The sequence below is a fragment of the Microvirga soli genome, from assembly GCF_016734765.1.
In the GTDB taxonomy this organism is placed as follows: Bacteria; Pseudomonadota; Alphaproteobacteria; order Rhizobiales; family Beijerinckiaceae; genus Microvirga; species Microvirga soli.
In genome coordinates this window covers 1-54,147 of the sequence record NZ_JAERQE010000031.1, presented here as the reverse complement: position 1 = coordinate 54,147, position 54,147 = coordinate 1, and the positions used below count along the sequence as shown (strand labels likewise).

At 63.2% G+C, this 54,147-nt stretch carries 60 protein-coding genes, 1 tRNA gene and 1 pseudogene (1 of these 62 only partly in view); 31 read left to right on the top strand and 31 right to left on the bottom strand.

Going from position 1 to position 54,147, the window contains the following annotated elements; all coding sequences use genetic code 11:
• Window positions 1-335, bottom strand: partial view of a ribulose-phosphate 3-epimerase gene (rpe, locus tag JKL45_RS21210; RefSeq protein ID WP_201863569.1) — the beginning only. The gene continues 337 nt to the left of window position 1, outside the view; only the first 335 of its 672 coding nucleotides appear in the window; it begins with the start codon at window positions 333-335; its stop codon lies beyond the left edge, outside the window.
• A gap of 213 nt (window positions 336-548) precedes the next feature.
• Here rpe and JKL45_RS21205 point away from each other — a divergent pair, with 213 nt between their 5' ends.
• Complete coding sequence (locus tag JKL45_RS21205) at window positions 549-1,790, top strand: NAD(P)/FAD-dependent oxidoreductase (protein ID WP_201863568.1); 1,242 nt, start codon at window positions 549-551, stop codon at window positions 1,788-1,790.
• A gap of 195 nt (window positions 1,791-1,985) precedes the next feature.
• A complete protein-coding gene (locus JKL45_RS21200; protein WP_201863567.1) occupies window positions 1,986-3,047 on the top strand; it encodes a hypothetical protein in 1,062 nt (353 codons plus the stop codon).
• Between the two features lie 40 nt (window positions 3,048-3,087).
• Here the strand turns inward: JKL45_RS21200 and JKL45_RS21195 are convergent, their stop codons facing one another.
• Window positions 3,088-4,095 carry a P1 family peptidase gene (locus JKL45_RS21195; protein ID WP_201863566.1) on the bottom strand — a complete coding sequence of 336 codons (1,008 nt, stop codon included), beginning with the start codon at window positions 4,093-4,095 and terminating at the stop codon, window positions 3,088-3,090.
• A 96-nt stretch (window positions 4,096-4,191) separates the two neighbouring features.
• On the opposite strand from JKL45_RS21195, the gene JKL45_RS21190 reads away from it, so the two are divergent.
• Both JKL45_RS21190 and JKL45_RS21185 read left to right on the top strand, forming a co-directional pair.
• Window positions 4,192-4,920, top strand: a complete 729-nt coding sequence (locus JKL45_RS21190; RefSeq protein WP_201863565.1) for a cytochrome c biogenesis CcdA family protein — start codon at window positions 4,192-4,194, stop codon at window positions 4,918-4,920.
• Window positions 4,921-4,992: 72 nt separating this feature from the next.
• Window positions 4,993-5,460: a DUF1203 domain-containing protein gene (locus JKL45_RS21185; RefSeq protein WP_201863564.1), complete on the top strand. Its 468-nt coding sequence runs from the start codon at window positions 4,993-4,995 to the stop codon at window positions 5,458-5,460.
• A gap of 2 nt (window positions 5,461-5,462) precedes the next feature.
• On the opposite strand, the gene JKL45_RS21180 is transcribed toward JKL45_RS21185, so the two are convergent.
• The 7 genes from JKL45_RS21180 to JKL45_RS21150 form a co-directional block, all read right to left on the bottom strand.
• Window positions 5,463-5,876: an ACT domain-containing protein gene (locus JKL45_RS21180; RefSeq protein WP_246498746.1), complete on the bottom strand. Its 414-nt coding sequence runs from the start codon at window positions 5,874-5,876 to the stop codon at window positions 5,463-5,465.
• A 60-nt stretch (window positions 5,877-5,936) separates the two neighbouring features.
• Entirely contained in the window at window positions 5,937-7,064 is a 1,128-nt protein-coding gene (locus tag JKL45_RS21175; protein ID WP_201863563.1) for a branched-chain amino acid ABC transporter substrate-binding protein, read from the bottom strand.
• Window positions 7,065-7,189: 125 nt separating this feature from the next.
• A complete protein-coding gene (locus JKL45_RS21170; protein WP_201863562.1) occupies window positions 7,190-7,552 on the bottom strand; it encodes a DUF6867 family protein in 363 nt (120 codons plus the stop codon).
• Complete coding sequence (locus JKL45_RS21165; RefSeq protein WP_201863561.1) at window positions 7,552-8,328, bottom strand: ABC transporter ATP-binding protein; 777 nt, start codon at window positions 8,326-8,328, stop codon at window positions 7,552-7,554. The genes JKL45_RS21170 and JKL45_RS21165 overlap by 1 nt, the downstream gene beginning before the upstream one ends.
• Window positions 8,325-9,167, bottom strand: coding sequence for an ABC transporter ATP-binding protein (locus JKL45_RS21160; protein WP_201863560.1), 843 nt, complete (start codon window positions 9,165-9,167; stop codon window positions 8,325-8,327). Before JKL45_RS21160 ends, JKL45_RS21165 begins: the two co-directional genes overlap by 4 nt.
• Window positions 9,167-10,579: a high-affinity branched-chain amino acid ABC transporter permease LivM gene (livM, locus tag JKL45_RS21155; RefSeq protein WP_201863559.1), complete on the bottom strand. Its 1,413-nt coding sequence runs from the start codon at window positions 10,577-10,579 to the stop codon at window positions 9,167-9,169. Before livM ends, JKL45_RS21160 begins: the two co-directional genes overlap by 1 nt.
• A 14-nt stretch (window positions 10,580-10,593) precedes the next feature.
• A complete protein-coding gene (locus JKL45_RS21150; RefSeq protein ID WP_201863558.1) occupies window positions 10,594-11,514 on the bottom strand; it encodes a branched-chain amino acid ABC transporter permease in 921 nt (306 codons plus the stop codon).
• Between the two features lie 298 nt (window positions 11,515-11,812).
• On the opposite strand from JKL45_RS21150, the gene JKL45_RS21145 reads away from it, so the two are divergent.
• A complete protein-coding gene (locus JKL45_RS21145; RefSeq protein WP_210345857.1) occupies window positions 11,813-12,331 on the top strand; it encodes a flavin reductase family protein in 519 nt (172 codons plus the stop codon).
• 664 nt (window positions 12,332-12,995) lie between these two features.
• On the top strand, window positions 12,996-14,834 hold the full coding sequence (locus JKL45_RS21140; protein ID WP_201863557.1) for a PAS domain-containing HWE histidine kinase family protein: 1,839 nt from the start codon (window positions 12,996-12,998) through the stop codon (window positions 14,832-14,834).
• Window positions 14,835-15,007: 173 nt separating this feature from the next.
• On the opposite strand, the gene JKL45_RS21135 is transcribed toward JKL45_RS21140, so the two are convergent.
• Window positions 15,008-15,856 carry a formyltransferase family protein gene (locus JKL45_RS21135; protein WP_201863556.1) on the bottom strand — a complete coding sequence of 283 codons (849 nt, stop codon included), beginning with the start codon at window positions 15,854-15,856 and terminating at the stop codon, window positions 15,008-15,010.
• A gap of 206 nt (window positions 15,857-16,062) precedes the next feature.
• Here JKL45_RS21135 and JKL45_RS21130 point away from each other — a divergent pair, with 206 nt between their 5' ends.
• Window positions 16,063-16,332 carry an usg protein gene (locus tag JKL45_RS21130; RefSeq protein WP_201863555.1) on the top strand — a complete coding sequence of 90 codons (270 nt, stop codon included), beginning with the start codon at window positions 16,063-16,065 and terminating at the stop codon, window positions 16,330-16,332.
• 70 nt (window positions 16,333-16,402) lie between these two features.
• Complete coding sequence (locus JKL45_RS21125) at window positions 16,403-16,999, top strand: exopolysaccharide biosynthesis protein (protein ID WP_201863554.1); 597 nt, start codon at window positions 16,403-16,405, stop codon at window positions 16,997-16,999.
• A gap of 42 nt (window positions 17,000-17,041) precedes the next feature.
• On the opposite strand, the gene JKL45_RS21120 is transcribed toward JKL45_RS21125, so the two are convergent.
• The 3 genes from JKL45_RS21120 to map form a co-directional block, all read right to left on the bottom strand.
• Window positions 17,042-17,497 (bottom strand): PRC-barrel domain-containing protein, encoded by a 456-nt coding sequence (locus JKL45_RS21120; protein ID WP_201863553.1) that lies wholly within the window; start codon window positions 17,495-17,497, stop codon window positions 17,042-17,044.
• Window positions 17,498-17,566: 69 nt separating this feature from the next.
• A complete protein-coding gene (radC, locus tag JKL45_RS21115) occupies window positions 17,567-18,250 on the bottom strand; it encodes a RadC family protein (protein ID WP_201863552.1) in 684 nt (227 codons plus the stop codon).
• Between the two features lie 105 nt (window positions 18,251-18,355).
• Window positions 18,356-19,165: a type I methionyl aminopeptidase gene (gene map, locus JKL45_RS21110; RefSeq protein ID WP_201863551.1), complete on the bottom strand. Its 810-nt coding sequence runs from the start codon at window positions 19,163-19,165 to the stop codon at window positions 18,356-18,358.
• Window positions 19,166-19,309: 144 nt separating this feature from the next.
• On the opposite strand from map, the gene JKL45_RS21105 reads away from it, so the two are divergent.
• Complete coding sequence (locus JKL45_RS21105) at window positions 19,310-20,140, top strand: FkbM family methyltransferase (RefSeq protein WP_201863550.1); 831 nt, start codon at window positions 19,310-19,312, stop codon at window positions 20,138-20,140.
• A gap of 7 nt (window positions 20,141-20,147) precedes the next feature.
• Here JKL45_RS21105 and sfsA read toward each other — a convergent pair whose 3' ends face one another.
• Window positions 20,148-20,867, bottom strand: a complete 720-nt coding sequence (gene sfsA / locus JKL45_RS21100; RefSeq protein ID WP_201863549.1) for a DNA/RNA nuclease SfsA — start codon at window positions 20,865-20,867, stop codon at window positions 20,148-20,150.
• A gap of 809 nt (window positions 20,868-21,676) precedes the next feature.
• On the opposite strand from sfsA, the gene JKL45_RS21095 reads away from it, so the two are divergent.
• The 6 genes from JKL45_RS21095 (at window position 21,677) to JKL45_RS21070 (ending at window position 26,815) form a co-directional block, all read left to right on the top strand.
• Window positions 21,677-22,423 carry a competence/damage-inducible protein A gene (locus tag JKL45_RS21095; protein ID WP_201863548.1) on the top strand — a complete coding sequence of 249 codons (747 nt, stop codon included), beginning with the start codon at window positions 21,677-21,679 and terminating at the stop codon, window positions 22,421-22,423.
• Between the two features lie 36 nt (window positions 22,424-22,459).
• Window positions 22,460-22,966, top strand: coding sequence for a xanthine phosphoribosyltransferase (gene gpt, locus JKL45_RS21090; RefSeq protein ID WP_201863547.1), 507 nt, complete (start codon window positions 22,460-22,462; stop codon window positions 22,964-22,966).
• A 22-nt stretch (window positions 22,967-22,988) separates the two neighbouring features.
• Window positions 22,989-24,545 (top strand): AMP-binding protein, encoded by a 1,557-nt coding sequence (locus JKL45_RS21085; RefSeq protein ID WP_201863546.1) that lies wholly within the window; start codon window positions 22,989-22,991, stop codon window positions 24,543-24,545.
• A gap of 101 nt (window positions 24,546-24,646) precedes the next feature.
• Window positions 24,647-24,940 (top strand): hypothetical protein, encoded by a 294-nt coding sequence (locus tag JKL45_RS21080; protein ID WP_201863545.1) that lies wholly within the window; start codon window positions 24,647-24,649, stop codon window positions 24,938-24,940.
• A gap of 267 nt (window positions 24,941-25,207) precedes the next feature.
• Entirely contained in the window at window positions 25,208-26,428 is a 1,221-nt protein-coding gene (locus JKL45_RS21075) for a porin (protein ID WP_201863544.1), read from the top strand.
• 129 nt (window positions 26,429-26,557) lie between these two features.
• Entirely contained in the window at window positions 26,558-26,815 is a 258-nt protein-coding gene (locus JKL45_RS21070) for a hypothetical protein (protein WP_201863543.1), read from the top strand.
• A 250-nt stretch (window positions 26,816-27,065) separates the two neighbouring features.
• On the opposite strand, the gene JKL45_RS21065 is transcribed toward JKL45_RS21070, so the two are convergent.
• Together JKL45_RS21065 and JKL45_RS21060 are read right to left on the bottom strand one after the other, a co-directional pair.
• A complete protein-coding gene (locus JKL45_RS21065; protein WP_201863542.1) occupies window positions 27,066-27,218 on the bottom strand; it encodes a hypothetical protein in 153 nt (50 codons plus the stop codon).
• Window positions 27,219-27,329: 111 nt separating this feature from the next.
• Window positions 27,330-27,518, bottom strand: coding sequence for a hypothetical protein (locus JKL45_RS21060; protein ID WP_201863541.1), 189 nt, complete (start codon window positions 27,516-27,518; stop codon window positions 27,330-27,332).
• 427 nt (window positions 27,519-27,945) lie between these two features.
• Between JKL45_RS21060 and JKL45_RS21055 the strand changes: the two genes are divergently transcribed.
• Both JKL45_RS21055 and JKL45_RS21050 read left to right on the top strand, forming a co-directional pair.
• Entirely contained in the window at window positions 27,946-28,344 is a 399-nt protein-coding gene (locus JKL45_RS21055) for a response regulator (RefSeq protein WP_201863540.1), read from the top strand.
• Window positions 28,345-28,445: 101 nt separating this feature from the next.
• Complete coding sequence (locus JKL45_RS21050) at window positions 28,446-28,820, top strand: hypothetical protein (RefSeq protein ID WP_201863539.1); 375 nt, start codon at window positions 28,446-28,448, stop codon at window positions 28,818-28,820.
• Window positions 28,821-28,866: 46 nt separating this feature from the next.
• Here the strand turns inward: JKL45_RS21050 and JKL45_RS21045 are convergent, their stop codons facing one another.
• A complete protein-coding gene (locus JKL45_RS21045; RefSeq protein ID WP_201863538.1) occupies window positions 28,867-29,091 on the bottom strand; it encodes a NepR family anti-sigma factor in 225 nt (74 codons plus the stop codon).
• Window positions 29,092-29,340: 249 nt separating this feature from the next.
• Here JKL45_RS21045 and JKL45_RS21040 point away from each other — a divergent pair, with 249 nt between their 5' ends.
• Entirely contained in the window at window positions 29,341-29,508 is a 168-nt protein-coding gene (locus tag JKL45_RS21040) for a hypothetical protein (protein WP_201863537.1), read from the top strand.
• A gap of 499 nt (window positions 29,509-30,007) precedes the next feature.
• On the opposite strand, the gene JKL45_RS21035 is transcribed toward JKL45_RS21040, so the two are convergent.
• The 4 genes from JKL45_RS21035 to JKL45_RS21020 all read right to left on the bottom strand — a co-directional run bounded on the left by JKL45_RS21035 (window position 30,008) and on the right by JKL45_RS21020 (window position 32,948).
• A complete protein-coding gene (locus tag JKL45_RS21035; RefSeq protein ID WP_201863536.1) occupies window positions 30,008-31,135 on the bottom strand; it encodes a calcium-binding protein in 1,128 nt (375 codons plus the stop codon).
• 208 nt (window positions 31,136-31,343) lie between these two features.
• Window positions 31,344-31,429, bottom strand: a tRNA-Leu gene (locus JKL45_RS21030).
• Window positions 31,430-31,496: 67 nt separating this feature from the next.
• On the bottom strand, window positions 31,497-32,684 hold the full coding sequence (locus tag JKL45_RS21025) for an FAD-dependent oxidoreductase (protein WP_201863535.1): 1,188 nt from the start codon (window positions 32,682-32,684) through the stop codon (window positions 31,497-31,499).
• Window positions 32,685-32,948 carry a zinc-finger domain-containing protein gene (locus tag JKL45_RS21020; RefSeq protein WP_201863534.1) on the bottom strand — a complete coding sequence of 88 codons (264 nt, stop codon included), beginning with the start codon at window positions 32,946-32,948 and terminating at the stop codon, window positions 32,685-32,687. It lies immediately after the preceding gene.
• 146 nt (window positions 32,949-33,094) lie between these two features.
• Here JKL45_RS21020 and JKL45_RS21015 point away from each other — a divergent pair, with 146 nt between their 5' ends.
• The gene (locus JKL45_RS21015) at window positions 33,095-33,859 is read left to right on the top strand and encodes an alpha/beta fold hydrolase (RefSeq protein ID WP_201863533.1); all 765 of its coding nucleotides are present in this window, start codon (window positions 33,095-33,097) and stop codon (window positions 33,857-33,859) included.
• 59 nt (window positions 33,860-33,918) lie between these two features.
• Complete coding sequence (locus JKL45_RS21010; RefSeq protein WP_201863532.1) at window positions 33,919-34,410, top strand: class I SAM-dependent methyltransferase; 492 nt, start codon at window positions 33,919-33,921, stop codon at window positions 34,408-34,410.
• Between the two features lie 2 nt (window positions 34,411-34,412).
• Here JKL45_RS21010 and JKL45_RS21005 read toward each other — a convergent pair whose 3' ends face one another.
• Window positions 34,413-35,213, bottom strand: coding sequence for an enoyl-CoA hydratase (locus JKL45_RS21005; RefSeq protein WP_201863531.1), 801 nt, complete (start codon window positions 35,211-35,213; stop codon window positions 34,413-34,415).
• A gap of 125 nt (window positions 35,214-35,338) precedes the next feature.
• On the opposite strand from JKL45_RS21005, the gene cysE reads away from it, so the two are divergent.
• From cysE to JKL45_RS20990, 3 genes are all read left to right on the top strand, one after another.
• The gene (cysE, locus tag JKL45_RS21000; protein WP_201863530.1) at window positions 35,339-36,175 is read left to right on the top strand and encodes a serine O-acetyltransferase; all 837 of its coding nucleotides are present in this window, start codon (window positions 35,339-35,341) and stop codon (window positions 36,173-36,175) included.
• A gap of 90 nt (window positions 36,176-36,265) precedes the next feature.
• Window positions 36,266-36,478 (top strand): DUF3126 family protein, encoded by a 213-nt coding sequence (locus tag JKL45_RS20995; RefSeq protein ID WP_027315475.1) that lies wholly within the window; start codon window positions 36,266-36,268, stop codon window positions 36,476-36,478.
• A 59-nt stretch (window positions 36,479-36,537) separates the two neighbouring features.
• Window positions 36,538-37,068 carry a gamma carbonic anhydrase family protein gene (locus JKL45_RS20990; protein WP_201863529.1) on the top strand — a complete coding sequence of 177 codons (531 nt, stop codon included), beginning with the start codon at window positions 36,538-36,540 and terminating at the stop codon, window positions 37,066-37,068.
• 74 nt (window positions 37,069-37,142) lie between these two features.
• Here JKL45_RS20990 and JKL45_RS20985 read toward each other — a convergent pair whose 3' ends face one another.
• Window positions 37,143-37,826 carry a transglutaminase-like cysteine peptidase gene (locus JKL45_RS20985; protein ID WP_201863528.1) on the bottom strand — a complete coding sequence of 228 codons (684 nt, stop codon included), beginning with the start codon at window positions 37,824-37,826 and terminating at the stop codon, window positions 37,143-37,145.
• Between the two features lie 294 nt (window positions 37,827-38,120).
• Here JKL45_RS20985 and JKL45_RS20980 point away from each other — a divergent pair, with 294 nt between their 5' ends.
• Window positions 38,121-38,936: a rhomboid family intramembrane serine protease gene (locus tag JKL45_RS20980; protein ID WP_201863527.1), complete on the top strand. Its 816-nt coding sequence runs from the start codon at window positions 38,121-38,123 to the stop codon at window positions 38,934-38,936.
• A 136-nt stretch (window positions 38,937-39,072) separates the two neighbouring features.
• On the top strand, window positions 39,073-39,504 hold the full coding sequence (locus JKL45_RS20975; protein WP_201863526.1) for a CBS domain-containing protein: 432 nt from the start codon (window positions 39,073-39,075) through the stop codon (window positions 39,502-39,504).
• A gap of 34 nt (window positions 39,505-39,538) precedes the next feature.
• Here JKL45_RS20975 and JKL45_RS20970 read toward each other — a convergent pair whose 3' ends face one another.
• From JKL45_RS20970 to folE, 4 genes are all read right to left on the bottom strand, one after another.
• Window positions 39,539-40,549, bottom strand: coding sequence for a patatin-like phospholipase family protein (locus tag JKL45_RS20970; RefSeq protein ID WP_201863525.1), 1,011 nt, complete (start codon window positions 40,547-40,549; stop codon window positions 39,539-39,541).
• A gap of 87 nt (window positions 40,550-40,636) precedes the next feature.
• Window positions 40,637-41,791 (bottom strand): MFS transporter, encoded by a 1,155-nt coding sequence (locus tag JKL45_RS20965; RefSeq protein WP_201863524.1) that lies wholly within the window; start codon window positions 41,789-41,791, stop codon window positions 40,637-40,639.
• Window positions 41,792-41,874: 83 nt separating this feature from the next.
• Window positions 41,875-42,285 (bottom strand): phosphoribosyl-AMP cyclohydrolase, encoded by a 411-nt coding sequence (gene hisI / locus JKL45_RS20960; RefSeq protein ID WP_201863523.1) that lies wholly within the window; start codon window positions 42,283-42,285, stop codon window positions 41,875-41,877.
• An 8-nt stretch (window positions 42,286-42,293) separates the two neighbouring features.
• Window positions 42,294-42,902: a GTP cyclohydrolase I FolE gene (folE, locus tag JKL45_RS20955; protein WP_201863579.1), complete on the bottom strand. Its 609-nt coding sequence runs from the start codon at window positions 42,900-42,902 to the stop codon at window positions 42,294-42,296.
• 228 nt (window positions 42,903-43,130) lie between these two features.
• On the opposite strand from folE, the gene JKL45_RS20950 reads away from it, so the two are divergent.
• The 3 genes from JKL45_RS20950 to thrS all read left to right on the top strand — a co-directional run bounded on the left by JKL45_RS20950 (window position 43,131) and on the right by thrS (window position 46,031).
• Entirely contained in the window at window positions 43,131-43,577 is a 447-nt protein-coding gene (locus JKL45_RS20950) for an iron-sulfur cluster assembly scaffold protein (RefSeq protein ID WP_201863522.1), read from the top strand.
• Window positions 43,578-43,907 carry a membrane protein insertion efficiency factor YidD gene (gene yidD, locus JKL45_RS20945; protein ID WP_201863521.1) on the top strand — a complete coding sequence of 110 codons (330 nt, stop codon included), beginning with the start codon at window positions 43,578-43,580 and terminating at the stop codon, window positions 43,905-43,907.
• Between the two features lie 78 nt (window positions 43,908-43,985).
• Window positions 43,986-46,031: a threonine--tRNA ligase gene (thrS, locus tag JKL45_RS20940; protein ID WP_201863520.1), complete on the top strand. Its 2,046-nt coding sequence runs from the start codon at window positions 43,986-43,988 to the stop codon at window positions 46,029-46,031.
• Between the two features lie 303 nt (window positions 46,032-46,334).
• Here thrS and JKL45_RS30060 read toward each other — a convergent pair whose 3' ends face one another.
• The 3 genes from JKL45_RS30060 to JKL45_RS20920 form a co-directional block, all read right to left on the bottom strand.
• Window positions 46,335-47,714: a CBS domain-containing protein gene (locus tag JKL45_RS30060; RefSeq protein ID WP_246498743.1), complete on the bottom strand. Its 1,380-nt coding sequence runs from the start codon at window positions 47,712-47,714 to the stop codon at window positions 46,335-46,337.
• Between the two features lie 107 nt (window positions 47,715-47,821).
• On the bottom strand, window positions 47,822-48,691 hold the full coding sequence (locus tag JKL45_RS20925; protein ID WP_312897002.1) for an RgsD C-terminal domain-containing protein: 870 nt from the start codon (window positions 48,689-48,691) through the stop codon (window positions 47,822-47,824).
• A gap of 31 nt (window positions 48,692-48,722) precedes the next feature.
• Window positions 48,723-51,167 (bottom strand): glycosyltransferase family protein, encoded by a 2,445-nt coding sequence (locus JKL45_RS20920; protein WP_201863518.1) that lies wholly within the window; start codon window positions 51,165-51,167, stop codon window positions 48,723-48,725.
• Window positions 51,168-51,461: 294 nt separating this feature from the next.
• Here JKL45_RS20920 and JKL45_RS20915 point away from each other — a divergent pair, with 294 nt between their 5' ends.
• The 3 genes from JKL45_RS20915 (at window position 51,462) to JKL45_RS20905 (ending at window position 53,412) form a co-directional block, all read left to right on the top strand.
• Complete coding sequence (locus JKL45_RS20915; RefSeq protein ID WP_201863517.1) at window positions 51,462-52,025, top strand: nitroreductase family protein; 564 nt, start codon at window positions 51,462-51,464, stop codon at window positions 52,023-52,025.
• A 4-nt stretch (window positions 52,026-52,029) separates the two neighbouring features.
• Complete coding sequence (locus JKL45_RS20910; protein ID WP_201863516.1) at window positions 52,030-52,638, top strand: flavin reductase family protein; 609 nt, start codon at window positions 52,030-52,032, stop codon at window positions 52,636-52,638.
• A 369-nt stretch (window positions 52,639-53,007) separates the two neighbouring features.
• Window positions 53,008-53,412, top strand: coding sequence for a PilZ domain-containing protein (locus JKL45_RS20905; protein WP_201863515.1), 405 nt, complete (start codon window positions 53,008-53,010; stop codon window positions 53,410-53,412).
• 539 nt (window positions 53,413-53,951) lie between these two features.
• Here JKL45_RS20905 and JKL45_RS20900 read toward each other — a convergent pair.
• A pseudogene (locus tag JKL45_RS20900) lies at window positions 53,952-54,147 on the bottom strand (IS110 family RNA-guided transposase); the annotation flags it as partial.

Sequence of the window (54,147 nt, the reverse complement as noted above, 5' to 3'; positions counted from 1 at the left end):
TTCTTGCCCAGCGCCCGGATGGTCTGGAGCGAGCGGTGCAAGTGAGGGCCGGCCTCCGCGTGGATGCTGATGATGTCCGCACCCGCCTTGGCAAAAGCCTCCAGATACGGATCGACCGGCGCGATCATCAGATGCACGTCGAAGATCTTCTGGGTGTGAGGGCGAAGCGCCTTCACCACGTCGGGCCCGATGGTGATGTTGGGCACGAAGTGGCCGTCCATCACGTCGATGTGGATCCAGTCGGCGCCGGCGGCGTCGACGGCGCGGATTTCCTCGCCGAGCTTGGAGAAGTCGGAGGCCAGGATCGAGGGTGCGATGAGCAGGGGGCGTGTCATGGCCGCGCCGTTACCACGAGCCTGCCGCCGCGGCAACGGGACGTTGGTGCTCAAAGGATGAACCAATCGAATACCACTCACCTGGGGAGAGGTCGGTTTGCCGCAGGAAATCCGTGGACGGCCCCGATCCAAGGGGAGTAAAGATGGCTTCGTTTGAACGATACGAGCGCGCCTTTCTTGCCTGAGGGGCGGCTGAAATGGGGCAGGGCCTTCATGCGTAAGGATGTGGTTGTTCTCGGGGCCGGGATCGTCGGCGTATCCATTGCCGTGCACCTGCAGAAGCGCGGACGATCGGTCCTGCTGGTCGACAAGCGCAAGCCCGGCGAGGAAACCTCCTTCGGCAATGCCGGCCTGATCCAGCGCGAAGGCGTCTACCCTTACGGCTTCCCGCACGATTTCGGCGCGCTCCTGCGCTATGCGCTGAACAACACCATCGACGCGCATTATCACTGGTCTGCCATCCCGAAGCTTGCGCCCTTCCTGTGGCAGTATTGGATGCATTCGCGCCCCGCCCAGCACAAGGCGATTGCCCGGATGTACGCGCCCCTGATCGAGCGCAGCGTCACCGAGCACATGGCACTGGCCGAGGAATCAGGCTCCACGCCCCTGATCCGCCCCACCGGCTGGATGAAGGTTTTCCGCGACGAGAAGAGCCGCGACGAGCAGTTCCGGGACGCGGAGCAGGTCAAGCGCGACTTCGGCGTCAACTTCGATGCCCTCGATACCAGGGGCGTGGCCGAGCGTGAGCCGCACCTCAAAGTGGAGACCAAGGGCGGCATTCACTGGACCGACCCGGCCTCCGTGTCGGATCCCCACCTGCTGACCATGGGCTATGTCGGCTTGTTCGAGCGCCTTGGCGGCGAGTTGGCCGCAGGCGATGCCAGGACCCTGGAGGAAACCCCGACGGGCTGGCGCGTCCAGACCGAGAAGGGCCCCGTGGAGGCTGGCGCCGTCGTGGTGGCGCTCGGTGCCTGGGCCGACGTGGTCACGACAAAGCTCGGCTACAGCCTGCCGCTCGCGGTCAAGCGCGGCTACCACATGCATTACAAGCCGCAGGGCAATGCGGTGCTCAACCGGCCGACCCTCGACTTCGACCGGGGCTATTTCCTCGCGCCCATGTCGAAAGGCATCCGGCTCACGACCGGGGCGGAATTCGCCCACCGCGATGCGCCCAAGACGCCGGTGCAGCTCGGTCGCGCCGAGCCGATCGCCAAGGAGTTCTTCCCTCTCGGCGAACGGGTGGATCCAGAGCCGTGGATGGGCATGCGCCCCTGCACGCCGGACATGATGCCGATCATCGGCCCGGCGCCGAAGCACAAGAACCTCTGGTTCGGCTTCGGCCACGCCCATCACGGCCTCACCCTCGGGCCCGTCACGGGCCGGCTCCTCGCCGAGATGATCACGGGCGAGCAGACGGTGGTCGATCCGAAGCCCTATCGGGCTGACAGGTTTTAGCCGCTTACCCTTTTGGCCGTTCCCCGGCGTGTTTCTCACAAGACAGTTGTCCTATCCATTTGAAGGGGGAAACTGCTTGAATGAGAGACCGGACCCTTTATGATCCGGTCCAACGTTACGGGGGAGCGGATGCTAGGGGACGACCGGTCGCTGATCAGCGACATCTATGAAGCTGCGGTCATTCCTGAGAGATGGATGCAGGTTCTGGAGCAGATCTCCAGCTTTGCGGGGGCCGATGGAAGCTCCATGACTACCGTGTTAGGTGAAGGAGCCAGATCCTGGCTCGCCTCTGGCCGTTGTCGCTCGGTCTTGGGCGATTGGTATGCGGAAGGCTGGCATCTGCAGAACACTTGGGCTGAACGGGCCAGCCAGAGGCCGCGCCTTCAATTTATCAGCGAAACGGATATCTTCTCGCCCGACGAAATCGAGACCATCCCGATGTATCGAGACTTCATCCGTCCACGGGGTGGCGGGTGGTCTGCCGGGGCTCTTATGCAGGTCCCAAATGGCGGGGTTGTTTCCTTTCGTTTCGAGCGTCCCTACAGTGATGGCCCCATGGACCAGGAGTTAAGGACCAGACTGAATCTGCTCCGACCGCATTTGGCACGTTCAGCTTTCCTGCTCTCAAACCTCGGGTTGCGTCAGGCGCGCTCGACGGTGTCTGCTCTGCAATTCATGGAGATTCCGGCAGCCGTTGTGACCCGAAACGGCAGGCTTCTTGCTTGCAATTCGGCTATGGAGTCGCGGCTGACCCAGATCAATATAAGAGCTGGTGACAAGATTGCCTTCACTGACCAGACCGCACAGCAGGGTTTGAGCGAGAGCCTTGAACGGATCACGGCCGGTTTGTTCGACCAGTTGCGCGGACCCATCGCATTGCCGGCGACGGAGCAGCACGAGGCGGCGGTCGCCTATCTGCTTCCGATGCGCGGAGCCGCCCAGGATCTGTTCAGTTGCGAGACGACGCTTCTCTTGATCCAGCCTGCTCGTTCGGAGAACAGGCTCATGGACGTGGTACGGACCCGGTTCTTCATCGATGCTGGCGAGGCCCAAGGCTGGGCGCGGTTGGTGGCAGCTGCATACCCGCGGCTGGCCGCTGCCCTGCTGAGCTCGACAGAAAATATCCAGGCCATTCTGGACGGGATGCTCGGCAGAACCCGGAGTGGCCAGGAAGCTCGCATCGCGAGCCTCCTGTGGCGGCTTAGCGATGATCCTGAGTACCGCCTGAACGCAGCAGCTCCGGTGCTGCTGCACTAGCGATGATACGAAGACGCGGGTCTGTTTTTCGCCCTATGCTCTAACCTCTGGCATTCCCAAACAGGTCGCGCCAAGCCGGCTGCGAGCCGGGATAGGGCAGGGCTGTCGCTTCATAGATACCGCGCGCAATCGCCCGGGTCAGGCAGTCGGCAGCTAAGGCCGTGATTTCCGTGAACTCCGCTGCCTCGTTCCCGAGCGGTTTGCGGCCGGTGGCGGCCGCGAAGATCGTGTCGCCGTCGAACAGGGCGTGGGAGAAGCGCAAGGCCCGTGCGAGGCCGGCATGGGACGCGATGGCAAGGCGCTTGGCCTGGGCCTTCGTCAGCACTGCGTCGGTGGCGACTAGCGCGATGGTGGTGGCCGGCTGGGGTCCGCCTTTCCAGACGAGCGAACGCATCTCGGCGCTGACCTGTGAGGGAAGCCCCAGCCCGCCGAACTCATCGCCGTGCTCATGAGCGCCGGCCCAGAAATGCGGACCATCGCCGATCACCGCAGAGGCGACGGCGTTCACGATCACGAGCGCGCCGACCGTGTGACCTGACGATGTTGTCGCGCTCGTCGAGCCAAGCCCGCCCTTCAGGTTGGCCGTGGTAGCGCCATAGCCGCCGCCCGCGGTGCCGAGCGCGAACTCGAGCCCGGCCTGTTCCGCCGCCTGAAATCCGAGCTCGCGATAAGGCGGGTACCGGCCCCAATCCTTGTTGCCGCCGTTGATGAGATCGAAGCAGGAGGCTTGGCTCACGATGGGGACGAGAGCCTCCCGGACCGCAAACCCGACTCCCTGTTCCCGGAGATAGGCCTGAACCCCGCTCGCCGCATCGAGGCCGAAGGCCGAGCCGCCGGAGAGGACGATGCCGTGGATGCTGGGCACCATCTTGTCGGGATCGAGCAGGTCGGTTTCGCGGGTGGCGGGCGCCCCGCCCATGGCAAAGCAGGAGGCTACCGCCGGCTCGTCGAAGAGCGCCACCGTGACGCCGGAGCCGAGGGCCGCGTCGTGGGCATTGCCGATGCGAAGGCCAACGACGTCGGTGATGAGATTGCGGGCTTGGGACATGGCGTCAGCAAACCGCAAACCGGATCCCATCACAAGCTGGCGAAGCGGCGTTTCACCGGCTTTCTAAGCAGGGGCCAAAAGGATAGAAGGCTGGTCATGCTCAGCGTTTCCTTTCCGGCCGCGGCGCTTGGCGGCCTCATCAGTTTTTTGAGTCCCTGCGTGCTGCCCCTGGTGCCGCCTTACCTGTCGTTTCTCGCCGGCACCACCTTCGATCAGCTGAGCGCGGGCGACGACCGCGCCGTGCGGAGGAGGGCGGTCCTAGCGGCGCTCCTGTTCGTGGCAGGCTTCTCGACCGTGTTCGTGCTGCTCGGCGCCACGGCCTCGGCTCTTGGTCAGGTGATCCGGCAATACCTCGATATCCTCAGCACCGTGGCGGGCATCGCGATCATCGTCATGGGGCTGCACTTTCTTGGGCTGTTCCGCATTGGCCTGTTCTACCGCGAGGCGCGGTTCAGCGTGGATAAGCCGGTTGGAATCTGGGGTGCTTATCTCATGGGCCTAGCCTTCGCCTTTGGCTGGACCCCCTGCATCGGTCCGGTGCTGGCGGCGATTCTCACCGTCGCAGGCTCGGAGGACAGCGTCTCTCACGGAGCCCTGCTGCTCGCCGCCTATTCGGCCGGCCTCGGCATTCCGTTCCTGCTCGCCGCCTTCGCCATGAAGCCCTTCGTGGCTCTTCTCAAGCGCGTGCGCTCCCGCTTCGTGCTGATCGAGAAGACCATGGGCGTCCTCCTCGTCCTGACCGGTATCGCATTCCTGACCGGCTGGATCACCAACATGTCGTTCTGGCTTCTGGAGACGTTTCCGGCGCTCGGGCGTCTTGGATAAGGTTTCGCAGGAATCGGGTCGCTGACCTTTGGCGGCCTTGTCATGCTGGCGATCTCACACAGGAGATCACCTATGACGTTTCATATCCGCGGCCTCGATGCCGAATCCTTCGCAAAGCTGTTCCGGCTCGATGAGGCTTCCCTCAAGGCTCTCGGAGCCAAGCGGGTCGTTGCCGATGCCTCCGACATGTATCCCTGCCGGGTTGCTCTGAAGCGCGTCGAAGAGGGCGAGGAGCTTCTGCTGCTCAACCACGCCCACCAGACGAATCCGGGTTCTCCCTACCGCTCCGCCGGACCGATCTTCGTCAGCCGCTCCGCAAAGACCGGAAGCTACCAGGGCGAGCTGCCGCCGATGCTGCGGGATCGGCTTCTGTCCCTGCGCGCCTACGATGCCAATGCCTGCATCGTGGATGCAGAGGTGGGCGAAGGAGAGGATGTGGTGAGCCTGATCGAGCGGTTCCTCGCCAACCCGGAGGTGGCGCATGTGGATGCACACTTTGCCCGGCGGGGGTGCTTCGCGGCGCGGATCGAGCGGGCCTGACGTCAGGCGTCGATCCGGTGCGCTGCCGCCCGCAGGGCATCCGCCGCGCGCTCTGCGTCCTGCTCCTTCACCAGCACGTAATCGGTGCTGAAGGTCGAGGTGGCGAAGATGCCGATGCCGGCCTTGGCAAGGGGTTCGAGCACGGAGGCGAGAATCCCCGGCACGCTGAAATCGAAGTTCTGCATGATCCGAAAGCACCGCCAGCCCGCATCGATTTCCGCTCCGGATGGCGCTTGGTTGAGAGGGCACACCAGGGTGGTTTCTTCCACGGCCTGCACCAACAGCGAGAAGGCTCCCGGCTCAGGGGAGCTGACGGGGGTGCCGGCCGGGAGGCGGCAGACGGCGTAAGGCTCGGGAAGCAGGGAGAGGGTAAGTGTGGGCACGATCCAGACCATCTGAAGATAAGAAGCATTCATGAGAAAACCCGCCCTGTTGCCAGGGCGGGTTTCTGATCGTTCGGCTTTCAGGCCGATCGATTACATGCCGAGCTCGTTGCCCGAGTAGTCGATCTTGCCGTCAGCGCCCTTCTTCCAGACGTACATGACGTAGTCCGGACGGGTGATGTCGCCCTTCTTGTCGAAGGTGATGTCGCCGATGACGGTCTTGAAGGGCTTGCCGGCCTTCATGGCGTCCGCGACCTTCTTGCCATCGGTGCTGTTCGCCTGCTTCGCAGCCTCGGCCAGGATCTGGGCCGCGGCGTAGGAGTACAGGGTGTAGGCTTCCGGCTCGAAGTTCTTGGCCTTGAACTTGGCCACGGCGTCCTTCGCGTTCGGGTTCTTGCGCGGGTCCGGCGAGAAGGTCATCAGGGTGCCTTCGGCGCCCGGGCCGGCGATCGAGGTGAACTCGGCCGACACGATGCCGTCGCCCGACATCATCGGAGCCTGGAGGCCCTGGTCGCGCATCTGGCGGATGATGAGACCGGCTTCCGTGTGGAGGCCACCGAAGTAGACCACGTCCACGCCAGCCTGCTTCAGCTTCGACACGAGCGCGGAGTAGTCCTTCTCGCCCGGGTTGACGCCTTCATACACGACTTCCTTCAGACCCTTGGAGTTCATGGTCTTCTGGGTCTCGTCGGCAAGGCCCTTTCCGTAGGGGGTCTTGTCGTGGATGACCGCAACCTTCTTGCCCTTGAACTTGTCGGCGAGGTAGCTGCCGGCAACGAGGCCCTGCTGGTCGTCGCGGCCGCAGGTGCGGAAGGTGTTCCACAGGCCACGGTCGGTGAAGGTCGGGTTGGTGGAGGCAGGCGAAACCATAACGATTCCGGCTTCCTCATAGACCTGCGAGGCCGGGATCGACACGCCGGAGTTGAAGTGGCCGACGACCATCTTCACGCCTTCGGCCGCGAACTTGTTGGCCACCGACACGCCTTGCTTGGGATCGGACACGTCGTCGCCGACAACGAGCTGCAGCTTCTGGCCATTGATGCCGCCAGCGGCATTGATGTCTTCGACAGCCTGCTCGACGCCGTTCTTCAGCTGGGCGCCGAAAGCCGCGTTCGGGCCGGTAACAGGGCCAGCAACGCCGATCTTGATCTGGGCGCTGGCAGCGCTGGAGAAGGCGAGGCCAAGACCAAGCGCCACGCCGGTCAACAGCAATTTCTTCATGAGGTCACTCCTCTGGGTGGTTTTATAGGCCCCTCTTCCTCGTGGGGCCGGTTTGACGGGAGACCCGCCATCCGGATGCCATCATGCTTGTTTTTAAGCGGATGTCACCTGGGAATCTTTTTAGCTTAGCCCTTGGTAGCAGACGCCTTTTCCCGCCAGGAAAACGGGCCGGCTCGCTCGTAGAGCCAGCGGTACTGCGTGGTCATCATCCGGGCCCGGCGATACTGGAAACCGAGTGCCCCGATGATCAGCAGGACGATCGTGTCGACGGCATAGTAGTGGATCGACAGCAGGGTTCCCTCGAACAGGGCGAAGTGGATGAAGCGGACTGCTGCCCCCAGGATGAATAGGTAGAGGATCAGGGTCCAGAAGGGCCGCCAGGTGAGCGCGATGGCCCGGCCGGTCATCCAGGCGGCCCAGCCGCCCATGATCACGGTGATGAGAAGGAAGAGCCAGAACGACGGCTCTTCGTAGAGGATGCCCTGCATCAGTGATGCCCTCCTTCGAGATAGGCCGCTTTGACCTGCGGATCGTCGAGCAGCTCCTTGCCGGTACCGCTCATGGTGATGTTGCCCGTCACCATCACGTAACCGCGATGAGCCAGCTTGAGGGCATGATAGGCGTTCTGCTCCACGAGGAAGACCGTCATGCCGTCCTTCTCGTTCAGTTCTTTGATGATCTGGAAGATCTGCTTCACGATCAGGGGCGCGAGCCCGAGGGAAGGCTCGTCCAGGAGGAGGAGCTTCGGGCGGCTCATGAGCGCCCGGGCGATGGCCAGCATCTGCTGCTCGCCGCCGGACAGGGTGCCGCCGCGCTGCTGCAGGCGCTCCTTCAGGCGCGGGAACAGGGTGCAGACCCGCTCGAGATCCTGGTCGAAATAGGCCATCCCGTTCATGGATGCGCCCATCTGCAGGTTCTCGTAGACCGTCATGCGCGGGAAGATGCGCCGCCCTTCCGGGGACTGGGCGATCGACATGCGGGCGATCTCGTGGGTGGGCATCTTGGTGATGTCGCGCCCCGCATAGGTGATCGTGCCCTCGCGGGCCCGCGGGTTGCCGAAGATCGTCATCATCAGGGTCGACTTGCCGGCGCCGTTGGCGCCGATCAGCGTGACGATCTCGCCCTCGTTGACATCCATGTCCACGCCCTTGAGGGCGATGATGTTGCCGTAATAGGTCTTCACGCCGCGCACGCTGAGAAGCGGCTGGCGGGCCGTGGAAGCCTGGGGATTCTGCATCGCGATGTTTGCTCCGGCGGTGCTCATAGGCCGATCTCCGCTTCGACCTTCTCGACCTCGTCGTCGGCCACGCCGAGATAGGCGGCGATGACCTTGGGATCGTTCCTGACCTCGACGGGCAGGCCGTCCGAGATCTTGGTGCCGTAATCCAGCACGACCACGTGATCGGAGATTTCCATAACCACCGACATGTCGTGCTCGATCAGGAGGATGGAGGTGCCCTGTTCGTCGCGGATCGACAGCAGGAGCTGGTTCAGCTCCAGGGATTCGCGCGGGTTCAGGCCAGCCGCCGGCTCGTCAAGGCAGAGCAGGAGCGGATCCGTGCACATGGCGCGGGCGATTTCCAGACGGCGCTGATCGCCGTAGGGGAGGTCGCCGGCCGGCTCGTCGGCCCGGTGGATCAGACGGGTCTTCTCCAGCCAGAACTTGGCCTTCTCGATGGCCTCCTTCTCGGCCTTGCGATAGCCGCCGATGCCGAGCACGCCCAAGAAGGTGAAGCCCGAGGCGATCATCAGCGGGTTGTGCTGAGCCACCAGCAGGTTCTCGAGCAGGGTCATGCCGGAGAACAGGCGGATGTTCTGGAAGGTGCGGGCAACCTTGCCCTTCCAGTTGATGTCGAAGCCCGGCAGCCGCTCCAGCAGGAGGTGCGAGCCGTCCGGCTTGCGCAGGGCGATCATGCCCTCGGTCGGCTTGTAGAAGCCGGTGATGCAGTTGAAGACCGTGGTCTTGCCGGCTCCGTTCGGGCCGATGAGCGCGGTGATTTCGCCGCGCCCGGCCTTGAATGAGAGATCGTTGACGGCCACGAGGCCGCCGAAGCGCATCGTGAGATGCTGTACGTCGAGGATGGGATCCTGCAGCCAGCGCATTAGCCGTGTCCTTCCTTCACGAGCGAGCCCGAGATGGCTTTGCGCTCTTTCAAGATCACCGAGGGTTCACGTTCCGAGATCAGGCCGCGCGGACGCCAGACCATCATCGCCACCATGCCGGCACCGAAGAGCAGCAGGCGGTATTCGTTCGGGTCGAAGCCCGTGCCGAAGACGGATTGGAGGAAGGTGAGATTGCGCAGAACCTCGGGGCCGCCGACCAGGACGATGGCCGCGATGGCCACGCCGATCTGGGACCCCATGCCGCCCATGACCACGATGGCCAGGATGATCGCCGATTCCAGGAAGTTGAAGCTTTCCGGCGAGACGAAACCCTGGCGGACCGCGAAGAACGATCCGGCAAAGCCACCGAACATCGCCCCGATGGCGAAGGCCGTCAGCTTGGTGTTCGTGGTGTTGATGCCGAGTGACCGGCACGCGATCTCGTCCTCACGCAGGGCTTCCCAGGCACGCCCCACGGGCAGCTTGCGCAGCCGCATTGTGACGAAGTTGGTCAGGAGAGCCAGCGCCAGGATGAGGTAATACAGGAAAATCATCCTGTGCATACCGTTGAACTCAAGACCGAACGTGGCTGCGAACCCGTCTTCCCCCGCCGTGAAAGGTATTCCGAAGAAGGTCGCGCGCGGGATCGACGAGATGCCGGCGCCGCCGTTGGTTAGGTCCACCCAGTTGATGAGCACGAGGCGGATGATCTCGCCGAAGGCCAGCGTCACGATGGCCAGATAGTCGCCGCGCAGGCGCAGCACCGGGAAGCCGAGGATCATGCCCCAGAAGGCGGCCAGGATGCCGGCGAGCGGCAGGCAGATCCAGAACGACAGCCCAAACGTGGTCGAGAGCAGGGCGTAGGAATAGGCGCCGACCGCATAGAAGGCGACGTAGCCCAGGTCGAGAAGGCCCGCGAGGCCCACCACGATGTTCAGGCCCCAGCCGAGCATCACGTAGGTGAGGATCAGAATGCCCAGATCGACCCAGTAGCGCGACTCGTTGAGGCCGCCCTGGATCAGGTAGATCAGGACCGGAAATGTAAGCGCGACGCCGAGGAAGAACGGAACCCCGAAGCGGGAGGCCTTCTGGAAGGCACTAGGGCCGGCATCGACCAGCTCGGTTGCCTGCCGTGGGCTAGGGGTCGCCTTGGCATAGGCCTTCGAGGCCGTGAAGGCATGCAGCACCAGGCGCAGGCCGAACACGATGGCGCAGACGATGGCGACCAAGCCCCAGCGCGACGTCAGGAAGAGGTCGGCGCCGCTCTGGTTCGTCTTGTAGGACAGGATCGGGATGGAAAGACCCAGGGTGATCAGCGCAGCCTTCAGGGCATCCTTGAAGGCTGCGGCCAGATCGAAGTTTCTCGATACTGTATTGGTCTGGGCCGTTGTGGTGATGGAAGGAGCGTTCATGACATTCAGGCTCCTTAAACCTTCTCGACCTCAGGCCGCCCGAGAATGCCGGAGGGCATGAAGATCAACACGATGGCGAGGATCGAGAACGCGGCCACGTCCTTGTACTCGATCGAGAAATAGGCCGACCAGAAGGTCTCGATGAGGCCGATGATCAGGCCGCCCAGGACCGCGCCGGGGAGCGAGCCGATGCCGCCCAGGACCGCGGCCGTGAAGGCTTTCACGCCCGGCACGAAGCCGTCGCTGAAGCTCACGACGCCATAATACAGGAGATACATGGTGCCGGCGACCGACGCGAGCGCAGCGCCGATCACGAAGGTGAGCGAGATCGTCCGGTCCACGTTGATGCCGAGCAGGGCGGCCATCTTGCGGTCCTGCTCGCAGGCGCGCTGGGCACGGCCCAAGGATGTCTTCTGGACGACATACCAGAAGATCGTCAGCAGCACCGCCGTGACCACCATGATGATGATCTGCTTGTAGGACAGGGCGACGTTGTAGCCGCTTGCGCCCTGGAACAGGACGATCACGTCCCCGACCATCGGAGGCGTCGGCTTGTTGCGCGCGCCCTGGGCGACCTGAACGAAGTTGGACAGGAAGATCGAGACGCCGATGGCCGAGATCAGCGGCGCCAGGCGGAACGAGCCACGCAGGGGCCGGTAGGCGATCCGCTCGACGGTCCAGCCCCACAGGGAGGTGAGGACCATGGCGATGATCAGCACGAAGAACAGTGCCAGCACCACCGATGAGATCCCGAGCCATGTGGTCAGGATCAGGAAGAAGATGAGCGAGATGAACGCTGATAGCATGAAGACGTCGCCGTGGGCGAAGTTCACCATGCCGATGATGCCGAAGACCATCGTGTAGCCGATGGCGATGAGGCCGTAGATCGACCCTAGAGTCAGCCCATTGATGAGCTGCTGCACAAAAATTTCCATGTCCTACCCTTGCCCCTCTGGAATGGGGTCATTCTTGGGAAACGATGCAGGAAAGCACGATGCGTGTGCATCGCCAAGCCTGACGTAAGGTGCGGGTGTCTCTAGCAAAATGATTTTCATTCCACAATGTACTGTTAAGATTCCTATCAGCCAAAGTGATGGAAATCGTGCCGGAGACTGCCTGAACGTGCAGCATGGCGCCCAAACGCTGGCCGCTTCCCTTGCTGGAGCGGAAGAACCATATGGCTTCTACGGCCTTGTGCTCAGCCTGAAAGAGTGGAAGAGGCTTGCTTGGATCATGATCTTGAAGACACAAGCCTCTCCACACCCCATTTCCGGCTCGGACGCCCTTCTCTTTCGGGAGGGCATGAGCCGGGTCGCCGGTGCCGTCCATGTGGTCACGACAGATGGAGCCGCCGGTCGCGGGGGCTTCACGGCCACGGCCGTTACGCCCGTGACCGACAGCCCGGCCTCGCTCCTGGTCTGCGTCAACACGGGCTCCCGGTCCGCTCAGGCTCTGCTGTTGAACAGGGTCTTCTGCGTGAACACCCTGGCGGGCGCCGATGTGGAACTGGCGGACATCTTCGCCGGTCGCGCCGGCTTACAGGGGGCGGAACGCTTCAGCAGGGGGGAATGGGACATCCTGAAGACGGGCTCGCCCGCCCTTATGACGAGCCTCGTGTCCTTCGATTGCCGGATCAGCGATGCCAGGGTGGTTGCCACCCATCACGTGATCATCGGCGATATCGTCTCCATCAGGCTCGGAGAGCCGAAGTCGCCTCTGGTCTATCAGGGGCGGCACTATCACGAATTGTGAGATTTGCAGGGAGGATGGAAGGGCCTCACGCCCTATCGTCAACCCGGCCAAAAGAGAGGGCCAGCCTGCCGAGATTGAGCGAGGTGGCCCTCAGTTGTGAAGACTGTAGGTGAACAGTACCTCCAAAGAATTAACTCCAAAGGGCGTCCGTGGGTTCAACCTGCAGGCGTATTTTTTGGATGATGAATGAAGAAAAAGCCCTTCACGAGGGGGAGCGTGAAGGGCTTTTGAGGGTCTCGAAGACCTTGGGGGCAGTGGCCTTCGTGAGGGGCTAATGCCCTTACGTCATCTTGGTTCCGCAAAATCTCAATTCTCAGAAACCCACGAAGCTAGAAACGATGGGCGAGTCTAGCAGCCGACGTCTTCCGGCATATGCCGCCCAAGCCGACGCGATCCTATGCATCCCTTGAACCGGAGCCTTCGGGGATTATGTCCCTCTGTCACATTGCAACGAAAGTCCGCAGAGCCACGAGCAAGGGATGCCGAGCAACTGGAACATAACTGATCCGGCCACGAGCACAGGATCCTGCGGGTTGGCGTATCGAACGGTCCCTCAATGAGCGATGGCCTGCTGGAAGGATCATCGTCCCTGTCGTCAAAATCGGAAGATGTCAGAACTTCAGGGGTAACCGGAACCTCCCCTTGGCTGCAGGGCGGGGGCGAAATGGGGCAGCGCATCCGGCTTCATGATTGGTCGACGACCTTGCTCAGTCCTCTGCCGTCATGGCCTCAGAGTCTTCGCACCATTGCCGGTCTCATGGTCGGTTCCCGGCAACCAACTTTCGTTGTCTGGGGCGCCGATCTCATCATGCTCTACAACGACAGCTTTGCGCCGATCCTCGGCTCCAGGCATCCGGCGGCGCTCGGCAGACCTTTCCATGAAGTATGGCCGGAGTCGTGGGAGAGGTATCGCTCAGACATCGCGGCGGCTTTGTCGGGTGAGGGGCGGGATGCCATCGAGCATTCAGCTTCCTCAGACAGGCGACTGGACTGGGTAATCGGCGGATTCATCTTTTCCTGGACGTCTGTCAGAGACGATACGGGCAAGATTGCCGGGCTCTACTGCACTGGGAGCGAGGCAACCAGCCATGCTCCCATGGAGGAGCGGCTCAGGCAGGTTCAGGAAGCGGCCCGGATCGGCAGCTTCGAATTCGATCGCAGAACCGGTCAAGCCTTTGCGTCACCGGAATACTTGGAACTGTACGGACTGCCTGACAATCAATCCGGCACATTCTCGTATCAGGAATGGATCGGCCTCGTGCACCCTGATGACCGGGGATGGATTGAAGCCGAAACACACAAAGCGGTCGTCGATCCCATCTGTCACCATCTCGAATACGATTTTCGGATTACCCGCGCCGATACCGGTGAGATGCGTTGGCTCACGGCGCGCACCAAACTGATCCGGGAGGCTGACGGGCGCTTCATTCGCTCGCTCGGAGCACAATGGGATATCACCGCCGAGAAGGATGCCGAGGTGGCTCTGCGCGCAAGCGAGGAGCGCTATCGGTCGTTCATCACCCGCAGTTCCGAAGGGATCTGGCTCCTCGAGCTTACGCCTCCGCTCGACACGAGCTTGCCAGTGGAGGAGCAGATCGAGCAGGCCTACCGCAACGGTCGTTTCGTTGATTGCAACGATGCCATGGCGCGCATGTACGGGCTCAGCCGGGCTGAGGATCTGATCGGCAAGACCCTTGAGTTTCCGCTGCCTTCATCGGACCCGGAAGCCAGAGCCTACCTGGCGGGCATCGTCAGCTCCGGCTACAACCTCAGCGGGGTTGAATCCGTCGAGCAGGATGCAGCCGGTCATCCAAAGTATTTCGACAACAGCATCATCGCGATCATCGAAGATGGCTGGCTAAAGCGGCTCTGGGGCATCCAGCGCGACATCACCGATCGCAGGAGAGCCGAGGAGCAGCGCACGCTTCTGATCCACGAGCTGAACCACCGGGTGAAGAACACCTTGGCGACGGTGCAGTCGATTGCCGCTCAGACGCTTCGCAATGCCGGTTCGGCACAGGAGGCCAGGGAGGCTCTCGAAGGGCGCCTGATGGCTCTAGCGCGTGCCCACGACGTCCTGACAACGGAGAGCTGGGAAGGGGCCGAACTCAAGGACATCGTCGCTCAGGCTCTGGAGCCCTACAGAGCCTTAGGCGAGGATCGGCTCACGATGAAAGGGCCTGAGCTTCGCTTGTCGCCGCGCATCGCCCTGGCCCTGTCCATGGCGCTCCAGGAGCTGACCACGAACGCCGTGAAGCACGGGGCTCTCTCGAACGCGACCGGGAGGGTCGATATTGCCTGGGACATCTCACAGGCGCAAACCGGCCCCTGCCTCCATCTGCGCTGGCAGGAGAGCGGCGGGCCGCCGGTCCAGCCCCCCACACGTCGGGGCTTCGGCACGCGCCTCATCGAACGCAGCCTCGCGCGCGAGCTCAACGGCGACGTCCAGATCAGGTTCAATCCTGAAGGGGTCCTGTGCACCGTGGATGCTCCGCTCGATTAAAGCGGTCACGGTGAAGCGACGACCGTACGACCGGATTGGAACCATCCGGTGCAGAACGCCTTTGACCCGCACGTGGTTTACAAAGGTGATACGATGCTCAGGCTCCTTCGCAATCTCTTCGTCCTCCGTCAGGCCTGGAAGATGATCAAGCGCCGTCGCTGAGAGGCTGGCCTCTATCCCTGCCTCGCGGAGCCCGGCGCATAGGGGCTCCATCCGCCGATCTGCACGAACCCGTCGCGGACGGCGACCACCATGTGCTTGCGGTGGCGATGGACGAGGGTGCCGGGCCGGTAGCGGTGCGGCTCCTCCCAGCCTGAGGCCTCCCACACATAGACGTAGCGGGAATCGATCTGGGCAAAGGCTTCGATGGACCCGAAGGCGCGGATGGTGCGCAGCACGTCCTGTACATTGCCATTCCAGGAAACGGTTCTCTGCGCCTGCGTGACTCTGGGCCAGTAGGTGCCCGGCCCCTGCGGCCTGGCATCTGCCCAGAGACGCGGCAGGTCTGAAGCGAGCTCCGCCGCGAGCTCCTTCGCGGCCATCTGGCACTTGGACAGCAGGGTGTCGTGGGATTCCGCGCCGCTCAAGGCAAAGTGCTTCTGGGCCACGATGGCCCCGGTGTCGAAGGCAGGCTCGAGCGTGTGGACCGTCATTCCCCATTCGGACAAACCGTCGAGGATGGCCTGGAACAGCGGGTAAGGCCCTCGCCCCGTGGGGAGAGGCGAGGGGTGAAAGTTGATGGCATAGGGGATATGCCGCTCCCAGCCAGTGATCAGCCAAGGATAGCCCGCAACCACCAGGGCCTCGCAGCCCATGGCTTTGAGGCCCGCGAGATCGGCAGGGAGAATGCGCGACATCTGCACGGCCAAGCGCAGCGAGCGGGCGCGGGCGAGCGTCACATCGTTGAAGTCGTAGATGCTGTCGCAAGGCCGGCTGAACAGCTTGACCGGCTCCCAGCCCTTGGCAAGGAACGTCTCGAAAACATCTCCCAGAAAATCGATTCCCGCGAAGGCGAAGCGCATTCCCGGTGGTCTCCTTTTCACGATGCTTCCGTTCAGACTCTGTCCCGAGCAATCAACGCAAGATCGCGTGGATGTGCAAGCCCATTCGCTTGCGGGAACTTCAAAGTACACTCAAGATTTAGCCTTGAGCATAGGGCAGGAGACCGCCTGCGCTTTCCGGCGGATTCCTGTCGACAAGGCTCGTTCGGGCTTGAGAAGGAGTTCGCATGGTCTCAAAAGATTTCATCCGCCAGATGGAAGGCTACGGGCTTACGACCGCCAAGATCCTGTATCGCATGCCGGATCACCCGACCTTCCTTCAGACCTATGTCTGGCAGGAATACGATCTGGCTCCAAGGTTTCCCGTTCTCATCGACTTCCTCGACTTCTGGAAGCGGGAGCTCGCAGGGCCGCTGCACTCAGTCACGGTCACCCATGCGCAACTGATCCGTCCCGCCGAGTTCCGGGCGGTTCAGGGGGAGATCAACATTCATTGATACGCCTTGGCCCCGGACGTTAAGTCAGGTAGAGAGGCGCCCTGAGCACCCCCGAACCTGTCAGGGCTTCTTGTTTTCCAACGCGCGCACGTCCCAGATTCTGCTCGCCCTCGCATCCCAGCCGGGCGAGCGCTTGACCGTGCGTGAAATCATGGCCGTGCTCCAGGACAGGGCCTTCGCGCTCCTGATCGTCCTGCTCGGCCTGCCCAACTGCCTTCCGATGCCGCCGCCGATCCCCCTGGTCTGCGGCCTGCTGCTGGCGCTCGTCGCCGTTCAGATCGTTTTCGGCCGCGAGGCGCCCTGGCTGCCGCGCCAGCTCATGAACCGTTCCATGGCCCGCACGGACGTGGAGCGGGCGGTCGGACGCGCGATCCCGGTGTTTCGCCGGCTCGAGCGCATTTCCCGGCCGCGCATGACCTTCCTGGACACGCCGCTCGCCATGCGCCTCATGGGCGCGGTCGTTCTGGTTCTGTCGCTGGGTCTTCTCTTCGCGCCGCCCTTCGTCGGGCAGATCCCGCTGGGGCTTGCCGTGTGCCTCGTCGGCCTGGGCCTCGTCGAGCGGGATGGCTTCGTCGTCGTGGGCGGGCTCCTGATCGGCTCCATCGGCCTAACCCTGAGCCTCGGCTTCGTCTACGCGATCTTCACCGGGATCGGAACGCTCATCTAAAGGCCTGCGGCCACCGAGGGGTGACCGCAGGTTCTTGATGGCTTAGTCGTTATCGTCGTCGAACTCGGGAGCCGCCTTGAGCTGATCGACAGGCATGGTCACGACGATGCGCATGTCGTCGCTGCTGCGGGTCGTGGTCTTTCCGGAGCCCTGAACGGAGCCGGTGGTTGCCGCATCCGGGGCGCTCATCTGGATTGCGCTTAAGGGCAAGGCCACAGTGCGGTCGCCGAGGCCCTTATCCACCTCGATCACGACAGCCACGACCTTGCCGCTGCGGTCGAGCACCAGATCTTCCACGTCGCCGATATCCTTGTTGTCGGCACCGACCACATCCTCATCCATGATCTTGGAGGCAAGCATTTGGCCGGCTTCGAGGCGCGTCATGAAGTTCACGCCGGCCGGGGGTGTAGCGGACGGCTGGGCCGGGGTGGTCTGGGCCATGGCGGCCGAAGCCAGGAGGGTGGAACCGAGCAGACCGGCGGTCAGCAGCTTTTTCATGATTATCTCCCATGAGTGTTGTTCGTGGGGATGTAACGCGGCCGGGAGGCGTTGGTTCTGCCGTCAAGCTCAGATCAGGCGCAGGCCTTTGAGGCTCGCATGACCCTCGCGGCCTACGATGATGTGGTCATGGACCGTGATACCGAGGGGCTTGGCCACCTCGATGATCTCGCGGGTCATCTTGACGTCGGCCGAGGAGGGCGTGGGATCCCCTGAAGGATGGTTGTGCACCAGGATCAGGGCCGAGGCGGAGAGTTCGAGGGCGCGCTTGACCACTTCGCGGGGATAGACTGGCGTATGGTCGACCGTGCCCGATTGCTGCACCTCGTCGGCGATGAGCGCGTTGCGCTTGTCGAGGAAGAGCAGGCGGAACTGCTCCTTGTCCATGAACGCCATGGCGGTGCGGCAATAATCGATGACGGAGGTCCAGGAGGACAGGACGGGACGCTTGGCCACCTCGCCCTTGGTGAGCCGACGGGCGGAGGCCTCCACGATCTTCAGGTCCGTCACAACGCTCTCGCCGATCCCATCCACCTCCATGAGCCGGCCCGGGGAGGCGGCCAGCACCTCGGCGAAGGTGCCGAAGCGCTTGATCAGCTCCTTGGCGATGGGCTTCACGTCCCGGCGCGGGATGGAGCGGAACAGCACGAGTTCCAGAAGCTCGTAATCCGGCACCGCATCGCCGCCGACTTCCATGAAGCGGGCGCGCAACCGGTCGCGATGGCCGTGATAATGGGGAAGGTCGTCGCTCATGCCTGCCTGTGGCGTCTGCCTCAATCCGCTCCGAAAGAGACTCTCAGAGCATCATTGTTACCTTGTAGGCCAGAAGCGAGGCGGCAGGCTAGTGCCGAGCGTAGCTCAAGACGGCTTGTCCAGCCCCTTGGGCGAGTAGGTGAACACCTCCGCGCCGGTCTCCGTCACGCCCACCATGTGCTCGAACTGGGCCGAGAGGGAGCGGTCGCGGGTCACGGCGGTCCAGCCGTCGGCCAGGACCTTCACCTGCGGCCGCCCGAGATTGATCATGGGCTCGATGGTGAAGAACATGCCGGCTTTCAGCTCCACGTTGTAGGCCGGCTCGACGTAGTGGAGGATCGTCGGCGAGTCGTGGAAGACCTTGCCGATGCCGTGGCCGCAGAAGTCCCGCACCACGGAGCAGCGCTCGGCTTCCGCATAGGACTGGATCGCCGCCCCGATGTCGTTGGTGGTCGCGCCCGGCTTCACGACTGCTATACCGCGCAGGAGGCACTCATAGGTGATCTCGCACAGCCGCTGCGCCCGGCGCGGCACCTCGCCCACGTAATACATGCGGCTCGAATCGCCGTGCCACCCGTCGAGGATCAGGGTCACGTCGACATTCATGATGTCCCCGTCGCGCAGAGGCTTGTCGTTGGGGATGCCGTGACAGACCACGTGGTTGATCGAGGTGCAGATCGTCTTGGTGTAGCCGCGATAGTGCAGGCAGGCCGGATAGGCGCCATGCTGGCGGATGAAGTCGAAGGCCAGCTTGTCCAGAAACTCGGTCGTGACGCCGGGTTTCACATGCTCCGAGAGCATGTCCAGGCACTCGGCCACCATGCGGCCGGCGCGGCGCATCCCTTCGAAGTCTGCAGGGCCGTGCAGCGGGATCTCGGCGGCGCGCTTGCGCTCCACAACATCGGTCTCGGTCATTCTCGATCCTTGGTCTGTTGCCCGGAATGTAAGGATCGCCGCGCGTGAAGCAAGTTAAACCCCTCATGCCCCGCTTGCGATTGCCGCCCGAGGGTGTCATGAGCAACCCTGTTCGTCCGGTTCGTGGCTCTGGATTTCTCGCTAATGAATGACTCCCGCCCCTTCGGGGACTTTGCGCCTTCAGGTCTCACCCGCTGGGTGATCGACCGCACGCGCGGGTTGCCCGAGGGCTGGGCAGGACGCAGGCTGGCCCTGATGCTGCGGCATCTGGCCATGAAGATGCTCAAGGGCCCGCCGCTCGACCTCGAGACCTTCGGCGTCAGGATGCGGCTTTATCCCCACAAGAACGTCTGCGAGCGTCGGCTCCTCTTCACACCGCAATATTTCGATGCCGACGAGCTCAAGATCCTGGCCTCGCGCATCCGGGAAGGCTTCACCTTCATCGATGTGGGCTCGAATGTCGGCTGGTATGCCCTGTATCTCGCACAGGAGGCCGGTCCTGCCGTCTCGACCCGGATCCTGGCCGTGGAGCCGCAGCCGGAGATCTTCGATCGCCTGATCTACAACATCCGGCAGAATCCTTCCTCCACGATCAAGGCCGTCGATTGCGCGATTGCCGACAAGACCGGCGAGCTCACCCTGTTCCTCGATCCCCTCAACCGGGGCGAGGCGAGCCTCAAGATCGTGAACTCGAGCCAGACGGACGCGATCCGCGTCCCGGCCGTGACCCTGCTCGACCTCCTGAACCGGGAGGGCCTGACCCATGTCGATGCGATCAAGCTCGACGTGGAGGGAGCGGAGGACCTGGTCCTCGGGCCGTTCTTCCGGGATGCACCCGCTTCCCTCTATCCTGCCGCTTTCATCGTGGCGAACGTGCCGGAGCGCTGGCAGGTGGACGTGGTCGGGCTCCTCACGGGCAAGGGCTACCGGCAGATCCTCGAGACCAAGATGAACCTGGTTTTCGAGCGTTCATAGGAAGCGCTCACCGCGGCGTCACGATCTCCACCGGCCGGTCGATGGTCACTTCCTGCGGGGTGATGCGGCAGACATAGGCATAAGACTCCACCCCCGCCGCGAGGGCATGCCTGAAGGCCTTGTCGTAGGCCGGATCGATGTCGCGGGCCACATCGAAACGCTCGGCATCCATCTGGATGACGTAGACGAGGGCGGCTCTCGCCCCTTGGGCCTTCATGTCGGCCAGCTCGTAGAGGTGCTTGGCGCTTCGGGCGGCGACGCAATCCGGGAACTCGGCAAAGCCCGCCTCACGCATGAGGTGGCAGTTCTTGACCTCCAGGTAGCAGGGCGGCTCGCCATCCTTTTCAAGCAGGAAGTCGACCCGGCTGTTCCGGCCGTACTTCACCTCGGGCCGGACACGGTCGTAATGGGCAAACGGCGCGAGCCGCCCCTCCCGCAGGGCCTCGGCCACCAGCAGGTTGGGCCGCGAGGTATTGATCCCGATGAGCTGGAGCGGCCCGCCGCCGGCAGGGACCTCCACGAATTCCCAATTGTACTTGAGCTTGCGGTTGGGGTTCGTGGCCCGGGAGAGGAACACCCGGCTGCCCGGCTCCTTGAGGCCCATCATGGCCCCTGGATTGGCGCAATGCGCGGTGACCATCTCGCCCGTGTCGAGCTTCACGTCCGCCAGAAATCGCTTGTAACGCTCGATGAGACGACCCCCGAGCAGGGTTTCCTGAAAACGCATCCAAAACCAACATTCGATTGTAAAAACTTCTGGTAGCAGGGGGGAAGCCTCAGGTTCAACCCACTCGGCAGAGTGTCATCCCCGGCGAGCGGAGCGAGGGAAGGGGATCCATGGCGTCGAGGGTGTGGGTGCAGGGTCGTGCGTGGGTCTTTCCCTCCCCCCTGTGCGGGGGAGGGTGGCGAACGGAGTGAGCCGGGAGAGGGGCAGTGCTCGACGTCTCACGGCCCCTCTCCCGACCTGCTGCGCAGGCCACCCTCTCCCGCAGAGGGGAGAGGGAAGGGTGAGCGCATGTTCCTCTTTCGTTCTTGACAATTCTCCTAACCTCGGCTATATCGTTTGTTAGACCTGCCTCTATCGAGGGGCGCGCTCGCGAGGCGTCGCAGTGTGGAGGCAGGCACGGTCCTGTGCAGAGGTTTCGCAAACCTGTGCGACAGGAGGCCCAGGCTGCATGCCGGTGGTCGGAATCGGTTCAAGGCCCCCGTCGAGCAGACGGACCCCGCCTGGAACGGTCACCGGGCCGGCCTCGCCTGACCGCCTAAAGAAGCCGTGCGCGAAGAGGCACCTCGGCTCTTCTACTCACCTACTCACCATCCATCATCGAGCCGGGCTGCCCGTCGCGCCACCCTCGATCACCGCACAGGCTCGCAGCTCTCGCTGCGGGCCCACAGGTGCTGGCTGTTCACCAGTCGAAGAACTGCCCGTCAGCATGCCGTCACGGGGTATCCGGCAAAGACACTGGGGGTGAACCCTTGCCGGTGCTTGAGAATTGCCGTTTGTAAGGCTAAAGGCCCTCAAAAGGATCGCTGCGCATGGCCGTCTCCGTTACTGCCGCTCTTCTCATCATCGGCGATGAGATCCTCACGGGCCGCACCAAGGACAAGAACATCGGCTACATCGCCGAGTACCTGACCGGGATCGGCATCGACCTGCGCGAGGTTCGCGTCGTGCCGGACGTGGAGGAGGAGATCGTCGCGGCCGTCAATGCCCTGCGCAGCCGGTACACCTATCTCTTCACCACCGGCGGCATCGGCCCCACCCACGACGACATCACGGCCGACTGCATCGCCAAGGCCTTCGGAGTCGGGATCGACGTCGACCCGCGAGCCGTTGCGGTGCTGCGGGAGCGCTACACGCCGGAGGAGCTGAACGAGGCCCGCCTGCGCATGGCCCGGATCCCCGACGGCGCCAGCCTGATCGAGAACCCGATCTCCAAGGCGCCGGGCTTCCGCATCGGCAATGTCTTCGTCATGGCGGGCGTGCCCTCGATCATGCAGGCGATGCTCGACAACATCGCGCCGACCCTTGAAACCGGAGCGCGCATGGTCATCGAGACCATCGAGGCGGAGGGGCTGGCCGAAGGCATCTATGCCGAGGGTCTCAGCCAGATCGCCTCGACCCACCTAAGCGTCTCCATCGGATCCTACCCGTCGTTCTCGACGAGCGGCTTCCGCAACCAGATCGTCGTGCGCGGCAAGGATCCTGATGCCGTCGCCAAAGCGGCCGCTGCCGTGCGCGATCATCTGCGGCGCCTGAAAGGCGACCAAGCGCCCCTTTAAGAGTTTTCTCGTCACTCCCTAAAGAAGAGCAAGCCGATGTCCCCGACCTCTCCCAAAGCCTTCCCTGTCTCCTGGGACCAGTTCCACCGCGATTGCCGGGCTCTAGCCTGGCGCCTGGCCGCGGCCGGCCCGTTCGAGGCGATCGTCTGCATCACCCGCGGCGGCCTCGTGCCGGCCGCCATCGTGGCCCGCGAGCTCGATGTGCGCCTCATCGAGAGCGTCTGCATCGCGAGCTATCACGACTACAAGAACCAGGGCGAGCTGCAGGTGCTCAAGGACATCGCGCCCGCCATCAAGGCGCTGGGCGACGGAACGGGCAAGGGCGTGCTCGTCATCGATGACCTGACCGATACCGGCAAGACGGCCAAGATCGTGCGCGACATGCTGCCCAACGCGCATTTCGCCGCCGTCTATGCCAAGCCCGCCGGACGTCCGATCATCGACACCTTCGTGACGGAAGTGAGCCAGGACACCTGGATCTACTTCCCCTGGGACATGGGCCTGGCCTACCAGGCGCCGATCCGAGAAGGCTCGGCCGGCTAGTCGATTGATCAGGAGCGCGCCCGTGGCCGAGTTCGACATCGCGCGGACGCGCAAAACCCTGTTCGGGGCGCTTCTCGACGCCAGAGATCGCTTCGGTCGCAACAAGGTCGCCCTGGAGGATCTGGAGCGCCAGCCGATCACGTTCGGGCGCCTTGTCCTCGGCTCCCTGGTGCTCGGGCGCAAGCTCGCTGGCCTGACGAAGGAGCGCGAGACCATCGGCGTGCTGCTGCCGAACGTGCAGGCCATCGCCGTCGCCCTGTTCGGGCTCAACGCCTTCGGGCGAATTCCAGCCTTCCTGAACTTCACCGCGGGTCTCAAGAACCTGTCGGCGGCCTGCGAGCTGGCCGGAATCGACACCATCGTCACCTCGCGCCGCTTCATCGAGCAGGGCAAGCTCGATGACATCATCGAGGCGCTCGGACAGGGGCGCAGAATCCTCTGGCTCGAGGATGTGCGCGCCGAGCTGACGAGCCTCGACAAGCTGCGCGGACTTCTCGATTCATGGATCGCGCGGCGCGTCCATGCCGGGGCGAACATCCAGCCTGACGATGCGGCCGTGCTGCTTTTCACCTCAGGGTCCGAAGGCGTGCCGAAAGGCGTGGTGCTGTCGAACGCCAATCTGGTCGCCAACGCCTATCAGGTGAAGGCTCTCGCAGGCGATGTGTTGAAGGACGATGACGTCTTCTTCAACCCGCTGCCGATCTTCCATTCCTTCGGCCTTTCGGCGGGGCTTCTGACGGCTGTGCTCAACGGCATGAAATCGGTGCTCTATCCGAGCCCGCTGCATTACCGGCAGATCCCGAAACTCGTTGCGGGAACGCGCGCCACGGTAATGCTCGCAACCGACACCTTCCTCCAGGGCTATGCCCGCGCGGCCGGCGAGAACGATCTCGCAAGCGTACGCTTCGTCATTGCCGGGGCCGAGCGGGTGAAGGACGAGACGCGCCGCCTCTGGGATCGCCATGGTACCGTGATCGTGGAAGGATACGGCGCCACCGAATGTTCGCCTGTGATCGCCTGCAACCTTCCCGACGACAATCATCCGGGCACCGTGGGGCACGTCCTGCCGGGGATCGAGTGGCGGCTGGAGCCTGTCGAGGGAATCCAGGAAGGCGGGCGCCTGCACGTGCGCGGCACGAACGTGATGAAGGGCTATCTCGACCCTGCCGCGCCCGATGGCATCCGGCCGCCGGTCGAGGGCTGGCATGACACCGGCGACATCGTGACCGTCGATAATCGAGTCGTGACGATCCGGGGGAGGGCGAAGCGCTTTGCCAAGATCGCGGGCGAGATGGTGTCCCTGGCGGCCATCGAGGCGACCGTGCAGACCCTCTGGCCCGACAACAGCCATGTGGTGGTAGGCATTCCCGACCCGCGCAAGGGCGAGCAGATCGTCCTCATCACCGACAAGCCGGATGCGGACCGCGACGTGCTTCTGGCCCATGCCAAGGATCACGGTTTTCCGGAGCTTTGGGTGCCGCGCTCCATTCTGGTGGCGAGCATTCCCGTGCTGGGCTCGGGGAAGACCGATTATGCCGGCGCCGTCGATCTGGCACGGCGCCTGCAGCCCATGCTGTAGCGGCCTTTCCGGCCCGAGAAGCCTCCCGGTAACAAAGCTCTGCTTGAAGCGTTGTCATTTCGAGGTTTTCCGTTCGGACGATCTGTACGAAGGGTATGACGATGCGAAAGATCGTTTGTGTTCTGGCCGTCCTGGTCGCGGCATCGAGCGCACAGGCCCAGCCGCGGCCGATGACTCCCAGCCTGACCTGCAACCAAGCCCGCGGTCTCGTCTTTTCGCGGGGTCAGATCGTTCTAGGGACCGGCACATACACCTATGACCGCTATGTCAGCGATGGCCGGTTCTGCCTGCGCGACGAGATGATCGAACCCGCATTCGTTCCGACCCAGGACACGCCTCAATGCCCGGTCGGCTATCTCTGCCGGGAACTCGATCTCGACTTCTTTGGTGATTGACGGCTCGGCCCAAGCAGACTCGGACGGCAAACGGACGAGGCCGAACCGCGAGGAAGGATGACGCAACGAAAGGGCTTATCCGCGCTGTTGAAATTGGGCCACACCCTTGAGAATAAGCATGCGGACTTGCCTGGAATGCCTATCTTTTCGGCAAGGTGCATTCCGCTTTAGCGGATCGAAAGCGAACCACTATTGCGTGAAAGCTGAGCTTCAGTATGGTCACGGTCGTATTGGGGTCTTGGACCCAGACTTCTTTGGAGAACAACCATGAAGCTCGTTAAGAGCCTCTTCCTCGGATCGGCTGCAGGTCTCGCGGCTGCCGTGGGGGCACAAGCTGCCGACCTGCCGGTCGCCAAGGCCGCGGCTGTCGAATACGTCCGCGTCTGCTCCACCTACGGCGCAGGCTTCTTCTACATTCCGGGCACGGAAACATGCCTCCGCGTCGGCGGCCGGGTCCGCGCCGAATACAGCTACCTCGAGCCCACGACCCGCGCGAACAACTCGATCGGCTTCCTCGCTCGTGGCCGCGTCCAGCTCGATGCCCGCACGGCGACGGCTTACGGTCTGCTCCGCGCCTTCGTCCGCATGGAAATGTCCCGCAACACCGGCGTTTACCAGCAAACCAACTCTGGTGGTGCCGGCACTTCGCCGAACATCGCTCAGGCCTACATCCAGTTCGGTGGCCTGACCGCTGGTCGCACGACCTCGTTCTTCACCAACGGCGACATCGCGAACGAGAACTGGGGCACGCTCCGCTTCTACGACTATCCGGACGTGAACCTGCTCGCCTACACCTTCTCCTTCGGCAACGGCTTCTCGGCCACCCTGTCGCTGGAAGAGGGCTCCTTCGCGACCACCGATCTGGCAAACCTGGCAGGCGTCAATGCCGGTCAGAGGCTGCCCGACGTCGTCGGCAACCTGAAGTATGCCGGCACCTGGGGATCGGCTCAGCTCTCCGGTGCCCTGCACCAGATCCGCAGCAACGCGGTCGTCGGCGGTGAATACGCCGACAGCGAACTCGGCTGGGCCGTGTCGGGCATGGTCAACGTGAACCTGCCGATGCTGGCTGAGGGCGACGCCCTGTGGCTTGCTGCGACCTATGCCGATGGCGCTCTCGGCTATCTCGGCTTCGATCCGGACATCTCGGTAGGCATCGCGTCGGGTACGGTCCTCGATGCGTATCTGGGTCCCGATGGAGACATTGAGACGGGTCGCGGCTGGTCGGTTGCCGGTGGCCTGAACCACTACTGGACCCCAACCATCCGTCAGAGCCTGTTCGGCTCGTATGCGCGCGTCGAGTACGGCACGACTGCTCCCTCGGCCGACTTTACCGAATGGCGCGTCGGTTCGAACCTGATCTGGTCGCCGGTTTCCGGCCTCGATATCGGCGTGGAGGCTCTCTACTCCAACCTCAACCCGCGGGGCATCGTCGGCGCGGATGACGACGATGCTTGGGAAGGTCGCCTGCGCATTCAGCGCGACTTCTGATCGGCCCACAGACGCTCAATGGAAAACCCCGGTGGCGACACCGGGGTTTTCTTGTTTTGGTCAGGGAAGCATCCAAGTAAGAGCTGCATCCGCCGTCCAGGTGGGCTCCGTAGCCACAGGGGTGAGACTATGCCGACGATCCTCAAGACCTTCACGGCCGCAATGCTCTTGGGCTGCCTCGGCGGATGCGTTGGCGCGGCGGGGGTCTCCACTTGGGACTACCGCTCAGGGCCTGGCTATGACACTGCGCGCATTCAGGAGAGCCGGATCCAGGTCGATTCAGACCAAGGCTTCACGCATGAGGCTTGTACGAGCGAGAGCAGACGGCAAAGGGCAAACTCGGGCGAGGTCACGGGAGCCGATCTGACGGTCTGCCGCTCCAATTAGCTTGGTACGCGGGGCCAAGGAACGAACCTTCACCTTGACCGTTGGCATGAGGTCAATTCCATTTCGGGAGAGAATCCTCATGAACAATATCATCTGGCTTATCGGTGCAATCGTTGTGGTCCTCGCGATCCTGTCGTTCCTCGGATTGCGCTGAAGACGTACGGTGAACCTGCAGGACAGATCTCGCATTCAATGCGCTGTCCTGCAGTTCTCGTTTTGGCTGCCGCTCAGCGCGCGGCAGGACAAGTGTTCATTCCATTAGAGCGAAGACCACTGACGCGACATTCAAGGTGGCCAAAAGCCCAATCAAGGCCGTGAACAGCGGGACATACCGTCCGCGGAGCGCCTCGGCGCCAATCCCCGCCTCGATATCCGGTTCCGGATAGGTTTCCCTGCAGGTCATCCCTCATCCTCTCCTGATCCTTACCTATCGTAAGGATTGCCAAGATGAGCCCAGCTCGAAAAATCCGAGGTGCGGTTTCACACAAGCCGGCTGCCGGGTCGGCACGATGCTTTAGTGGCGGGTCGCACCCTTCTGGATTTGGAGGAGTTGTCCCTCGATTGCCCGCATTCTCGTCATCAACCGGTCCAGTTCGGACAGGAGCTGCTTCTCGTCCTGTCGGGCCTGCTCGATTGATTCCGATGAGGAACCGTGGCGGATCCGATGAAGGGCGTCGGCCAGCTTGCGGTCGAGAAGCCGCATGTGATGCTCCAGGTCCAAGAATTCCTGGTGAAGCTGGGTCTCCTTGAACACGGCGGGGATCTCACGTGAGAACAGTCGGTTCAAACTTAAGCTACAGCTTGGAAAGGGGTTCCTCTAGGGCAAAAAGCTGCCTTGAGAAAAATTCTCTAAGGCCAAGCTGAAACGGACAGCCGTGTTCACCGTTCTGTGATGAGGGTCTTCGCCCGATTGCGTCCTGCGTTCGGGGAAGTTCATCATTCGCAGTCCTGTAGAGGATGCGCTCGAAAGCCTTGTCGCTTCTGACCGCATGCTGAGTTCTGGCTGTATCGCACCGGCTGTCCGCATGGCGTTTCCGGAGCCGGATTTTTCCTTCAAGCAGAGAGCCTGAGGATCGTCGATCCTTCATCGAAGGGCTCCAGGAAATATAAACCCGACGAGGAGACGACTTATGGGACAGAGAATTGAGCCTTATCGCGTGGCCTTGATCGTCGAGGACGATTTCGAAGTCAGGGGCTTGGCGGCAGCTCTTCTCGAGGAAACCGATCTCAAAGTCGTCGAAGCTTCCAGCGCCGAAGAGGCGCTGGATTATATGAACCAGCATTCGGAAGAAGTAGCCTTCCTCTTTTCCGATCTCCGGCTCCCCTGCCTGATGGATGGGATGGATCTCGTGCGAACCGTGCGGCTCAAGTGGCCATGGGTCCGCACGGTGCTGACCTCCGGCAAACCTCTCGACGATGAGACCGGCAATGTTCCGCGGGACGTCCGTTTCATGCCGAAGCCCTGGAGAGCCCTTGAGGTATTGATGGAGGCGGAGAGAGCCGCCGCTCAAGCCCCTCGGAGGAACTGAACACCATCACTTTGACTGGCTTTCCTCACCGTGCGGCGGTTCGGTGTGGAACCTTGGCGCTTGCCGGGAATTGGCGTCAGCAGTTCGAAGAGGATTGACTGATGCCGAACACGTCTATTGCCACCGGATCTTTCTCGTCTCGCAGCGAGGCAAATCAGGCGATCCAACGCCTCGTCTCGGCCGGATTTGCCCGGAACAGCATCGAGCTTCATCGCCACGATGACGACGAGGGTTATGAGTTGGAGATCCACACCCGGCAGGAGAATGTCAGGCGGGCCGAGCGCCTGATCCATGATGCTTCCATGCCGCTCTACGCCGTGCGTCAAACCGCTTCCGGCGTCGTTCAGACCGCCAAGTCGTATCCCTTCGTCCTGCTCGGCGCCGGGATTCTGGCAGGGTTTCTGATCTACAGCCTCGTTCCGAAGGAAACGGCCTCATCGGGTCATTCACATCCGCGCAACCGCCGCAGGCGTTGAGGCTGCGGGTCTCTTACGGCTGAGGATCACTGAGTCGTTCCGTTGCTCAGTGGTCCTTATCGCCGTCGGGAAGGCGAGCCTTTTCAAGTCTCTCCAGCAACTGCCCAATGCGATCCGGCGCAGGCTGCTCCAAAACACTCTGGTAGCTGTGCCGAAGTTGACGCCCGAGATCTTTCAGGAGTTCGGATTGCCCGGCCGCTGTCAGGCTGTTGGAGCCTATGCTCCAGCCTGTGTTGCCTCCTGCGGCATAAGGGTGGTGCCGCTTTGGCATTGATGATCTCCTTGCAGTTATCCGTGGTGTCCGATGAACGGGCGAGGTCCTGTTGGGTTGCGGTTAAGTTTCTGACAAAGTTAAATTTTTCCCGTCGTGGTGAGATCCGCCGTCTGTTGCGGAACGACTGCTTTGTGCTCCAGGCCTATGTTTCGCCTCCTCTATGGAGGAGCAGGCGACTGCCGGTCGCATTGGCTTGATCCTCGTCATGCGTCAAAGCTCAGCTTCAAGGTGGCTGGGGGCTGCAGGATGCGTGAAGTTCTGATGATCTATCTGGGTGGCGTGATACTGCTCCTTGCAGTCTCGACCATGATCAATGACGAGGAAGGGATTGGCCTCGATCACATCCTGATCGCCGGCTTCGGTTGGCCGATACTGACGCCCCTCCTGGCATTCCGAGCGTGGCACAGCCGTTGAGGGTTCTGAGTTGCCTGGGGGGTGGGAGTATCCCGGGCCCTGACGAGGGCTAGTTCCGCGAAGGCGGAGAGCGCGTTATACAGCGGTATCCGATCGGGCAGTGGGGTGTATCAGCCGTTGGTACCCAGGCCGGATCCAAGGTTTCTCCACTGGCGCACGATCCGTAGGAACCGACATAGCGGTCATAGGTGAAGGGGCCCGTGCTGAGCACGGCGCTTCTCTGCGAGGCAACAAGGCCCTTTGCCTGAGCGCATGACATTCTTGTGGTCAGCGGACGGCTCTGCGCCCATGCATCGGCACTTGTCGATGCAATGACCAAGATCGCCGCTACGCCAATTCGGCGAGGCAAGAAGGAGCCGGAGAGCATCGTTCGTCTCCAAAAATACTGATTAAAGGCGCCCTCGACCATAACGATCAGCCGGATTGCTTGACGTGCTGGCATGCACATCAAGCACTTTCATCACGTAGCCGATGCTACCCGGTTCCTGTAGGTTTTTGTCTAAATGATCAGGAAATCCAGGGACGTCAGCCTCAACCCGTCCGAGAGCTTTGCGACTGCAACCTGTTCGCTCGCGCCGGTGCCATCGGCATCGTAGTACAGGACGCCATCATCGCGATCGTAGAGAATGCGATCCGTCGAATCCCGTGCGACATCACTTGTGCGGAACACTCCTGATTTCAGGCGGCCTTCGCTTCCCAGACCAGCGAATGCCCGGTTGTTCAGCCAGAACGTGTCGTTGGCGACTGAGAAGTCCCTGATCGTGTCTACGCTTTCCGGGCCGCTCGGAACGGAATTGTAGACGAAGACGTCCTTTCCCGAGCCGCTGTGAAGAATGTCAGCGCCCGCTTCACCATAGAGCCGGTCGTTTCCGCTTCCGCCGCTCAGATAATCATCGCCGAAGCTGCCATAGAGGCGGTCATCGTCACTGTTACCAAAAAGGGCATCATCACCGGCCCGGCCCTCCAAGCGGTCGTTGCCGTTCCCGCCAACCAGGCGGTCGTCGCCATTGCTGGCATGAAGGCGATCATCTCCGTCATCGCCATAGAGACGGTCGTTCCCATGGCGGCCATAAAGCCGGTCGTTCCCGATGCCGCCCCGTATCAAGTCACTGTTCGCCGTTCCGAAGAGGGCGTCGTCCACGTACATATACTGGAGTTGCCCATAGAGGGGAGCGTCGGACCGGCTGACACCATCCGGAAAGCTCGTGCTCAAGTTCAGGCCAACCGAATGGAGCACCGATGCGACAACGGAGTTGCTGTTCAGGTCTCCCCCGGGAGCTTCGCGAAGGATGTCGATGCTGTAGTCCAGATCTGCTTTCTCGATGTTGTTGGCATGTTGCACCATGACCTTCCAGACATCATTGGCGTCTCTGGTGCCAAGATCGAGAACTTCTCGATGCCTTTCCTCGGGCGTATCCGAGCCCCTCCTGTCGACGGAGGTGGCCAGGTTGGCGTCGACCAGCGTTTCAAGATCGCCATTCGATCCTGCTGTGCCTCGGATCACTTTCTCCGAGACGACGCGCCCTTGCTCGTCGGTCACGGTCTTAACGAGGTAGAGGTGAAGAAACCCGGTATCGATTCCCCTGAGTTCAACAGGCTTGGCCTCGATGGCAATCACGGTTGGCATCTGCGTACTCCTCCGGCGGACCAGGTCGCCCCGGGCACCTCATTTATCCATGATCATCAACTTTGCTTATGGCTTCGCCGTTCCGCAGAAAGCCTTGGAATTCGGCGTTTTGATTGTCGCAGTCGCCTGGGTAAGGCTGGGAGCAAGGCGAGTTCCCGAGGGAGCTGCGCTTCCCAGAATAATACCGGCGATGAGTGAAGCGATGGTATGGTGCGGACGGCGGGGGTCGAACCCGCACGGGCATAGCCCGAGGGATTTTAAGTCCCTTGCGTCTACCGGTTTCGCCACGTCCGCTTCGGAGAAGAGGGTTATCGGGCTGCGGGCTTGAGCGCAAGTGCAACCATGCGCTCCGGAGCGTTACTCAATTCGGAGTGCGGAAGCCGTAGAGCCAGTCGTAGCGTTTCGTCATGCCCTCAGGGCCCAGATGGCGCATGACCGTGTTGCGCCCGAAGGCGATGAGGGAGCCCGCATGGTAGACGCGCCCGTTCCTGCGAGCCTCCTTCTGGACCCGAGCCGCGCGTTCGAGGCGCTGCTTCTCGTAAGCCATAAGGGCTTCTGGAATGTCGGCCTGTGCGTCGCGCAGGAAAGCGGCAAGGGTCGCGGCTTCCTCGATCGCCATTGCGGCGCCTTGGGCCAGAAAGGGCAGGACCGGATGGGCGGCATCGCCGAGGAGGGCAATCCGGTCCTTGGCAAGGCGCTGGGCCGGATGGTCGAAGAGCGACCAGCGCAGCCATTCCTGGGGCTGGGCGAGAAGATCGCGCAGGGCAGGGGCGGCCGAGGTGTAGCGGGCGAGCAGATCCTCGCGCCTGCCTGGAGCGGCCCAGCCCTCGACTGGTGTCCGATTTCGCTCGATGGCCACGACATTGACGAGCCTGCTGCCGTCAATCGGGTAATGCACCACATGGCCCTGGGATCCGAGCCAGAGACCGGTCTCGTCGCCGGCGAGTTCTGCCGGGGCGGCGCTACGCTCGAAGGTGGCGCGCCAAGCGACATAACCGCGATAGCTCGGGGGCGTCCTGTCGCCCAGCTGCTGCCTGACCGTGGACCAGACTCCATCGGCGCCGACGATCAGATCGGCCGTAAAGGTCTCCTGGGCGCCGCCGGCGGAAACCCAGGTGAGTGAGGCTTCTGAAGAGCCGTTCTCCACAGATTCCACGGTCCGCCCCATGACGAGACGGATCGATGGTTCGGAGCGGACGGCATCGAGCAGGATCGTCTGGAGATCAGCCCGGTGGACGACCCAATAGGGCGCCTCGAACCTCTCGCGCATGAAGGCACCCAGGGCCACCTCGCCGATGCGCTTGCCTGAGCGGATGGCGCGCACCACCACACGCTCCGGCTCCGTCACGACGCGACGGAGCGCCGGACCAAGTCCGAGCTTGATGAGGATGCGGCTGGCATTGGGCGAGAGCTGAAGGCCGGCTCCGACCTCGCTGAACCCAGTTCGGCGTTCGACCAGCGTGACCGCGTGGCCCTGCCGGGCCAGGGCCAGAGCCGCCGTCAGGCCGCCGATGCCGGCGCCGACGACCACGATAGAGAGATTCTGCACTTAGCGCGAAGAGGCCGAGCCTGCGAAATCGGGCTCCCAGACGCATTCGGCCGGGCGGGCCTCGTCGAACTTCAGAGAGGGGTCGTATTTGAAGAGAGTCGAGCAGTAGGAGCAGATCGTTTCCGTATCATAACCCATGTCGATGAACACGTGGGGATGATCGAAGGGCGGCGTCGCTCCGATGCACATGAACTCCTTCGAGCCCACGTGAATGACGGGAACGCCCGGATCGTTGTGGAAGTGGGGAGTGCCTTTGTCAGCCATTGCCGTCGCTCTGAAGGGATGAGTTTGGCGCACCATAATGGCCGATCGGCCATGCGCCTAGAGCAAATTTCCAAGCGTTGCATCCGGCGTTCTGGGTGCTTACGTTGCGCCCAGCTTCCCTTCACGCTCCAACCCCGGCCGGTCCGATGCGCTATTTCAACTCCAACGGCGTGAGCATCGCCTATATCGATGTACCGCCCCATGAGGGGCAGGGCGATCCGATTCTGCTGATCCATGGCTTTGCTTCGAACCACGCGGTCAACTGGGTCAACACGCTCTGGGTGAAGACCCTGACGCGGGCCGGATACCGGGTCGTCGCGTTCGACAACCGGGGGCATGGGGAGAGCGAGAAGCTCTACGACCCTGAGGCCTATAATTCCTACCGCATGGCGGAGGACGGTGTGCGCCTGCTCGATCATCTCGGCATCGAACGGGCCGACGTGATGGGCTATTCCATGGGTGCCCGGATCAGCGCCCACATGGCGCTCACCGCGCCGGAGCGGATGCGCTCCATGCTTCTCGGAGGCTTGGGGATCCATCTCGTCGAGGGCGTCGGCCTTCCGCTCGGCATTGCCGATGCCATGGAGGTGCGCTCCCTGGACGACCTCACCGATCCCATGCAGCGCATGTTCCGGGCCTTTGCCCAGCAGACGGGGAGCGATCTCAAGGCGCTGGCCGCCTGTATCCGAGGGACCCGGCAGGTGCTGACGGTAGAGGAGGTTGCCTCCATCACGCTACCCACCCTGGTTTCAGTCGGCACCAAGGACGATGTGTCCGGCTCGGGACCGGAATTGGCCCGGCTGATCCCGAACGCCACGGCACTCGATATTCCGGGGCGCGATCACAACCTTGCTGTCGGCGACAAGGTGCACAAGCAGGGCGTGCTCGACTTCCTGGCGCAGCGCCCGTGAGGCGCCTAACCTTTGCTTTAAAGGGCTCCTCCCCATATCACTCCGGGCAGGAGTGACGCATGACTCGACTCGATTCTGTGATCCGGCGGCTGACCGCCCAGCGCGACCTCCTGAACTGGGCGGCTGAGGATATCGGCCCGACAGGGCTCGTGCTCGAACTCGGCCTCGGCAACGGCCGCACCTACGATCACCTGCGAACCAAGCTGCCCGGCCGCGAGATCTATGCCTTCGAGCGTTCGCCGGCGGCCCATCCGGATTGCTACCCGCCTGAGGGCTACCTGATCGTCGGGGACATCTTCGAGACCCTGCCGGTCTTCATCGAGCGCTTCGGGCAGGGATCGGCCGCGCTGATTCACACGGATATCGGCACGGGGGACGAGGCGGCCAACCGCGAGCTTGCTCTGCGGCTCTCGCCCCTGCTCGATTCCCTGCTCCAGTCGGGAGGGCTCCTGATTGCCGACCGGGCGTTCGAAATGCCGTCCTGCACCGACATTTCGTCCCAGGCGAACGTGCCGGAGGGTCGCTATTTCGTCTATCGCCGAAATGCCTGAGTCTATCTTCCGGTGAAGGCCGGTTTGCGCTTCTGCAGGAAGGCCTCACGCCCCTCTACGGCATCGGCGCTGTCGAAGCACTGATCGGCGAGAGCCACGGCATCCACATCCGGATGCACGACGCCAACCGCATGATCGATAGCCGCTTTGGCCGCTCTGATCGTCAGAGGGGCGTTTTCCACGATGCTCTCCGCGAGCGCCTGCGTAACCTGTTCCAACTCGCTGTCGGGAACCAGCCGCTGCACGACTCCAAGGCGCTGCGCCTCCTGGGCGCCGATCCGACGCGCGGTGAAGAACAGGTCCTTCGCCGCGGGAGCACCGACAGCAGCGGTCACGAGATTCATGGCACCAGGAGGATAACCGACCCCGAGCCGCGCTGCCGGAATGCCGAATATGGCGCTCTCCGAGGCAACCCGCAGGTCGCAGGAAAGGGCAAGGCCGAAGCCGCCGCCGAGGCAGAAGCCGCGAATCATGGCAATGACCGGCTTGGAGCAATGGGCGACGGCCCAGAAGGCCGCCTCATTGGCGGCTTCATAGAGCCGCCCGCCTTCGGCATTGGCCCGTACCGTCGCGAACTCGGCGATATCGGCACCAGAGGCGAAGGAGGCCTGGTCTGCGCCTCTCAGGATGACCACCCGGACCTCCGGATCCCCATCGAGAGCCTCCATGAGGGATGGGAAGGCCTTCCACATCTCCAGGTCCACGGCATTGTGCTTGGGAACATTGTCGATGGCCAAGGTTGCAATGCCGTTGCTGACGGAGACGGCAAGTTTGGGCGTTGTGGGCGAAAAAGAGTATGTCATGGCTCGTTTGGATCTGTGGTAAGGGCCTCGGCTTCTTATGTATGCTTGAGGCCATAGCGCATCGTGCTGGAAGAGCGGATCCGGTATTTAGCACGATGCGTCAGCATAGCCGGCAGGAGACTAGCATGACACAGACCCGCCTGAAGCCGGGAGCCCCCGATTCCGTGGCCGGAAAGGTCGATCCGATCTGGGTCCGTCTCCGCTCCGAGGCCGAGGCGATCGTCCAGGCCGAGCCGGCCATAGCCGGTTTCGTGCTGAGCGCTATCCTGCACCAGCCCAGCCTGGAGGCGGCGGTCATCCACCGGGTTGCCTCGCGCCTTGGTCACGCGGCCGTGCCGTCCGACATCATCGAGCAGATCTTCCTTGAGGCCGTGGAGAACGATCACACCATCGGGGCGGCCATGCGGGCGGACATCAGTGCCGTGCTCGACCGGGATCCCGTGGTCACCAGGGCCATCGAGCCCGTGCTCTATTTCAAGGGCTTCCATGCCATCCAGACCCACCGCCTGGCTCACTGGCTATGGAAGCGAGGGCGGCAGGATTTCGCCCTCTACCTCCAGAGCCGCTCCTCCGAGGCGTTCCAGACCGACATTCACCCGGCGGCCCGCATCGGGCGCGGCATCTTCCTCGACCATGCCACCGGGCTCGTGGTGGGCGCCACTGCGGTGATCGAGGACAATGTCTCCATGCTCCAGGACGTGACCCTGGGCGGAACCGGCAAGGAGCGGGGCGACCGGCATCCCAAGATCCGCCAGGGCGTGCTGATCGGTGCCGGCGCCAAGATTCTCGGCAATATCGAGGTCGGCCGTTGCGCAAGAATCGCCGCAGGGTCTGTCGTGCTCAAGCCGGTGCCCCATAATGCGACGGTGGCCGGTATTCCCGCCAAGGTCGTCGGCACGGCCGGTTGCGAGGAGCCGGCCCGGTCCATGGATCACTGCTTTTCTCCCGCCGACGGAATCTGAGGACGGGATCCATTCGGGACCTAACGCCGCTTGCTCGCGTTTGCCGGGCATGGCAAGTGCAGCAAACGTAGAGTCATGAAAGGACCTGTAGTGGATAAAACCGAGATGGCTAAAGTCGAGCGCTACCTGCGTCAGACCTTTGCAAACCACTCGATCCGCGTCGTCGGGCGGCCGAAGAAGACCGATTCGGCGGAAGTTTACATCGGTGAGGAATTCGTCGGCGTTCTCTTCGTCGATGATGAGGATGGAGACCGCTCCTTCAACTTCACCATGGCGATCCTCGACACGGATCTCGAGGACTAGGCGCTTTTTCGCAGCAGACCTCCCCCGAGGTTCTGCTGCTTTCCCCTGCTGGACCATCGATGCCGATCTACAGCCTCGACGATGCCGCTCCGATCCTTCCCGATCCCGAACGCTTCTGGATCGCTCCGGATGCCCATGTGATCGGCCGTGTCCGGTTGGGGCAGGATGTGGGAATCTGGTTCGGCGCCGTGCTGCGGGGCGACAACGAACTCATCGATATCGGCGAAGCCACGAACATTCAGGAAGGCGCGCTGCTGCACACGGATATGGGTGCGCCGCTGACCGTCGGGGCAGGGTGCACCATCGGGCACAAGGCCATCCTCCACGGCTGCACCATCGGCGAGAATTCCCTGATCGGCATGGGTGCCACGGTGCTCAACCACGCGCGCATCGGTGCCAACTGCCTTGTAGGGGCTAACGCACTCGTCACGGAGGGCAAGGAGTTTCCCGACAACTCGTTGATCGTGGGTGCTCCAGCCAAGGCTATCCGGGTGCTCGATGCGGAAGCGGTTGAGCGGCTTCGCTGGTCCGCCAGACACTATGTGGAAAACTGGCAGCGTTTCGCCCAAAAAATGAGGCGGATCGACTGATCCGCCTGAAGTCTTCTGACATCGATGGGTGGAAAACAAAAAGCCGGCGCCCTCAGGTGTCGGCTTTGGAATTCTTAGCGGTTCGCGGTCGTGGTCGGCGATGAGACGATGCCGCCCAGCGAAACCCAGCCGACATTATCCTGGCTCTCGCGCTTGATATAAACATAGCCCGTGCGGTGCCAGGGGAGGACCGAGGAGGTCTTGTTGTCGAGAACGAAGTCCCCGCGGCTGGTGCGAACCATCAGCACCGCATGGCCTTCGCCAAGCTCATCGATCACGACCGTCATGCGCATGGCGCGGCGGGGCAGGCCGGCCTCCACGAGAAGGCGGCGCTTCAGGAGCTGGAAGTCCTCGCAGTCGCCCTTGCCGTCGTCCGGGAAACCCCAGGTGTCCACGACGCCGAAATGATCGGCGTCCGTCACGGCCTTGATGCTTGAGTTCACGCGCTGGTTGACCGACACGATGGTCTTCCACCCCTGCGGGGTGAGGTCGATCTTGTCGGCCTCCGTCACGTCGACGGTGCACTCGGAGCGAAACTTTTCGCAGAACTGGGACCAACCAAGGAGCGGCTTGGCAGTGCCGACGCTGGTGATCGGGGCGGTGTTGGCGGGCAGGGACGCCAGGGTCTGCGCCTGGGCGGCAGCACCGGAGAAGAGAAGGGAAAATACAAGGAGAACTGTTTTAATGAATGTGCCGGAGTATGCCGACTTCTCATTTGCGCCACAGAAAAGGCCGTTCTTGAAATAATCCTGCCGCATGCCCCACCAGCCGGTTAACGTTCTTTTAACCAAACTGACATGGTTACATTTGGGGCTCAAGCGGAAAGTAAAAGGTGAGTTAACGCGTCGCGCTTCAACCGGTTCCGTTATGGTTAACAAAAATTATTAATGGCTCCGGAGCAGAAGGAATTGGCTTCCCCTTAGTCAAACTTGGCCGTGGCTAAGTTGTTGGTTTTTCTCGACCGAGGGGCCAAATAGAGGTTAGGTCGCACCAACCTTCCATCTCGCAGCAGCCTGGACACCTCGGGCAGCCATGTCATACCAAAGCATTGCATGCCTCCACACCCGCCCCGAGCCCGCGAGCCGATCCTCAACCTTCCCGCCGTCATCACCCTCTGCCTGGTGGCGCTGATCGGCATTCATGCCGCTCGGCTGCTCCTCTCGGACGAATCGGATTTCATGATGATCATCGACTGGTCGGTGATCCCGGCCCGCTGGTCCGTGGCTTTCGGAGGCGTTCAGGTGGAGGACGTGATGAGGTCCCTGCGTGAGGGTGTGCCGGAAGACACGATCACCCCGCTGATGGCCTTGGCGCAATTTGTTCTCGAAAGCGGTGAGGGCAAACCCTGGACGGCTTTGTCCTACGCCGTCCTGCATGGGTCCTGGGCCCATGTGCTGATCAACGGCGTCTGGCTCGCCGCGTTCGGGACACCCATCGTCCGTCGTTGCGGCGCCGGACGGTTCTTTATCCTGTCGGCGGCCTCGGCGATTGCTGGAGCAGTTCTCTACACCGTCATGAACCCGTTGCAGGTCCTGCCGATGATTGGGGCTTCCGGGGCCGTGTCAGGGCTTATGGCAGCGGCCTCCTGGTTCATGTTCGCTCCGGCCTCGTGGCACTGGGAGGGGCGCCTAACGCAGCCTCATGAGCGGCCCCGTGAAACCCTGGGGCACATGATCCGCAACCGGCAGGTTCTGATCTTCCTCGGGATCTGGTTCGTGGCGAATTACGTGTTCGCCGTCGTCGAGCCCCTGGGGGTGACGGATGCGAGCATCGCCTGGGAAGCGCATCTCGGCGGCTTCCTCGCAGGCCTCGCCCTTTTCCCTTTGATCGACCCGCTTCCCGCGCGAACCAAGAGCATCTCAGCTTGAAACTGATGCGGTTTGCGCTGATCATCCGATAGCTGACGTAGGGTTCGCATCCAAAGTCATGGAGGTGAGCCCAGTTTCGGCCTAGCGGGCGCGAGGGCTCATGACCCTTCGCCGTTCGCGCAACGGGAGGGAATCAATGATCGTCAATCGTATTCTTTCGCTCAAGGGTCGCGACGTCGCGACCATCGAGCCGAGCCGCAGTTTAAGCGAAGCGGCCCAGGTTCTCGCCGAGCGCAGGATAGGTGCCCTTCTCATTGTGGATGGCCAAACGCCAGTCTCAGGCATTATCTCTGAACGGGACATCGTGAGGGCCGTCGCAAGCCTGGGCGCCAAGTCCCTGGAGGAGCCCGTCTCCCGCTTCATGACGCAAAAAGTGCTGACCTGCACGGGCGAGACGTCCGTTACCGACGTGATGGAGATGATGACCCAGCAGAAATTCCGGCACATTCCGGTCGTCGAGGGCGGTCGCCTCGTCGGCATCGTGTCCATCGGCGACGTGGTGAAGGAGCGTCTCGGGGAGGTCGAGGCCGAGGCCGAGGCGATCAAGGAGTATATCGCGACGGCCTAAGGCGTCGGATCCATCCGATGCTCCCTACGATGTGCTAGCGCGGCTGCGACTCCTGCAGCAGCTCGAGGATATCCGGCAGGGCGCGCTCCGTGGCCTGCCGACCCAGGGTGATGCACTCCTGGGCTCGGTGGAACTCGAATAGCCCCATCTTGGCGAGCTTCGGCGCAACCATGATGTCCGGTGGATCGCCGGCGAGCCGCGAGCGGGCGATGCGATCCTGGGTGATGTTGAAGGCATCCACCATCACGGTGGCCATCCCCGGCGCGTTGGGCTTGCTCTGCTTCTCCGCCCTGCTGCCCGGAAAGATGCCCCAGCGCCGCGGGGCTTCCTCGATCACCTCTTCGATCTCCTTCTCGTCGCTCGTCCCGGCATCGTAGGACTGGATGACCGTGCCGCGCACGCGCACCTCGCCATTGAGGTTCACGCAGATGACGATGTCGGCCCCCAGGGCACGGGCAGCGGTGATCGGGATCGGGTTGACCAGGGCGCCGTCCATGAGCCAGCGCCCACCGATCAGAACCGGGTCGAACACGCCCGGAAGCGCATAGGAGGCCCGCATGGCCTGGACGAGCGGGCCGCGCGTCAGCCAGATCTCGTGGCCGCTCACCAGTTCGGTTGCGATGGTGCAGAACTTGACCGGCAGCGTCTCGACACGGCGATCCGTCAGGTCTCGGTCGAGGAGGCTCTGCAGGCGGCCGCCCGCGATGAGGCCCGCGCCGCTGAAATGGAAATCGAGGAGGCCCATGACGCGCCGCTTGGTCAGGGAGAGGGCGAAGGCCTCAAGCTCGTCGAGCTTGCCGGCCGCATAACAGCCGCCGACGACGGCGCCGATCGAGCAGCCTGCGATCACGTCCGGAACGATGCCGGCTTCCTCGAGCACCCGGAGGACACCGATATGGGACCAGCCCCGGGCCGCGCCTCCGCCGAGTGCCAAGCCGATTCGGGGCTTGGCCCGAGGGTCGCGCTCGACTGGTGTCTTGATGTCCGTCACTCCCCCACCGCCCCCTGAACCGGCGCTGCGCCGGGCAATCCCGTCCCACAACATAGATCGACTCCAAGGCACTTTGCCCATTCATGCCGGTCTCGTGTGAAACCCGCGTGAACGTACCCTCTAGTTTGAAGTAGGACTGGTTCAGGAAAACTGAACAGTGGAGCGCTGAAGAGCCCGCTGCGACATGATGATGATCACGAAGGTAAAGACGATCAAAAGCCCCAGCATGGCCCGAAGGCCGAGAATCTCTCCACCGAAGCCGATCAGCGGCGGGCCCATCAGCAAACCGCCATAGCCCAGGGTCGCCACCATGGCGACACCCATGCTGGGCGGGATGCCCTTCATCTGGCCGGCCGTGCTGAACAGGACCGGCACCGTGTTGGCCAAACCGATGCCCACCAGGGCAAAGCCGATGGAGGCCGGCACGGGCGAGGGCAGGATCATCGCCAGGGCGAGGCCAAGGGCCGAGAGCAGACCGCCGACCTGAAGGGTGCGGGCGCGCCCGAGATGGCGCACCGCGAAATCACCCATGAACCGGCAGACCGTCATGGTGAGCGAGAAGGCGGCAAAGCCCGAAACGGCCGCCTCCAGGCTCGCGCCGGCCACCGTCTGAAGATAGATCGCCGACCAGTCGACGATGGCGCCCTCGACGACGAAGCAGAACATGGCAAGCACCGCGAGGAGAATGACCGGGCCGCGCGGCCAGGCGAAACCGTGACCCTCCGAGGCTCTCTCGGTCTCGCCCATGGTCCAGAAGCCTGTCACGAGGAAGAGCAGCCCCATCCCAGTGCAGGAGACCAGTAGGGTCGGGACGATCCCGACGTCGAGCGAGATGAGAAGGCCGGAGGCGGCGGCTCCCGCCAACCCGCCGAGGCTGAAGAAGGCGTGAAAGGACGACATGATCGCCGAGCCCCAGGCCCTCTCCACCACGGTGGCATTGGTGTTCATGGCGATGTCCATGGTGCCGTTGCAAGCGCCGGCCACGAGGGCAGCGGCGACGAACAGCGGCAGGCTGGGCGCGAGACCCGGCAGGAGGAGGGCGGCCGCGAAGGAGAAAGCCGCAATCAGGGTCATGGTCCGGCTGCCGGCCACGGTCACCGCCCAGCCGATCACCGGCATCAGGGCCACTGCCCCGAGCGAGAAAGCCAGTAGCCCGAGGCTGAGCTCCCCGTCGGAGAGGCCCAGGGACACCTTGAACCGGGGAAGCTGCGCCGCCCAGGTGCCGATGCCGAAGCCGTTGCCGAAGAAGATGGCGCTGGCCGCCACCCGGGCGAGGAGAAGGTCACGTCGTGTCATGCGGCGTACCTATCGTGTCTGCCGAGAACGTGCACCCATTTCCTGGTGGAGGGCAGCCCTGCTTTTTGGGAGGCCTGGCGTGCTCAGTCGACGATAAGGCGGGGGGCGCCTTCGGACATCTCCACCTTCCGGTAGAAACAAGAGCGGCGCCCCGTATGGCAGCATCCGCCGTCGCCCGCGACCTTCACCTTCAGCAGAAGGGCGTCCTGATCGCAGTCGACCCGCATTTCCAGAACCATCTGGACCTGCCCGCTGGTCGCCCCCTTGTGCCAGAGCTCCCCGCGGGAGCGGGACCAGTACCATGCCTCGCCGGTTTCAAGGGTTTTCGCCAATGCCTCCGGGCTCATATGCGCCACCATGAGGATTTCGCCGGTAGCCGCGTCTGTGGTGATGCATGTGACCAGCCCATCCGCTCCGAAACGAGGGGACAGGATGCTGCCCTCCTCAAGCTCGGTCTTGGCGCCGGGAGGCGGAAACGGATTGGATAAGGTCATGTGAGGCCTCAGCCCCGGCCGTTGCGCACCAGGGTGAGGAAGCGCACCTGTTCGGCCGGGTCTTCCTTGAAGACACCTGTGAACTGGGTCGTCAAGGTCAGGGCGCCTGCCTTCTGGATGCCGCGCATGGACATGCACATATGCTCGGCCTCGATCATCACCGCCACGCCGCGTGGGACGAGCGCCTTGACCATGGCTGAGGCGATCTGGGCCGTCATGGTCTCCTGCGTCTGCAGGCGGCGCGCATAGGCGTCCACGAGGCGGGCGAGCTTGGACAGGCCGACCACGCCCTTGGTGGGGTAATAGGCCACATGGGCTACGCCGAAGAACGGCACCATGTGGTGTTCGCAATGGGAGTAGAAGGGGATGTCGCGAACGAGCACGATATCGTCGTAGCCTTCGACCTCTCTGAAGACCTTGTCGAGAATTTCGTCCGGATTTTCAGCGTATCCCGAATAAAGTTCCCGGAAGGCTTTGGCCACGCGCTTGGGCGTATCCTGAAGACCCTCGCGCGATGGGTCGTCTCCGGCCCAACGGAGCAGGGTGCGAACGGCGGCTTCGGCCTCTTCCCGGCTTGGGGTCGCAACAGGCTTGTCGGCAACCGGATTTAGACGCATGGACAAGGACTTGATAGCATCACTCACGCTGGGCCCCTTTTCGTCACTCTTCCGCTCAGGAAGCAGCGCAGCTTCCTGACGAATTTTTCCAGCTCTTCTCCACACACTATCGGTCAGACACCCGTGCCGGAGTTCAGCTACTATATATGAGCTCGTTACCTACTTTGTGTATTAGATACCTCGGCAGAGTTAAAGGGTATATTCCCAAACGTAATGTCACAGGCTTCTATGTTGAACGAGATTTACAGCCGGCGCATTCTCGAACTCGCGGCCAATATTCCGCATCTCGGGCGCCTGCCGGACGCCGACGCATCGGCAACGGCCCGGTCCAAGCTTTGCGGGTCGACAGTGACGGTCGACGTGAAGCTTGACGGCAACGTGGTGACGGCCTTTGCCCAGGATGTGAAGGCCTGCGCCCTGGGCCAAGCCTCCTCGTCAATCATGGGGCATCACGTCATCGGCTCGACCGCCGAGGAACTCCGTGCCCTGCGCGAGCGGGTGACGCAGCTCCTCAAGACGGGCGGTGAGGCACCCCAGGGCAAATGGGAGGACCTGAAGGTCCTGGAGCCCCTGCGGGACTACAAAGCCCGGCATGCTTCCATCCTGCTTACTTTCGATGCCGTCGTGGAGGCGATCAAGCAGATCGAAGCGCGGCGGGCCCAGGGCGCGGAATAGATGCCGAGCCCTGTCCAGCAAGCCGCTCACTGGGCCATTCGCGGTTATCAGCTGAGCCTGTCCAGTCTCATCGGCCGCCAATGCCGTCATCTGCCATCCTGTTCCGAATACACCGACGAGGCGATCCAGCGGCACGGGTTCTGGCCGGGGGGGTGGATGGGCTTCGCTCGGATCTGCCGCTGCGGACCCTTCGGCACCTCCGGGCTCGATCTGGTGCCTGAAACGTTGCCCGAGGCTGCCTCCTGGTATAAGCCGTGGGCTTATGGTCGCTGGCGGGGCGTCAATTCTCCCCCGATCACCTGCGAGGCAGTCGAACCTGACGGCGGCTGACTTCGCCCTTCATCCAGCTAACCGTCGGCCCCCGCTTACCTGCTCCGTTGGCAGGAGTGAGCCAGGAGACATTTTGACATGATTACCCTGACATTTCCCGATGGCGCCCAGCGCCAGTTTGAGCCCGGCATCACCGGCCGCGAGATCGTGGAAGGCATCGCCAAGTCGCTCGCCAAGCGCACAATCGCCATGGCGCTCGACGGCACGGTGGCCGATCTCGATGACCCGATCACCCAGGATGCCAAGATCGAATTTCTGAACCGCGAAGACCCGCGCGCGCTGGAGCTGATCCGGCACGATTGCGCGCACGTGCTCGCGGAAGCCGTGCAGGAGTTGTTTCCCGGAACGCAGGTGACCATCGGTCCCGTGATCGAAAACGGCTTCTATTACGATTTCGCCCGCAACGAGCCGTTCACCCCCGAGGACTTCCCGGCCATCGAGGCGAAGATGCGCGAGATCATCGCACGCGATAAGCCCTTCACCAAGGAAGTGTGGAGCCGCGACAAGGCCAAGCAGGTCTTCGCCGAGAAGGGCGAGACCTACAAGGTCGAGCTCGTCGATGCGATTCCGGCAGGCCAGGATCTCAAGATCTACTTCCAGGGCGACTGGTTCGATCTCTGCCGCGGCCCGCACATGAGCTCCACGGGCAAGATCGGCAACGCCTTCAAGCTTATGAAGGTGGCGGGCGCCTATTGGCGGGGTGACTCGAACAACGCGATGCTGACCCGCATCTACGCGACCGCCTGGGCTGCCCAAGAGGACCTCGACAACTACATCCGCCAGCTCGAGGAAGCCGAGAAGCGCGACCACCGCCGCCTGGGCCGCGAGATGGACCTGTTCCACTTTCAGGAGGAGGGGCCAGGCGTCGTCTTCTGGCACCCGAAGGGCTGGACGGTGTTCCAGGAGCTGATCTCCTACATGCGCCGCCGCCTGAAGGGCACCTATCAGGAGGTGAACGCACCGCAGATCCTCGACAAGGCCCTGTGGGAGACCTCCGGTCACTGGGGCTGGTACTCAGACAATATGTTCGCCGTGAAGTCGGCCTCGGCCTTCCTGCGGCCGAACGATCCGGAGGCGGACCAGCGCCTGTTCGCGCTGAAGCCGATGAATTGCCCAGGCCACGTGCAGATCTTCAAGCACGGGCTGAAGTCGTATCGTGATCTGCCGCTGCGCCTCGCCGAGTTCGGAAACGTTCACCGCTACGAGCCGTCCGGCGCGCTGCACGGGTTGATGCGTGTGCGCGGCTTCACACAGGACGATGCGCATATCTTCTGCACCGAAGAGCAACTCGCCGACGAGTGCCTGAAGATCAACGACCTGATCCTCTCCACCTACAGCGATTTCGGCTTCGACGAGATCGTCGTAAAGCTCTCCACACGCCCTGAGAAGCGTGTCGGCACGGATGAGATGTGGGATCATGCGGAAGACGTGATGACACGCGTCCTGAAGCAGATCGAGGATCAGTCCGGCGGGCGCATCAAGACCGCGATCAACCCCGGCGAGGGCGCGTTCTACGGGCCCAAGTTCGAGTACGTGCTGCGCGACGCCATCGGCCGCGACTGGCAGTGCGGCACCACGCAGGTGGACTTCAACCTGCCGGAGCGGTTCGGCGCATTCTATGTCGATGCTGACGGCCAGAAGAAGACGCCCGTCATGGTGCACCGCGCGATCTGCGGCTCCATGGAGCGCTTCACCGGCATCCTGATCGAGCATTTCGCCGGCCACTTCCCGCTCTGGCTCGCGCCTACCCAGGCGGTTGTTGCCACTATCACGTCCGAGGGCGATGAATACGCCATGGAAGTGGTGCGGGCCGCCGAGGCTGCCGGCCTCCGCGTCGAGGCCGATCTGCGCAACGAGAAGATCAACTACAAGGTCCGCGAGCATTCGCTCGTGAAGGTGCCTGTACTTCTCGTGGTGGGTCGGAAAGAGGCTGCCGAACGGACAGTCTCCATCCGCCGTCTCGGCAGCCCCGAGCAGAAGACCATGACCTTGGATGAGGCCTTAAAAGCACTCGCCGCCGAGGCCGTGATGCCAGACCTCAAGCGGGCGGCGAAAGCGGTATCCGAGCCGGAGGGGCATGCGACGCTCGACGGTCATCACGTGGTCGAGCGGACGGTGGCTTAAACTTCGTTTGAATAAGTGAAAGGCGGTGCATCCCAAAGGATGCGCCGCCTTTTGCGTTCATTCACCCCTCTCACATCATGGCCAGCCTTGTGCCGGACATCTCGATGCGTGAAGCGCCGCTGCGCCGAGCACACGCCTCATGTCATCCCCGGCGAGCGGAGCGAGGGAAGGGGATCCAGTCACGCCCCTCGGCGCTATGGATTCCCTTCCCCTCCGCTACGCTCCGGCCGGGAATGACACAGATGCGCCTTTCCGATCGAGATCACCGACACAAGGCCGGTGATGACGAGGTGGCGGATGACTTCAGCTCGTCTGCCGCTGCCGTCCGGTAGCGCGCCCACCAGATGCGGTGCCACCTGTCGTTCCCGCCGTGCCGCTGCCCGGATTGCCGGTCGCTGCGGCTGCATCGCCAGCTTCAGTGCCGGTGGCGTGCGTGCCCTGGCGCTGACCGACACGCAGGTTGTTCTGCACGTGGCTCACTCCGGACACGGATTCCGCCAGGTCCTCGGCCCGGCGCCGCTCGTTGCGGTCGCGCACCGTTCCAGTGAGGGTGACCTCCCGGTTCTGGACCTGGACCTCGATCTCGGAGGCATCGAGCATGGCATCGTCCGTGAGGTGCTCGCTGATGTCCTCGCGGATCCGCTCGTCCGAGCGCTGATAGCCCTTCGGACCGCGGCCCTGGTGCTCGCCCCGGCGAACCTCGCCGCGGCTGGCAGTGGCATCATTGCCGAAGCGGGTGTTGCCCGGTCCCATGCCGTAGTTGCTGTGGTCGCGCCGCTCGTTCACGAGGCTCCAGGTGCGCTCGCGATCCTGCATGCGGCGATCCTCCGGGCTGCTGTCGTCGCCGGGGCGGGCGCGCTCGCCCGTAATGGTCGAAGCGCCATAGCGCGGCGGGTGGAAACCTCTGCCTGCTGAGCCGCGGCCGGCGAACTCGTCGCCATAGCTCTGATAGCCGTCGCCGCCGAAGCCGCCGCGCATGCGGGAGTCGCGGACGCCTTCCTGGCCGGGATAGCCGAAGCTGCCGAAGGCGGCGCGCACGTCGTCCTCCTCGCGGAACCGGAACTGCTCGCGGCCTGGCCTGCGGGTGTTATCGGTGCGTCCGTGATGGCCGCTCTCGCGATAGTCATTGGGGCGGTGCCGGTAATCGTCATCCCGGCTGGCGTCGTTCATGCGCCGCTCCAACTCGCGGCGTTCATCGGCCGTCAGCCGAACCTGGCCGCCACTCCGGCTCTGGTCGGCACGGGCGCTGGAGGGGGTGCCGGAGCGGTCGGGCTCAGACGGGGTCGAAATGCGATGCAGGGCCCGGGTGGCCTCGCCCTCCACATCGGTCGCCAGATCGCCGAGCGCCACGATGCCGACCAAGTGCTTGTCGTGATCCACCACGGGGAGGCGGCGGATCTGGTGGTCGCTCATCAACTGGACGATGTGGTTCACGTCGTCGTCGTCGAAGCACCACCACACATTGTCGGACATGATGTCCCGCACGCGGGTGTCGGGCGCAAGGCCTGCCGCCGTGGCCCGGACGGTGATGTCGCGGTCCGTCACCATGCCGCGCAGGCGCCGCCCATCGCAGACGGGCAGGACGCCAACATTCATTTCATCCATGAGCCGTGCCGCTTCCTGGATGGTCCGGTCCGGACTCACCACGCGCACGTTGCGGGTCATGATCTCTGCGACTTTCATGAGCTTCCTCTCCTGCAAGGTCACGCCTTGGGAGTACGGGCTCATGCGCGGCGCGACCTGTCATCGGTGTTCGGTCAATGCCGCGAAGCCGGAAAGGTTCAGGACGGTCAGGGTTTGGCGAGAACCTCGATATCGCGGTCGAGCCCGCTTTCGATCTTGAACTCGCGGGTGTAGACCTTGCCCTCGTGGCGGGCGATCAGGACGTATTCGCCCTCGGCCAGCGTCACGGACGGAAAAGCCCCGATGGCCTCACGGATCACGTCGCCGCCGGGGGTGAGCACGCTGAAGGCCGTGCCGGCAAAGGCTTCACCGCCTTCCGATGCCACCAGCTTCATGGTCACGGTGGCGGCGCGATGATTGAGCGTTGCCTCGGTGACGCGGCCCGATTCCACCTTCAGGTCGCTGCGCATGATGGCGTTGGCGTCGCCGTAGGTGGACACGATGTGGTAGGTGCCCTCGGGCAGGCGGATCATGTCGTTTGCCTTGGCATCGGCGATCACGAGGCGGCCCTCCGAGTTCTGCGCCTCCGGCACATAGACCGAGAAGGTGAGGCGGTTCGCCGGGATGGGGCTCCCGCTGACGGCGCCTTTGAGCTGAAGGGCGCCCGCATTGATCGCGAGACGCTCGTTCAGGTTGCCGCGCTGCAGGCTGATGCGCTTCGAGGCGCTGGCAAAGCCATAGGCTACATTGATGATGTAGTTGCCGGGCGAGAGGGTGAAGCTAGGCGCAGGGCTGCTGGAACGGGCGACGATCACCGGCTGGGAAGCGTCCCCACGGTCCTCGTAGATGCGCCAGACAAGGCCGGAGCGGATCGGTTCGCTGCTCCCGGCAAAGGTCGCGCCCGCGTTCACCGTCACCTGCCCGATGGAGATCGGAGGCTGGTTCTGCGACATCGACGGCACGGCAGGAGACTGGGCCGAAGCCGGGGATGCCGCCAGGAGAGCCAAAATAGTGAAAATGAAAAAGCGTGGTTTCACGAAAAAGGGCATCGTTTGAGAAATTCGCTCGTTACCGGAGCGGAGCGGCGATGGCCGTTTGAATCGGCTCGTCTTCGCTCTTCACGATATCGGACGCGGCTGCAACAAGATTTTCCAGGGACATGGGCCGGAAATGGAACCCGACCCGGTGCCGCCCCGGACCGACCTCGACCCCCCGGAACAGGAGATTGGCCCGCAGGATCGGGCGACGCTCGCCGTCGACCCAGACTTCCCAGCCCGGATAATGGATGTCGTGCAGCACCAGCACGCCGTTGGCACTACTCTCGACCTCGATCGTGACCGAATTGCGCTGGTAGCTGACGATGCGGGCTTCGCCCTTGGCCTGTTCCGGCTTCAACCCGGCCGGGGAATACCGGGCCTTGAGGAGCGTCAGGCTCTCATGGTCGATGAGGGCCTCCGTCTCGCGGTTGAACTCCGGCAGCTCCTCCTCGCCGAGCACGGCCTCCGAATCCACCGGGCTCACATAATGGGCCACATAGGCGCGGGGGCCCGAGGCGTTCAGGCGGTAGATCCACATGCGTCCGGTGCCATAGACTACCTCAGCGTCGGTCAGGCGGGGGAAGTGACGCGGCAGCTTGTCCGCCGGGCGATCGAGAACGAGGTAGTCGAGGCCGAGCAGGCTCGCGAGCTCCGATTCGTAGCCACGGAAGCTGGTTGGGAAATTGCGCAGGTTGGGATCCTCCGCATTTTCCCCTGGGCCGATGGCCCGCTCGTAATCGGCAAGCCGAAGCGGATTGTAGCCGATGATGTCCTCGATCCCGAGCACCATGGAGGCGTTCTGCCAGGCTCCCTTCAGGCCGAGGATCTCCACCCGGGGATACTCGCCACGGGCGTTCCGCTCAGCGAGCTCGCGCTTGAGAATCTGGAGGCCCTGCAACTGCTCGGGCGGCAGCTGGGTGAAGACCGTGTAGCGCTCGGCCGGTTCTGCGTTGAGGGCCGAGCCCGCATGACGGCCGATCAGCTCCGCGCCCGTAAGGCTCACTAGCACGAGCGCCATGGCTCCGCGCCATCGTGGAGACCCGCTCATCTTGGCGAGAACGACAACCGCCAGCGTTGCCGCCGCGAGGCTCACGCCGATCTCGATGAGGGCCGGAGAGACATGGCCGCCCTTGATTGCGAAGGACAGAGCACTGGCAATGGCAGCAATCACGAGACCCAGGGCGAGCAGGGGCGGGAAGGCCCAGAAGCGGCCGAGGGAAGTCCGGTTCCATCGCGGGAGCCCTTCCACCGCATAGCGATGCACCAGATAGCCGCCCGCGAAGGCCACGGCGATGTTGATCAGGAAGGTAGCATCCGCCGGCCTGCGGTAGAGGTTCACGCCCGGCATGTGGTCGAAGATGAATTCGAAGCCGGGGGTATAGCGCCCGAGGGCGTAGAGCAGGGCGGCAATGCCGACCACGAGGAAGAACCGGAACTCGCGGGCAAACAGGCGCCCGCCGGCAATGCCGTGCCAGACCAACAGGAGGGCCGGGATCGTGCCGATGAACAGGTAGTTCGTAGCCCGGTCGGTCCAGGTTCCCTCCGCGAGGCTGTGCCAGTCAGGTCCCCAATAATCGTAGGTCCACCGCAGAGAGCCGAAGACATTGCCGAAGAGTACGGTCGCTAGGCTCTCCGGCGGCAGGGAGCCCATGGCGGCCACGCCAAAGCCGAAGGAAGGGCGCGTTGAAGTGGCGAGGAACTGCATCGTCAGGACAACGGGCACGGCCATGAGTGCGGCGCCGATGGCCCCCATCGAGATCAAGAGACCTAAGCGGGACCCGAAATAGACGAGGGGGCGAGGTGCTGCCCAAACACGATGGATGGCGACCGCGATGAGGGTCAGGGCGCACAGGAAGGCGACCTGATCCCGCCCGATGACCATGAGGACCGCGCTCAATGCGAACAGCACGCCATAGCGGTAGGAGCGGCGGTCGAGCGCCTCTTCCAGCAGCCAGAAGGCCAGGGGGAAGAAGCCGTAGCTGAAGATCATGCCCGTATGCTGGAGCCGGGCCGTGGCGGAGCCTCCGAGCATGAAGACGAGCGCGGCCACCACGGCGCCGGCCGAGTGCCAGCCGCGCCGGCGGAAGATCGGCACGAAGGCGAGGGCTCCCGGCAGGAAATGGGCGAACACCACCACGTCGAAGAGCTGCATGGAAGGCTCGGGCACAAGCCACCCGAACAGCAGCATGGTGGGGGTGAACAGGAGGGACTGGGGATCCGCCGCCGACGGGTGGCCGCCGAAATGGTAGGGATTCCAGAGGGGCAGCTCCCCGTGGGCCAGGGCGGTGCCCAGGTAGCGCAGGGTCGGGTAGAACTGGTTCTTGGAATCCCACGGAACGACTGTTCCGGTCAGGGGCCAGACCGAGACGGCCAGCGCCCAGGCAGCCAGGATAAAGCCAAAGGCGAGCAGCGTTTCTCGCTTCGACCAAGCGACAGGGGCGGCGGAACTCGCTGGTCCGAAAATGGATGTCTGCATTGCTTTCAAGCGGCGTCCCGCCGGCTCACCTCGCCCTCTGGCGCTGACCCTTGAGCCTGCTCGCACAAGCTGCCGGATCCGCCAGGGTTGAAACCTGCTTGGCGTCTGACCGCACTCCCCCTATACATCCGCTGCTGTTTCTTCTGTGGCAGCGGCCCGCCCTCGGGACGCCCGCGCTCCCTCAAGCGCATCAAGACGGCCAGACGATGGCGGGCTTGCGGCCCATCATCGTGTCAGCCCTCGTGAGCATCCAACCGTCATTATCCCATATTATCCAAGCTGGATGAAGAGCCCATGAACGAAAGCCTTTCCCGCCTTCTGCAGCGTCGCTCTGTCCCGTCGCGCTGGCTGGGCGAACCGGGGCCGAGCGAACCGGAGATCGAAAACCTCCTGAAGGTGGCCTCCCGGGTGCCGGACCACGGCAAGCTGGTGCCCTGGCGCTTCATCCTCATCCAGGGCGAGGCTCGCCATCGCCTCGGCGCGGTATTGGCAGCGGCCTTCCAGGCGGACAACCCGGAAGCCGAGGAGGACAAGATCGCCACGGAGCGGGAGCGCTTTGCCCAGGCCCCCCTGGCGATTGCAGTCGTGTCCCGTGTCGTGCCGCATGTGAAGATCCCTGATTGGGAGCAGCTTCTCTCAGCAGGCGCCGTCTGCATGAACCTGCTCAACGCCGCAACGGCACTGGGCTACGGTGCCTCCTGGCTCACCGGTTGGGCTGCCTTCGACCGGCGGGTGCTCGACGCCCTAGGGCTGAAGCCCGACGAGCGGATTGCCGGCTTCATCCATATCGGTACGGCCAAGGAGACGCCGACCGACCGGGACCGGCCGAATCTCAATGACATTGTAACGCGGTTCTAATGTGATGTTCTACGAAACCGCCGCCAACGCCCATGGCCTGCCGCACGATCCGTTCAAGGCCATTGTCACGCCCCGTCCCATCGGCTGGATCACTGCCATGAGCGCCAAGGGGGAGGTGAATCTCTCGCCCTATTCGTTCTTCAACGCCATCTCGGAGCGGCCGCCCATGGTGGCCTTCTCCTCGGCGGGCAAAAAGGACGCGCTCACCTTCATTGAGGAGACGGGCGAGTTCGTCTGCAACTTGGTGACCTACGACCTGCGGGACAAGATGAACCTCACCTCGGCGCCTCTCTCCCGCGGCGAGAGCGAGATGGAGCATGCGGGCCTTCAGGCCGCACCGTCCCACCTTGTGAAACCGCCCCGTGTCGCTGAGGCTCCTGCCGCGCTCGAATGCAGGTGGCTCCAGACCATGCCCCTCGAGCCTCTCGGAGGCGGCGAGCCATCCTACTATCTTGTGATTGGGCAGGTGGTCGGGGTTCACATCGACGACCGCTACATCGTCGACGGCCTCGTCGACACGGCCGCCATGCGTCCCATCGCCCGCTCCGGCTACCGCGATTACTTCGTGGCGACCCCGGAGACAAAGTTCTCGATTACACGGCCTGGAGGCTGAGGCGCCTGGAGCATTGTCTCTCGTTAGCGGAACGCTTGCCCGAGTAGTATCTTGCCCGAGTGGTATGATGAGCAGCCCGCGAGGCGAGAACCTCGCGGACTGCCTCGTTCGTTCAGGCTTCAGTTGTTAGTCGATCAACACATAATGAAGAGGGGCTCTCAGGCGATGCTCAGCTGAGCCAGTTGGTCGTAGGGGGCATCGTCGGTCGGGCGCTGCTTCGACGGCGCCTGAATGGGCTCGAGCTCCTCCACGACATCGTGCCGGACCTGACGCTCAAATGCAGTGCATATCTCCTTTGGGGTACTTGAGAAGGAGATTAATAAATGATTAATGCTAAGTTCCACTGACCCTTAGATCCGAGGTCGCCCAATGGCTCTTAGCATCGCCTCTGACAATCGCCGGCAGGCTAGGCGATTTCCCGCCCGCCATCGGGCGAAGATCGTGCTGGGCTCGGAGGTAATGATCTCGTGCACGGTCAGCGACATCTCGACCGGTGGCGCCAGGATTGCCCTGCAGCCGGAGATGCATCTGCCCGAGACTTTCGAACTGTTCATCGCAGCCCACGACCTGCAGGTCCGCCGGGTGCGTATGTGCTGGCGCGACGGCGATTATGCCGGTGTCGCGTTCGATGCTGATGAGAGCACAACCACATCAGTTGTGCAGGCCTCTCGACCGTCGCCGTTTGAGGTGTGCTTGGAACAGGCGGCCACGCCCGTCCATCTGGCCGGCACGCCGACACGCAGGCAACTCAAACTCTACAGTAACGCTGTTTGAAGCAGCTTGGCTATTCGGCATAGGGTCCAGCCGGCCTGCCAAGTTGGAGGTGGGCACATCGGTATGGCGCTCGCTTCAGCCACCAGAAGTGTCCCTGGCGTCCGAGGGCTGTTGAACGCGCCGCCTCTGATAGCCGGCCGGTTGCCTTTGGCGCCTCAAGGGCCGTTGCAACCCAGCTACCCGCATCCGCCGAATTTGGGGTCCCTGATCCTCTCCCGTTCCGGGACTAAGCGGCGTGAAGCGCCCGAACCACTGGGAGAGTCTGGTTCGGTAGCTTCTAGATGGGCGGGTGCGACCGAGGCTGTTCTCTAATTCCGGGTTTGGGGTCAAGCTCTCTATGCACATCCTTGCCGGGTCCAGGGTTCTCTCCGCGGTAAGGACAGGCCTTCCGCATGATGGCGTCAGATGACGCTGGTGGATCAATGTGTGAAGCGCGCTCTGCCCTGATGGGCCTCGCAAAGCCTGGGGCGATCTCACCAACGCCAGCGTCCCGGCAGGGACGATGCTTCCCGCGGGTTGGCGGGAAACGGATTAAGCTTTCATGCAGCTTGTTGGGCCACCTCCTGTGAAGACCAGTGGAAGTCCGCGCCATCCCGCCACATCCGGTGCAGAATAACGGCGAGCTTGCGCGCCACCGCAACCTTGGCTTTGCGCAGTCCACTGCGCTTGGCCAGCCTGAGACCCCACGCCTTCAGCGCCGACCACTTGGCCACGCGGGTGAGCAGCACGTTGGCG

Coding starts and splice junctions, on each gene's coding strand:
- JKL45_RS21205 (WP_201863568.1), top strand. CDS start 549: ATGCGTAAGGATGTGGTTGTTCTCGGGGCCGGGATCGTCGGCGTATCC.
- JKL45_RS21200 (WP_201863567.1), top strand. CDS start 1,986: ATGCAGGTTCTGGAGCAGATCTCCAGCTTTGCGGGGGCCGATGGAAGC.
- JKL45_RS21195 (WP_201863566.1), bottom strand. CDS start 4,095: ATGTCCCAAGCCCGCAATCTCATCACCGACGTCGTTGGCCTTCGCATC.
- JKL45_RS21190 (WP_201863565.1), top strand. CDS start 4,192: ATGCTCAGCGTTTCCTTTCCGGCCGCGGCGCTTGGCGGCCTCATCAGT.
- JKL45_RS21185 (WP_201863564.1), top strand. CDS start 4,993: ATGACGTTTCATATCCGCGGCCTCGATGCCGAATCCTTCGCAAAGCTG.
- JKL45_RS21180 (WP_246498746.1), bottom strand. CDS start 5,876: ATGAATGCTTCTTATCTTCAGATGGTCTGGATCGTGCCCACACTTACC.
- JKL45_RS21175 (WP_201863563.1), bottom strand. CDS start 7,064: ATGAAGAAATTGCTGTTGACCGGCGTGGCGCTTGGTCTTGGCCTCGCC.
- JKL45_RS21170 (WP_201863562.1), bottom strand. CDS start 7,552: ATGCAGGGCATCCTCTACGAAGAGCCGTCGTTCTGGCTCTTCCTTCTC.
- JKL45_RS21165 (WP_201863561.1), bottom strand. CDS start 8,328: ATGAGCACCGCCGGAGCAAACATCGCGATGCAGAATCCCCAGGCTTCC.
- JKL45_RS21160 (WP_201863560.1), bottom strand. CDS start 9,167: ATGCGCTGGCTGCAGGATCCCATCCTCGACGTACAGCATCTCACGATG.
- livM (WP_201863559.1), bottom strand. CDS start 10,579: ATGAACGCTCCTTCCATCACCACAACGGCCCAGACCAATACAGTATCG.
- JKL45_RS21150 (WP_201863558.1), bottom strand. CDS start 11,514: ATGGAAATTTTTGTGCAGCAGCTCATCAATGGGCTGACTCTAGGGTCG.
- JKL45_RS21145 (WP_210345857.1), top strand. CDS start 11,813: ATGATCTTGAAGACACAAGCCTCTCCACACCCCATTTCCGGCTCGGAC.
- JKL45_RS21140 (WP_201863557.1), top strand. CDS start 12,996: ATGGGGCAGCGCATCCGGCTTCATGATTGGTCGACGACCTTGCTCAGT.
- JKL45_RS21135 (WP_201863556.1), bottom strand. CDS start 15,856: ATGCGCTTCGCCTTCGCGGGAATCGATTTTCTGGGAGATGTTTTCGAG.
- JKL45_RS21130 (WP_201863555.1), top strand. CDS start 16,063: ATGGTCTCAAAAGATTTCATCCGCCAGATGGAAGGCTACGGGCTTACG.
- JKL45_RS21120 (WP_201863553.1), bottom strand. CDS start 17,497: ATGAAAAAGCTGCTGACCGCCGGTCTGCTCGGTTCCACCCTCCTGGCT.
- radC (WP_201863552.1), bottom strand. CDS start 18,250: ATGAGCGACGACCTTCCCCATTATCACGGCCATCGCGACCGGTTGCGC.
- map (WP_201863551.1), bottom strand. CDS start 19,165: ATGACCGAGACCGATGTTGTGGAGCGCAAGCGCGCCGCCGAGATCCCG.
- JKL45_RS21105 (WP_201863550.1), top strand. CDS start 19,310: ATGAATGACTCCCGCCCCTTCGGGGACTTTGCGCCTTCAGGTCTCACC.
- sfsA (WP_201863549.1), bottom strand. CDS start 20,867: ATGCGTTTTCAGGAAACCCTGCTCGGGGGTCGTCTCATCGAGCGTTAC.
- JKL45_RS21095 (WP_201863548.1), top strand. CDS start 21,677: ATGGCCGTCTCCGTTACTGCCGCTCTTCTCATCATCGGCGATGAGATC.
- gpt (WP_201863547.1), top strand. CDS start 22,460: ATGTCCCCGACCTCTCCCAAAGCCTTCCCTGTCTCCTGGGACCAGTTC.
- JKL45_RS21080 (WP_201863545.1), top strand. CDS start 24,647: ATGCGAAAGATCGTTTGTGTTCTGGCCGTCCTGGTCGCGGCATCGAGC.
- JKL45_RS21075 (WP_201863544.1), top strand. CDS start 25,208: ATGAAGCTCGTTAAGAGCCTCTTCCTCGGATCGGCTGCAGGTCTCGCG.
- JKL45_RS21070 (WP_201863543.1), top strand. CDS start 26,558: ATGCCGACGATCCTCAAGACCTTCACGGCCGCAATGCTCTTGGGCTGC.
- JKL45_RS21065 (WP_201863542.1), bottom strand. CDS start 27,218: ATGACCTGCAGGGAAACCTATCCGGAACCGGATATCGAGGCGGGGATT.
- JKL45_RS21060 (WP_201863541.1), bottom strand. CDS start 27,518: ATGCGGCTTCTCGACCGCAAGCTGGCCGACGCCCTTCATCGGATCCGC.
- JKL45_RS21055 (WP_201863540.1), top strand. CDS start 27,946: ATGGGACAGAGAATTGAGCCTTATCGCGTGGCCTTGATCGTCGAGGAC.
- JKL45_RS21050 (WP_201863539.1), top strand. CDS start 28,446: ATGCCGAACACGTCTATTGCCACCGGATCTTTCTCGTCTCGCAGCGAG.
- JKL45_RS21045 (WP_201863538.1), bottom strand. CDS start 29,091: ATGCCAAAGCGGCACCACCCTTATGCCGCAGGAGGCAACACAGGCTGG.
- JKL45_RS21040 (WP_201863537.1), top strand. CDS start 29,341: ATGCGTGAAGTTCTGATGATCTATCTGGGTGGCGTGATACTGCTCCTT.
- JKL45_RS21035 (WP_201863536.1), bottom strand. CDS start 31,135: ATGCCAACCGTGATTGCCATCGAGGCCAAGCCTGTTGAACTCAGGGGA.
- JKL45_RS21020 (WP_201863534.1), bottom strand. CDS start 32,948: ATGGCTGACAAAGGCACTCCCCACTTCCACAACGATCCGGGCGTTCCC.
- JKL45_RS21015 (WP_201863533.1), top strand. CDS start 33,095: ATGCGCTATTTCAACTCCAACGGCGTGAGCATCGCCTATATCGATGTA.
- JKL45_RS21010 (WP_201863532.1), top strand. CDS start 33,919: ATGACTCGACTCGATTCTGTGATCCGGCGGCTGACCGCCCAGCGCGAC.
- JKL45_RS21005 (WP_201863531.1), bottom strand. CDS start 35,213: ATGACATACTCTTTTTCGCCCACAACGCCCAAACTTGCCGTCTCCGTC.
- cysE (WP_201863530.1), top strand. CDS start 35,339: ATGACACAGACCCGCCTGAAGCCGGGAGCCCCCGATTCCGTGGCCGGA.
- JKL45_RS20990 (WP_201863529.1), top strand. CDS start 36,538: ATGCCGATCTACAGCCTCGACGATGCCGCTCCGATCCTTCCCGATCCC.
- JKL45_RS20985 (WP_201863528.1), bottom strand. CDS start 37,826: ATGCGGCAGGATTATTTCAAGAACGGCCTTTTCTGTGGCGCAAATGAG.
- JKL45_RS20980 (WP_201863527.1), top strand. CDS start 38,121: ATGCCTCCACACCCGCCCCGAGCCCGCGAGCCGATCCTCAACCTTCCC.
- JKL45_RS20975 (WP_201863526.1), top strand. CDS start 39,073: ATGATCGTCAATCGTATTCTTTCGCTCAAGGGTCGCGACGTCGCGACC.
- JKL45_RS20970 (WP_201863525.1), bottom strand. CDS start 40,549: ATGTTGTGGGACGGGATTGCCCGGCGCAGCGCCGGTTCAGGGGGCGGT.
- JKL45_RS20965 (WP_201863524.1), bottom strand. CDS start 41,791: ATGACACGACGTGACCTTCTCCTCGCCCGGGTGGCGGCCAGCGCCATC.
- hisI (WP_201863523.1), bottom strand. CDS start 42,285: ATGACCTTATCCAATCCGTTTCCGCCTCCCGGCGCCAAGACCGAGCTT.
- folE (WP_201863579.1), bottom strand. CDS start 42,902: ATGCGTCTAAATCCGGTTGCCGACAAGCCTGTTGCGACCCCAAGCCGG.
- JKL45_RS20950 (WP_201863522.1), top strand. CDS start 43,131: ATGTTGAACGAGATTTACAGCCGGCGCATTCTCGAACTCGCGGCCAAT.
- yidD (WP_201863521.1), top strand. CDS start 43,578: ATGCCGAGCCCTGTCCAGCAAGCCGCTCACTGGGCCATTCGCGGTTAT.
- thrS (WP_201863520.1), top strand. CDS start 43,986: ATGATTACCCTGACATTTCCCGATGGCGCCCAGCGCCAGTTTGAGCCC.
- JKL45_RS30060 (WP_246498743.1), bottom strand. CDS start 47,714: ATGAAAGTCGCAGAGATCATGACCCGCAACGTGCGCGTGGTGAGTCCG.
- JKL45_RS20920 (WP_201863518.1), bottom strand. CDS start 51,167: ATGCAGACATCCATTTTCGGACCAGCGAGTTCCGCCGCCCCTGTCGCT.
- JKL45_RS20915 (WP_201863517.1), top strand. CDS start 51,462: ATGAACGAAAGCCTTTCCCGCCTTCTGCAGCGTCGCTCTGTCCCGTCG.
- JKL45_RS20910 (WP_201863516.1), top strand. CDS start 52,030: ATGTTCTACGAAACCGCCGCCAACGCCCATGGCCTGCCGCACGATCCG.
- JKL45_RS20905 (WP_201863515.1), top strand. CDS start 53,008: ATGGCTCTTAGCATCGCCTCTGACAATCGCCGGCAGGCTAGGCGATTT.